This window comes from Pseudomonas sp. GNP013 (assembly GCF_054343995.1).
In genome coordinates this window covers 3098034-3155704 of the sequence record NZ_JBTGUT010000001.1, presented here as the reverse complement: position 1 = coordinate 3155704, position 57671 = coordinate 3098034, and the positions used below count along the sequence as shown (strand labels likewise).

At 60.9% G+C, this 57671-nt stretch carries 51 protein-coding genes (2 of these 51 cut by a window edge); 23 read left to right on the top strand and 28 right to left on the bottom strand.

Annotated features, from left to right (window positions below):
- From ACXX81_RS13570 to inhA, 9 genes are all read right to left on the bottom strand, one after another.
- Positions 1–944: the 5' portion of a glycosyltransferase family 4 protein gene (locus ACXX81_RS13570; protein ID WP_209980848.1), read on the bottom strand. It extends 274 nt beyond the left edge of the window; only the first 944 of its 1218 coding nucleotides appear in the window; its start codon is at positions 942–944; the stop codon falls past the left edge of the window.
- Between the two features lie 8 nt (positions 945–952).
- Complete coding sequence (locus ACXX81_RS13565) at positions 953–2281, bottom strand: GH39 family glycosyl hydrolase (protein WP_209980850.1); 1329 nt, start codon at positions 2279–2281, stop codon at positions 953–955.
- A complete protein-coding gene (locus tag ACXX81_RS13560) occupies positions 2271–3461 on the bottom strand; it encodes a glycosyltransferase (protein WP_322213234.1) in 1191 nt (396 codons plus the stop codon). Before ACXX81_RS13560 ends, ACXX81_RS13565 begins: the two co-directional genes overlap by 11 nt.
- A complete protein-coding gene (locus ACXX81_RS13555; RefSeq protein WP_209980855.1) occupies positions 3461–5452 on the bottom strand; it encodes a GumC family protein in 1992 nt (663 codons plus the stop codon). The genes ACXX81_RS13560 and ACXX81_RS13555 overlap by 1 nt, the downstream gene beginning before the upstream one ends.
- A gap of 14 nt (positions 5453–5466) precedes the next feature.
- Positions 5467–6243: a polysaccharide biosynthesis/export family protein gene (locus ACXX81_RS13550; RefSeq protein WP_057009108.1), complete on the bottom strand. Its 777-nt coding sequence runs from the start codon at positions 6241–6243 to the stop codon at positions 5467–5469.
- A gap of 29 nt (positions 6244–6272) precedes the next feature.
- A complete protein-coding gene (locus tag ACXX81_RS13545; protein WP_322213236.1) occupies positions 6273–7184 on the bottom strand; it encodes a glycosyltransferase family 2 protein in 912 nt (303 codons plus the stop codon).
- 1 nt (position 7185) lies between these two features.
- Positions 7186–8646 (bottom strand): mannose-1-phosphate guanylyltransferase/mannose-6-phosphate isomerase, encoded by a 1461-nt coding sequence (locus tag ACXX81_RS13540; RefSeq protein WP_209980858.1) that lies wholly within the window; start codon positions 8644–8646, stop codon positions 7186–7188.
- Positions 8646–10085: an undecaprenyl-phosphate glucose phosphotransferase gene (locus ACXX81_RS13535; RefSeq protein ID WP_458571869.1), complete on the bottom strand. Its 1440-nt coding sequence runs from the start codon at positions 10083–10085 to the stop codon at positions 8646–8648. Before ACXX81_RS13535 ends, ACXX81_RS13540 begins: the two co-directional genes overlap by 1 nt.
- A 631-nt stretch (positions 10086–10716) precedes the next feature.
- Positions 10717–11397: an isonitrile hydratase gene (gene inhA / locus ACXX81_RS13530; protein ID WP_209980861.1), complete on the bottom strand. Its 681-nt coding sequence runs from the start codon at positions 11395–11397 to the stop codon at positions 10717–10719.
- Positions 11398–11489: 92 nt separating this feature from the next.
- Here inhA and ACXX81_RS13525 point away from each other — a divergent pair, with 92 nt between their 5' ends.
- Positions 11490–12455, top strand: coding sequence for a GlxA family transcriptional regulator (locus ACXX81_RS13525; protein ID WP_209980863.1), 966 nt, complete (start codon positions 11490–11492; stop codon positions 12453–12455).
- A 166-nt stretch (positions 12456–12621) separates the two neighbouring features.
- Here ACXX81_RS13525 and ACXX81_RS13520 read toward each other — a convergent pair whose 3' ends face one another.
- The 3 genes from ACXX81_RS13520 to ACXX81_RS13510 are packed head-to-tail and all read right to left on the bottom strand — an operon-like array spanning position 12622 to position 16184.
- On the bottom strand, positions 12622–13524 hold the full coding sequence (locus ACXX81_RS13520; RefSeq protein ID WP_322213238.1) for an alpha/beta fold hydrolase: 903 nt from the start codon (positions 13522–13524) through the stop codon (positions 12622–12624).
- Positions 13525–13564: 40 nt separating this feature from the next.
- A complete protein-coding gene (locus tag ACXX81_RS13515) occupies positions 13565–15391 on the bottom strand; it encodes a glycoside hydrolase family 15 protein (protein ID WP_209980867.1) in 1827 nt (608 codons plus the stop codon).
- Positions 15384–16184 carry a glucose 1-dehydrogenase gene (locus tag ACXX81_RS13510; RefSeq protein WP_209980869.1) on the bottom strand — a complete coding sequence of 267 codons (801 nt, stop codon included), beginning with the start codon at positions 16182–16184 and terminating at the stop codon, positions 15384–15386. Before ACXX81_RS13510 ends, ACXX81_RS13515 begins: the two co-directional genes overlap by 8 nt.
- 126 nt (positions 16185–16310) lie before the next feature.
- On the opposite strand from ACXX81_RS13510, the gene ACXX81_RS13505 reads away from it, so the two are divergent.
- Complete coding sequence (locus tag ACXX81_RS13505) at positions 16311–17249, top strand: type III secretion effector protein (protein WP_209980871.1); 939 nt, start codon at positions 16311–16313, stop codon at positions 17247–17249.
- Between the two features lie 231 nt (positions 17250–17480).
- Complete coding sequence (locus tag ACXX81_RS13500; RefSeq protein ID WP_458571868.1) at positions 17481–18398, top strand: type III secretion protein; 918 nt, start codon at positions 17481–17483, stop codon at positions 18396–18398.
- Positions 18399–18788: 390 nt separating this feature from the next.
- On the opposite strand, the gene ACXX81_RS13495 is transcribed toward ACXX81_RS13500, so the two are convergent.
- Positions 18789–19940, bottom strand: a complete 1152-nt coding sequence (locus ACXX81_RS13495) for an MFS transporter (protein WP_209980874.1) — start codon at positions 19938–19940, stop codon at positions 18789–18791.
- A 574-nt stretch (positions 19941–20514) separates the two neighbouring features.
- Here ACXX81_RS13495 and ACXX81_RS13490 point away from each other — a divergent pair.
- From ACXX81_RS13490 to ACXX81_RS13475, 4 genes are read left to right on the top strand one after another with little or no spacing between them, the layout of a single operon-like run.
- The gene (locus ACXX81_RS13490) at positions 20515–22533 is read left to right on the top strand and encodes a type VI secretion system Vgr family protein (RefSeq protein ID WP_209980876.1); all 2019 of its coding nucleotides are present in this window, start codon (positions 20515–20517) and stop codon (positions 22531–22533) included.
- Complete coding sequence (locus ACXX81_RS13485) at positions 22533–23369, top strand: DUF4123 domain-containing protein (RefSeq protein WP_231421848.1); 837 nt, start codon at positions 22533–22535, stop codon at positions 23367–23369. The genes ACXX81_RS13490 and ACXX81_RS13485 overlap by 1 nt, the downstream gene beginning before the upstream one ends.
- Positions 23362–24138 (top strand): hypothetical protein, encoded by a 777-nt coding sequence (locus tag ACXX81_RS13480; protein ID WP_231421648.1) that lies wholly within the window; start codon positions 23362–23364, stop codon positions 24136–24138. Before ACXX81_RS13485 ends, ACXX81_RS13480 begins: the two co-directional genes overlap by 8 nt.
- A gap of 11 nt (positions 24139–24149) precedes the next feature.
- Positions 24150–26306, top strand: coding sequence for a lipase family protein (locus ACXX81_RS13475; protein WP_231421649.1), 2157 nt, complete (start codon positions 24150–24152; stop codon positions 26304–26306).
- Here the strand turns inward: ACXX81_RS13475 and codA are convergent.
- From codA to ACXX81_RS13450, 5 genes are all read right to left on the bottom strand, one after another.
- Entirely contained in the window at positions 26303–27550 is a 1248-nt protein-coding gene (gene codA / locus ACXX81_RS13470) for a cytosine deaminase (protein ID WP_231421650.1), read from the bottom strand. The genes ACXX81_RS13475 and codA overlap by 4 nt on opposite strands.
- 65 nt (positions 27551–27615) lie before the next feature.
- Complete coding sequence (gene codB, locus ACXX81_RS13465; protein WP_231421651.1) at positions 27616–28884, bottom strand: cytosine permease; 1269 nt, start codon at positions 28882–28884, stop codon at positions 27616–27618.
- A gap of 162 nt (positions 28885–29046) precedes the next feature.
- Positions 29047–29487 (bottom strand): GNAT family N-acetyltransferase, encoded by a 441-nt coding sequence (locus ACXX81_RS13460; protein WP_231421652.1) that lies wholly within the window; start codon positions 29485–29487, stop codon positions 29047–29049.
- Between the two features lie 84 nt (positions 29488–29571).
- Positions 29572–29928, bottom strand: coding sequence for a 6-carboxytetrahydropterin synthase QueD (queD, locus tag ACXX81_RS13455; protein WP_003237990.1), 357 nt, complete (start codon positions 29926–29928; stop codon positions 29572–29574).
- An 89-nt stretch (positions 29929–30017) separates the two neighbouring features.
- Positions 30018–31097, bottom strand: coding sequence for a patatin-like phospholipase family protein (locus ACXX81_RS13450; RefSeq protein ID WP_209980891.1), 1080 nt, complete (start codon positions 31095–31097; stop codon positions 30018–30020).
- Between the two features lie 189 nt (positions 31098–31286).
- Here ACXX81_RS13450 and ACXX81_RS13445 point away from each other — a divergent pair, with 189 nt between their 5' ends.
- The 4 genes from ACXX81_RS13445 to ACXX81_RS13430 are packed head-to-tail and all read left to right on the top strand — an operon-like array spanning position 31287 to position 33884.
- Entirely contained in the window at positions 31287–31589 is a 303-nt protein-coding gene (locus tag ACXX81_RS13445) for a PepSY domain-containing protein (RefSeq protein WP_209980894.1), read from the top strand.
- Positions 31589–31900 carry a PepSY domain-containing protein gene (locus ACXX81_RS13440; RefSeq protein ID WP_209980896.1) on the top strand — a complete coding sequence of 104 codons (312 nt, stop codon included), beginning with the start codon at positions 31589–31591 and terminating at the stop codon, positions 31898–31900. Before ACXX81_RS13445 ends, ACXX81_RS13440 begins: the two co-directional genes overlap by 1 nt.
- Positions 31900–32568: a response regulator transcription factor gene (locus ACXX81_RS13435; RefSeq protein WP_057009034.1), complete on the top strand. Its 669-nt coding sequence runs from the start codon at positions 31900–31902 to the stop codon at positions 32566–32568. The genes ACXX81_RS13440 and ACXX81_RS13435 overlap by 1 nt, the downstream gene beginning before the upstream one ends.
- Complete coding sequence (locus ACXX81_RS13430; RefSeq protein WP_458571867.1) at positions 32565–33884, top strand: sensor histidine kinase; 1320 nt, start codon at positions 32565–32567, stop codon at positions 33882–33884. The genes ACXX81_RS13435 and ACXX81_RS13430 overlap by 4 nt, the downstream gene beginning before the upstream one ends.
- Before the next feature lie 313 nt (positions 33885–34197).
- On the opposite strand, the gene ACXX81_RS13425 is transcribed toward ACXX81_RS13430, so the two are convergent.
- Positions 34198–36345, bottom strand: coding sequence for a methyl-accepting chemotaxis protein (locus tag ACXX81_RS13425; RefSeq protein ID WP_458571866.1), 2148 nt, complete (start codon positions 36343–36345; stop codon positions 34198–34200).
- Positions 36346–36586: 241 nt separating this feature from the next.
- On the opposite strand from ACXX81_RS13425, the gene ACXX81_RS13420 reads away from it, so the two are divergent.
- Together ACXX81_RS13420 and ACXX81_RS13415 are read left to right on the top strand one after the other, a co-directional pair.
- Positions 36587–37906 carry a Na+/H+ antiporter family protein gene (locus tag ACXX81_RS13420; protein ID WP_209990255.1) on the top strand — a complete coding sequence of 440 codons (1320 nt, stop codon included), beginning with the start codon at positions 36587–36589 and terminating at the stop codon, positions 37904–37906.
- 121 nt (positions 37907–38027) lie between these two features.
- Positions 38028–39095 (top strand): AI-2E family transporter, encoded by a 1068-nt coding sequence (locus ACXX81_RS13415; protein WP_057009037.1) that lies wholly within the window; start codon positions 38028–38030, stop codon positions 39093–39095.
- Here the strand turns inward: ACXX81_RS13415 and ACXX81_RS13410 are convergent.
- The 3 genes from ACXX81_RS13410 to ACXX81_RS13400 all read right to left on the bottom strand — a co-directional run bounded on the left by ACXX81_RS13410 (position 39092) and on the right by ACXX81_RS13400 (position 40174).
- The gene (locus ACXX81_RS13410) at positions 39092–39268 is read right to left on the bottom strand and encodes a hypothetical protein (protein WP_209980904.1); all 177 of its coding nucleotides are present in this window, start codon (positions 39266–39268) and stop codon (positions 39092–39094) included. The genes ACXX81_RS13415 and ACXX81_RS13410 overlap by 4 nt on opposite strands.
- A 93-nt stretch (positions 39269–39361) precedes the next feature.
- Entirely contained in the window at positions 39362–39556 is a 195-nt protein-coding gene (locus tag ACXX81_RS13405; RefSeq protein WP_209980906.1) for a hypothetical protein, read from the bottom strand.
- A 243-nt stretch (positions 39557–39799) separates the two neighbouring features.
- On the bottom strand, positions 39800–40174 hold the full coding sequence (locus tag ACXX81_RS13400; RefSeq protein ID WP_169896687.1) for a hypothetical protein: 375 nt from the start codon (positions 40172–40174) through the stop codon (positions 39800–39802).
- A gap of 157 nt (positions 40175–40331) precedes the next feature.
- On the opposite strand from ACXX81_RS13400, the gene ACXX81_RS13395 reads away from it, so the two are divergent.
- The gene (locus ACXX81_RS13395) at positions 40332–41150 is read left to right on the top strand and encodes a shikimate 5-dehydrogenase (RefSeq protein ID WP_231421730.1); all 819 of its coding nucleotides are present in this window, start codon (positions 40332–40334) and stop codon (positions 41148–41150) included.
- Between the two features lie 120 nt (positions 41151–41270).
- Here the strand turns inward: ACXX81_RS13395 and ACXX81_RS13390 are convergent, their stop codons facing one another.
- A complete protein-coding gene (locus tag ACXX81_RS13390; protein WP_458571865.1) occupies positions 41271–41921 on the bottom strand; it encodes a YceH family protein in 651 nt (216 codons plus the stop codon).
- A 115-nt stretch (positions 41922–42036) separates the two neighbouring features.
- Here ACXX81_RS13390 and ACXX81_RS13385 point away from each other — a divergent pair, with 115 nt between their 5' ends.
- Positions 42037–42546 (top strand): DUF1993 domain-containing protein, encoded by a 510-nt coding sequence (locus ACXX81_RS13385; protein WP_057009041.1) that lies wholly within the window; start codon positions 42037–42039, stop codon positions 42544–42546.
- 72 nt (positions 42547–42618) lie between these two features.
- Here ACXX81_RS13385 and nhaR read toward each other — a convergent pair whose 3' ends face one another.
- Positions 42619–43521 (bottom strand): transcriptional activator NhaR, encoded by a 903-nt coding sequence (gene nhaR, locus ACXX81_RS13380; protein ID WP_209980913.1) that lies wholly within the window; start codon positions 43519–43521, stop codon positions 42619–42621.
- A gap of 134 nt (positions 43522–43655) precedes the next feature.
- On the opposite strand from nhaR, the gene ACXX81_RS13375 reads away from it, so the two are divergent.
- The 4 genes from ACXX81_RS13375 to mnmH all read left to right on the top strand — a co-directional run bounded on the left by ACXX81_RS13375 (position 43656) and on the right by mnmH (position 46916).
- On the top strand, positions 43656–43907 hold the full coding sequence (locus tag ACXX81_RS13375; RefSeq protein ID WP_209980915.1) for a hypothetical protein: 252 nt from the start codon (positions 43656–43658) through the stop codon (positions 43905–43907).
- A 28-nt stretch (positions 43908–43935) separates the two neighbouring features.
- A complete protein-coding gene (locus ACXX81_RS13370) occupies positions 43936–44685 on the top strand; it encodes a TerC family protein (RefSeq protein WP_209980917.1) in 750 nt (249 codons plus the stop codon).
- A gap of 93 nt (positions 44686–44778) precedes the next feature.
- Complete coding sequence (gene selD, locus ACXX81_RS13365) at positions 44779–45813, top strand: selenide, water dikinase SelD (RefSeq protein WP_209980919.1); 1035 nt, start codon at positions 44779–44781, stop codon at positions 45811–45813.
- The gene (gene mnmH, locus ACXX81_RS13360) at positions 45813–46916 is read left to right on the top strand and encodes a tRNA 2-selenouridine(34) synthase MnmH (protein WP_458571864.1); all 1104 of its coding nucleotides are present in this window, start codon (positions 45813–45815) and stop codon (positions 46914–46916) included. Before selD ends, mnmH begins: the two co-directional genes overlap by 1 nt.
- A gap of 118 nt (positions 46917–47034) precedes the next feature.
- On the opposite strand, the gene ACXX81_RS13355 is transcribed toward mnmH, so the two are convergent.
- Both ACXX81_RS13355 and ACXX81_RS13350 read right to left on the bottom strand, forming a co-directional pair.
- Positions 47035–48090 carry a permease gene (locus ACXX81_RS13355; protein ID WP_209980923.1) on the bottom strand — a complete coding sequence of 352 codons (1056 nt, stop codon included), beginning with the start codon at positions 48088–48090 and terminating at the stop codon, positions 47035–47037.
- A gap of 58 nt (positions 48091–48148) precedes the next feature.
- The gene (locus ACXX81_RS13350) at positions 48149–48850 is read right to left on the bottom strand and encodes a histidine phosphatase family protein (protein ID WP_209980925.1); all 702 of its coding nucleotides are present in this window, start codon (positions 48848–48850) and stop codon (positions 48149–48151) included.
- Positions 48851–49103: 253 nt separating this feature from the next.
- Between ACXX81_RS13350 and ACXX81_RS13345 the strand changes: the two genes are divergently transcribed.
- From ACXX81_RS13345 to hemB, 3 genes are all read left to right on the top strand, one after another.
- Positions 49104–49802: a glutathione S-transferase N-terminal domain-containing protein gene (locus ACXX81_RS13345; protein WP_231421737.1), complete on the top strand. Its 699-nt coding sequence runs from the start codon at positions 49104–49106 to the stop codon at positions 49800–49802.
- A gap of 3 nt (positions 49803–49805) precedes the next feature.
- Positions 49806–50636, top strand: a complete 831-nt coding sequence (locus tag ACXX81_RS13340) for a PhzF family phenazine biosynthesis protein (RefSeq protein ID WP_231421738.1) — start codon at positions 49806–49808, stop codon at positions 50634–50636.
- A gap of 115 nt (positions 50637–50751) precedes the next feature.
- Entirely contained in the window at positions 50752–51726 is a 975-nt protein-coding gene (gene hemB, locus ACXX81_RS13335) for a porphobilinogen synthase (RefSeq protein ID WP_209980932.1), read from the top strand.
- A gap of 329 nt (positions 51727–52055) precedes the next feature.
- Here hemB and ACXX81_RS13330 read toward each other — a convergent pair whose 3' ends face one another.
- Complete coding sequence (locus tag ACXX81_RS13330) at positions 52056–52412, bottom strand: hypothetical protein (RefSeq protein WP_458571863.1); 357 nt, start codon at positions 52410–52412, stop codon at positions 52056–52058.
- Positions 52413–57245, bottom strand: a complete 4833-nt coding sequence (locus tag ACXX81_RS13325; protein ID WP_458571862.1) for an RHS repeat-associated core domain-containing protein — start codon at positions 57243–57245, stop codon at positions 52413–52415. It abuts the gene before it with no gap.
- A gap of 245 nt (positions 57246–57490) precedes the next feature.
- Between ACXX81_RS13325 and ACXX81_RS13320 the strand changes: the two genes are divergently transcribed.
- Positions 57491–57671, top strand: partial view of a DUF1615 domain-containing protein gene (locus ACXX81_RS13320; RefSeq protein WP_209980936.1) — the beginning only. The gene runs 905 nt beyond the window's last position; the window shows 181 of its 1086 coding nt (coding positions 1–181); the start codon lies at positions 57491–57493; its stop codon lies beyond the right edge, outside the window.

Sequence of the window (57671 nt, the reverse complement as noted above, 5' to 3'; positions counted from 1 at the left end):
GCTTCGAGCACCTTGAGCTTGGAGCCGCCCCCGTGGCGCAACGGCGCCAGAAACACCGAGCAGCTCGATTGCAGGCTCAGCAGATCGGGCACGAACCCCTGCCACTCGATACGCGGGTCCGGCCAGCGCGTGCGCCAACTGTCGGGCATGCCGAAGCCGCACACACTCATGCGCGCCTGCGGGCAGCGCTCCCAGACCTTGGGCAGGATCTCATCCAGCGCCCACTCGATGGCGTCCACATTCGGCGCGTATTCGTAGTTGCCCAAAAACAGCACGCGGCGGCTGGTCGGGTCCGGGCGGGCGCCGGCGAAGTGGTCGCAGTCCACCCCGTTGACCACCACCGGCACCGGCTTGCCGGCGATCTTTGCCAACGTTTGCGCATCGCTGTCGGTGACCGCCACCACCTGCGTCGCCTGGCGCATCACCCGGTGTTCCCAGCGGCCGTAGCGCCACTGATCGTAGCGAATAAACGGCAGCGCCCAGTTCGGCAGGCGATCGTAAGTGGCGGCGCCGAGGGCCGATTCGACGTTGTGTTCGGTCAGCACGAAAGGCTGGGCGGTGCGCGCCAGTGCGTCTTCGTAAGGTTGGAAGCTGTAGGTGTGCTCGATCTGCACCACGTCCCAGTGCTCGTTGAGCAGTTGGTTGAAGCGCGCCTGTAAGGGCGCGGACAGGCCATTCACGCTGGCCAGCAGCGGGTAGGGCGCAAACAGCCCGGCCACCAGGGTCTTCAGGCTGCGCAGTGGACGGCGCGGCAGCACGATCAGGTGGTCGAGAAAGGTCTCCAGCACCTGACGGTCGGCGAGCGACACCGGGTGCTTGTCATGCAGCAACAGGGTGATCCGGTGCCCGCGCGCCGCGAGGCTGCGCAGCAGGTGGAACTGGCGCGTCTTGCCGCCGCTGGTGGCCGGCCAGGGCGAGTAGGGCAGGATCCATAAAATGCGCATGGCTGGCTTCAATCCCATAGCAGAATTTGCAGGTTCGATTTGACCGGCACGGTCAAGCCGCCGGTGCCGCTGACCGGGGTTTGCGTGCCGCGCAGCGGGTCGTACAGCGTCGCGCTGGCAAGGCCCGGCAAATGCGCGTTGCCGCCCTGGGCCGCCCAGAAAAACCACAACTTGCGCCCATCGGCGCGGGTCCAGCCGATACTGAACAGGCCGTCGGGCAATTGGTCGGCGCTGGGTGGGTCGCCGGGGGTGAGGCTCGGCCCGCTTACGTCGAGAAAGTACTTCAAGGCGGTGTAGACAGGTTTGGGGTTGGCGTCGATATCAAGCAGGCCGTAGGACTGGTCGCGCACGCTGGCGCGCTGGTCGAGGTCGCTCAAGGTGAACAGGAACGTGCGGTCGTAATCCAGCGCGCTCATCAGCGCCAGGCGCCGCACCACGTAATCGGCCTGGCCTTGCAGCGAGATGATGTCCTGGGCGTCCTTGGGGCCGGTGTAGGTGGACCAGCCCCACTCGGTGGTCCACAGCGTTTGCACGCCGCCTGCGCGCAAGGCCTGGTTGAGCGCGGTGGTTTTGGCGATGAAATCCAGGTTGGCCGGGTCGTTGCCCTCGGGCAGTTGGGTGTAGGGGTGGTAGGCAATCACCGTGTTGAGGCTGGCAATACCCAGCGCGCCCAGGGCGTCGAACATGGTCTGGCCGTTGGGCATCTCACTGAAGAACGCCATGCCGGCGGCCACCACCGGTTTGTCCGGGCGCATGGCGCGCAGCGCCGCGGCGGTGGTGGTCAGCAGCGTGGCGTAACCCGCCGGGTCGGCCACCGGGCGCCAGAAGCCGAGCAGGTTCGGCTCGTTCCACACCTGCCAGGCGTCCACGCTGGGGTAACGCTCGGCCAGCAGCGCCATGCGGTTGGCAAACACGTGCGGGTCTTTGGGCGGGTATTGGTCCTGATAAGGCGCGCCCACCGGCGCGGTGGTGGCGAAGGGCGCCGAACCGACCAGGTAGAACACCGACTTGAGCTGGTTGTCCTGCAGCTTCTTCACCAATTGGTCGAGGGTTGCGACCTGGTATTGGCCCTGCACCGGCTCCAGTTGATCCCAATGCAGATCCAGGCGCACCCACTCCAGGCCCAGCGCCTTGAGACGGTCGATCTGCTTCTGGTAGCGCTCGGGGCTGAACCACAGGAACTGCGCGTTAACGCCCAGAAAGTCCTTCCACACCAGCACCTTGCTGCCCTTGAGCACATGGCTCTCGGCGTCGGCCTGGCGCCCCCAGAGCACAGCGCCCAGGCCCAGCGCCGCGACCAGCACAAGCGTCAAAAAGTACGTGCCCTTACGCACCATGGGGACCTCCCACAATTGCCTGCTTGAAAAGTTGCCTGAACTGCTGCGCGGTCAACGGCCACAAACGTTCGCGCCCGATTTCCCCGGCGCGCTCGGCCCAGTCCCGCGCCAGCGTCGGTGTACGGGCCAGACGCAGCAGTTGCGCACTCAGGGCGGCCACATCGCCCTGAGGATAGATCGCGCCATTGCCGCTGGCGACTTCTTCAGCGAACGCCCGCGCATCCGAAGTGATCGCCCCACGCCCGCACGCCGCCGCCCATGACAACGCACCGCTGGTGCCACGCTGGCGCCCCAGCAGGCCGAGTTTTTTCGACTCGCGGTAGGGCAGCACCATCACATGATGGGCCTGGATCGTCGCGGCAATCTCATCCGCCGGCAGGTTCAGCCGCCAGTCGATGGCGTCGGCCAGGTCGAGGTCGGCGATCTGGCTGTGCAACTGGTCGAGGTAATTGCCCCCCGCGCCGAACGCCATTTCCGCAGCCGTGCCACCGGCCAATGTCAGCCGTACGCGGCCACGCAACTCGGGCGCTTGCCTGAACACGTCGGCCAGGGCCTGCAACAGGTCCTCGATGCCTTTGCCTCGGTAGATAAACCCGAAATACAGCAGGCGCAGCGTGTCCAGCGATGGCAACGGCGTTGGTGCGATCGCCAGGTTGGCGTGGTTGATCACCGCGACTTTGCCGGCCGCCAGGCGCATGCGCTGGCTCAGGCATTCGGCTCCCAGGCGCGTCAGGGTGATCAACCGGGTCAAACCGGCGGCGACCTGGCGCTCTTCGCGCAACGTCAGCGGGTCGGCCAACACCACCGCCGCCTGCGGCAACGGGCTGGGCAATCGCTCCATCAGTTGCAGGGGAAACGGCAGGCGTTCGCGGCGCCACACCATACGCTCCGGGTCGTGCACGGTGGCGGTCAGCGGCAGGGCAGGGTATGCCTTGTGCAGCTCGCGCAGGGCCAGAAATTCCCCCAGTCGTCCGCCGCCCAGCTCGCCGTGGACCAGGTCCACGCTGTGCCAGTCGAACGTGCCGATGGCCCGCTTGATCGCCGCACTCGATCCCTCGACGCCGCTCAACGGTGTCAGCACCGTCACACCCAACTGTTCCAGCGCCAGCTTGAAATGGTTCGCGTAATCGGCGATGCCGTTTTTCTCGGGTGGCAAGGGAGCCAGCAGGGCAATGCGCATCAGAACACCCCCCGGTACTTGGCAATGGTCTTGAGCACTTTGGCCGGTACCTCGAACCTTCGTCGGTTGATAATGATGCCGTCCACCTTGCCGAAGGCCGTATTGAGGATCGACAGCGCATGTTCCACCACCGGTACCGTGCTTTTCTGGGCCTCCACCACCAACGCAATCAGATCGGCCCGCCTGAGGCTGACAAAGGCGTCGCGGTTATCCAAAAGCGCTGAGGCATCGAGCAGCACCACTTCTCCCGGCGAGGCCGTCCGCGCACCTCCGACGCGGACCTTGATGCCATTTTCCTGAAGTAGTTGTCGTAGTTGCCCCACCACAAAACTTACCCCTTCGCCGTGGCGCGCCGAGGTCAGGCCGAGGGTCATGCCTTGTTCGGTTATTCGTTCAGGCTCGAGCAAACCGTAGAGTCGATAGATGCTGGCATTGAACGCGTTGGTGCTCTGCGCGGTGCTGGTGTCCAGCTCCGGCAGGGTGGTCCACAGTGGCAGGCCGAACTTGCGTTCCACCAGACCGCCGTCATGGATGCGCTGATCGAGCAGGTAGCACAGGTACACCACCAGCAGGCCGACGACGATGGCGAACGGGATCGCCAGCGTCAGCATCACCAGGGTTTTCGGGAAGATGCGCCCCGGGTTCAGGGTGGCTTCTTCGATCACCGCGATGTTGCTGATCTGGCTGTTGTCCAGTTCACGGTCGATGCGCGATTTTTCCAGGTTGTCCACATACAGCGCGTAGTTGCGCTCGGTGGCGCTCAGCTCGCGGGACAGGCGCGTCAACTCCGGTTCGATCTCCAGCGCCTGCTTGCGCTGGGCTTCCAGGTTGACCAGTTGTTTCTGCTGCTGAACCAGTTGGGTGCGCAGCGCCAGGTTGTTGCTGGACTCGTCCAGCAGCACCCGTTGCAGGTGGATTTCCAGGGTGTTCGGCGCGCGGTTTTCCGAGCTTTGCACGGTGTTGCTTTCAGCTGCCACCTGCACCTGCATGGCACGGATCGACGCATCCAGGGCTTTGACCGGCGGCGCGTTATCGGTGTAGGTGCGCATCATGTCGGCGCGTTCCAGCAGCTTCTGGTTGAGCAGGCGGCGCAGATCCTGTTGCTGCGGATTCAGCGCAATCTGGCGCACCGTGGTCACTTCCTTGGGCTGGCTCTTGAGCTGGGTGCGGGTGCTCTCGATGGCGCTGTCGGAGGACGCGATCAGGCGGGTGGTGTTGAAGGTTTCGCCGCGCAGCACGTTGATGCGCTCGGACAGATCTTCCAGGCGATCGGTGATGCTGGCCGCGCCGATTTCGTTCAGGTGCGTGAGGATCTGCTCCTTGTAGCTCTTGATCTCGGTGGCGCTGTTGGACACCTGGCCCTCATAGAACGCGTAGAGGCTTTTGCGCCCCAGCGCCTGGGTGCGCTCGTTTATGTAGATTTCGACCCAGCTTTTGACCACGGCCTGGGCGATCTGCGGGTCTCCCCACTTGAAGCTGATGTCCATCACCGTGGAGCCGGCGGCGTGGCTGACTTCGAAGCTTTGTTCCAGCCCTGCGGCCAGGCGTTCGACCGGGGTGGTTTTTTCAATGACACCCAGGGATTCCAGCACCACGCGCACGCCATCGGAGATCGCCCCGGTCGCATTTTTGACATGGTATTTGCCCAGCTTCCAGACGCCTTCCGGCGGCGGCTGGTTGGCCAGCACTTCCAGGTAACGCTCGGCAACCGCGCGCACAATCGGGCGCCCGGTCAGCAGGCGCTCTTCGTCGACAATCGGGTCGCGCTGGGTGCTGGGCATCACCAGCGCCTGACGGTTGCTGATCTCGATGGGCAGCGTCGAATCACGCCCCGGTTTCACCAGCAGGCGCGCGGTGGATTCGTACTTGGCCGGCAGCAGGAACGCCCCCAGCAGGATAATGACCAGCGCAGCGATGGCCGCCAGCTTGAACTCGTGGCGGAAGATGAAAAACAGGCGCAGAAGATCACGAAAAGAACGGATCTCGATCATGGGATGTCGCTCCTTTAGTTGGTGCCGCCGCTGGTTCGGGAATAGTTGTAGCCAACCCCGATGGACTTGGTGAACGGAATCAGCTGGTTCAAGTAGGTGTCCACTCCCTGGATACGCTCGCCTACGTTGGATTTGGGCACGAACACCACGTCGCCGCGTTGCAGTCGCACCGGTTTGCGGCCGACGGGGCCGGTCTTGAGGTATTGGCTGAAGTCCAGGAAGTAGGCGCGGTAGGTGCCCTCGGCATCTTCGCGCAGCAACGCAACCATGCTTGCGTTGCCCGCCGGGTTCACGCCGCCGGCGCCGACAATCGCCTGCTCCAGCGTGTTGGCGATACCGATCTGCACCGACGTCGGGTTATTCACCGCGCCGCCGACGATCACCGAGTTGCTCGGTGCCTGGTTGATATTCACCGTCACCCGCGGTTCGCGGTACACCGGTGCCAGTTTGTTGCTCAACTCGGCCGCCAGCTCCGAGGGCTGGCGCCCGGCGACCTGCAGTGGCCCCAGGAACGGGTAGTTGATCTTGCCGTCGGTTTGCACCGTGTACAGCGTCAGCTCGTAGATGGTGCTGACGTTGAACGCCGACAATGTCGGCATCTCCCCGGCATCGCGCACGATACGCAACTGGTCGCCGACGCGGATGCGTTCCACCGCCGGTGGCAATTGGGCCAACTGGTCGAGGGCGCGCTTGCCTTCCTCCACCGCCTGGTCATCCGGCGCGACAATGCGGGCCGGCGTGTTGCACCCGGCCAGGGCGAGCAACGCTACAACAAGCAAGATTCGTTTCATCATAGGTGACTTCCTGTAGTTCATGATGCTCACTTCCAATAGCCGGGGAACATGCTGATACGGCGCTTGAGCGCGACGGGGAGGCGGCGCTCCAGATGGCCCAGGCGATAGCCGAGCAACTTGAAGGCACTGCGCACCAGCACTTCGGGGACGCGGTGCAGTGCACCGGCCTTGCGCAGTGCCGCCAGCTCCGCCAGCACGTAGCGTTTACCTTCACCGCCGGCATCGCCAAAGGCCTGGCGGATCCACGGTTCGCGACCGTAAAACACGCCAATGTCGAAGTAGCGGTGAAATTCATCCATGACACGGTAATCGTGGGAGTGGTACACCCGCGCCGAGGCGGCGTAGCGCACCTTGTAGCCGTCGAGCAGCATCCGCGCGGCCACGTAGGCGTCTTCGCTGCCGATCACATCGGCGGGGAAGCCACCCACGGCTTGCAGTGCGCTGCGCCGGTACACCGAAAACGAATCGGAACTGAAGCAGGTCTTGATCCCCAGTTGCGGGGCGTCGGCCAGGCTTTTGCTGCGGCTCTGGGCCGGGTAGTTGAAATGCCGCGACTGCGCGCCGAGCACGCCGGCGTCCGGATGCGGCAATTGGCGCCCGTAGGCCACGCCGTTGAGCGGGTCCTGCTGCAGTTCATCGAGCAGGTTGGCGAACGTCTCGGGGTCGGCAGGAATCGCGTCCTGGGTCATCACGATCAGCGCATCGCCGCTCACCTGTTCGCTGGCCCAGCGCCGCGTGCCGCCGTGGTTGAAATCGCGGGCGTCGATCACCTCGACCTGGGCGCCGAACTCGCGAAAGCGGGCCACCGTGTCGTCGCTGGAGGCGCTGTCCACCACCAGCATCTCGTCCGGTTGCCTGGTTTGCATCTGCAGCGCAGGCAACAGCCGCGCCAGGTGGCCGGCGGCGTTGCGGGTCGGGATGATCAGCGAGGTGCGCATGTCACTTCTTCACGTCGGCAGGCGCGCGCCCGTAGATATCGTCAAAGCGCACGATATCGTCCTCGCCCAGGTACTCGCCGCTCTGCACCTCGATCATCACCAGGTCGATGATGCCGGGGTTGGTCAAGCGATGCTTGTGCCCGGCGGGAATATAGGTGGACTCATTGGCGTTGATCAGAAACTCGCGCTCGCCATTTGTGATCTGCGCAGCGCCGCTGACCACCACCCAGTGTTCGCTGCGGTGATGGTGCATCTGCAACGACAACGACGCCTGCGGTTTGACGACGATGCGCTTGATCTTGAACCGGCTGCTTTCCTCCAGCACGGTGTAGGTGCCCCAGGGCCGGGTGACGGTGCGGTGCAGGCTGTACGCCGGATGGTTCTGGCGCTTGAGTTCGGCGACGATATAGCGCACATCCTGGCTGCGGTGGGCGTCGGCAATCAGCAGGGCATCGGGGGTGTCGACAATGATCAGATCGCGCACGCCCACGGCACCGAGCACGCGCTTGGGCGAGTCGATGTAGCAGTTGTGCACATCATGCAAAATCGCTTCGCCGTTGATCTGGTTGCCATGGGCATCGCTCGGCGTGAGCTGGCGCAGGGCTTCCCACGAGCCGATGTCGCTCCAGCCGATATCGCAGGGCACCACGGCCACTTGCGTGGATTTCTCCATCAGCGCCACGTCGATGGAAACGTCCGGCGCGCTGCCGAAGGCCTCTGCATCCAGCTCACGCTGGCGCGAGGTTTTGTTCTGCAGGTGCTGGCTGTGCTCCAAGGCCGCGCGGGCCGCCTGCAATACCTCGGGCGCGTAAGTGGTCAGTTCGTCCACCAGGGTTTTGGCCTTGAAGCAGAACATCCCGGCGTTCCACAGGTGCTTGCCGCCGTCGAGGTAGGCTTGTGCGGTGGCCAGGTCCGGTTTCTCGACAAAGCGCTGCACGCGGTTGCCGGTGCTCAGCGCCTCACCTTTCTCGATATAGCCAAAGCCGGTTTCGGGGTGGTCGGGCTGGATGCCGAAGGTCACCAGAAAGCCTGCCTCGGCCAGGTCACGGGCCTGGGTCACGGCGGCGGCGAACGCGGTCTCGTTGTGGATCAAATGGTCGGCGGGCATCACCAACAGTTGTGCGTCATCGCCAAAATGTTCCTGCACATGCAGCGCCGCCACGGCGATGGCCGCAGCCGTGTTGCGGCCGAACGGCTCCAGCAGCAGGTCCAGGGGCAGGCGGGACGGGTTGACCAACCGGTAGTCATCGAGTGTACGAAACAGCATCTCGCGGTTGGTCACCGTCAGCACGCTCTCCACACCGGGCAGGCGTGCGGCGCGTTGGAAGGTCTTCTGCAACAGGCTCTGGCCATCGCGCATGCGCATGAACGGCTTGGGCATGTTCTGGCGTGACACCGGCCACAGCCGCGTGCCCGACCCACCGGAAATAATGCAGGGAATTAATCCGTTGAGGGTATTCATCAATAGACTTCCTTGGTGGATAGAACGGCGGGAACCGTCATGAAGACGATGTACAAGTCAAACCACACCGACCACTTGGAGATGTATTCCAGGTCGTACTCGACACGTTTCTGGATCTTGAACAGGGTGTCGGTTTCACCCCGGTAACCATTGATCTGCGCCCAGCCGGTGATGCCCGGTTTGACCCGGTGCCTGGAGCTGTACTCGCTCACCGCCACTTCGAAGGGCACGCCGGCGGCCTTGGTAGCAGTGGCGTGCGGGCGCGGGCCGACCATCGACATGTTGCCCAGCAGCACATTGAACAGCTGCGGCAGCTCGTCGATGCTGGTCTTGCGGATGATGCGCCCGACGCGGGTGATGCGCGGGTCGTGCCGGGTGGTTTGTTGTTGCGCGGTGAAATCGCTCTGGTCGGTGTACATAGAGCGAAACTTGAACACGCGTATTTCATTGTCGTTATAGCCAAAGCGGTTCTGGCGAAACAACACCGGGCCCCTGGAGTCGAGCTTGATCGCAATGGCCGTGATGATCATCAGCGGCGCCAGCGCCACCAGCGCCAGGCTCGCCAGGAAACAATCTTCAAGGCGCTTGATCACCGGCGACCAGCCACGCAATGGCAATTGCGAGGTGTTGAACATCAGGATGCCGCCCACGTCGGTGATCTTGCTATGGCCGTAGCGCAGCGCGGCCATGTCCGGCACCAGCATCACGTTCACCGACAACTGCCGTAGACGATTGACCAGCCCATGGATGCGCTGCTCCGCAGCCCAGGGCAGACAGATCATCACCTGGTTGACCTGCTCGGCGCGGATCAGCTTTTCCAGGTCGCGGGTGTTACCCAGCAATGGCAGATTGCTTAACTCCTTGGGGATGCGCTCGGTGCGATCATCGATAAAACCGATCAGACCGGAGCGGATATCGCCGTTGCGTTGCAGGTGGTCGGCAACGTGCACGGCGGTGTCGGTAAACCCAAGGATCACCGTGCGCTGCAGGTACTTACCCTTGCGCATCAAACTGCTGTAAAGGCGCAGCATCAACAAACGTTCGAGACAAAACAGCCCAAGGCTTGCGAAGTACCAGGTCAACAGGTTACGTGGCGTCAATTGTGGAAAAAACTGCAATATCTGATACATGAACAGCAGGATGCAGAAGGCGGCTGACCAGGCCTTGATCTTGGTTTTCAAGCGCAGACGGTTGCTGAACAATTCCTCCGAATAAATGCCCAACGCCTGGAACAAAATGATGGTCAGAAACGCAAAAAATACGAGCAGGCCGAGGAAGTGCGAACGCATCTCTGGGTTCATCGGATCGATGAAAAAAACCAGTACCAGCGGGGGTAATATCGCACTTAAACCATGAATAAATTTGACAAAAACAACAAAGAACTCAACAAAACCGGCACGCGTTAAAAACAAGCTATCGACTGATGACTTTTCTCGCATAAAACATCCCTCATTGCACTCCATGCGCTTTAACCGGTATGCGTTAGTAGTGCATTAAACTCGGCTACGCTGGTGAAATCGCAACTAATCAATCCAAATGCGACACATCCATTTGAAGGGATCTTGCGGAGCAGTGGCTAAAGGAAGTGTTCCTCATGGTTGCTTAGTCAACGAATTGACGGTGGTGCGGATGCAACGTTTTAAAGATGTTAATCAGTGTGTTATGAGGCATTTTATTGACATTCCTTGTCCGTTCAGGTGGTAAGAGGGGTGTGTTTTTGAGTGTAGGAACAAATTTGAAAATTTTCCTGCTTAACAGCGAAGGTTTTTCAAAACGCGGTGGGAAAGGGGGACAGAGAGGAGAGGGAAGTTACGACTAAGTGCCGTGGCTGCGGGGTTTTAGTGGGATTGGAAGTTGTTTTTTTAACTTCAAAAATAAATGAAAAAAAGTTAATCGAAGGACCGATAGCGACCGTTTTTAATGGGAATGCCTGCTACCGAAAGGGGAAGTCATCACTTATTCAAAATGTGGGAGCGGGCTTGCTCGCGAAGGCGGTATGTCAGTGCCGGATTCAGCGAATGACACACCCCCCTTCGCGAGCAAGCCCGCTCCCACAGAGATACTGCGTCGTCAGCCTAATCGCGCGGCGGCGCGTGCGGTAATTTCACCTCGCACCCTGCGCGACTCGGCGGTGCGCTTGTGGGCTTCGTCCAACACATGCTGTGGCGCAGTGTCCGGACGTCCGGCGTCGAACGGTGGCGCGGGGGCGTATTCGATCTGCAACTGCACCAACTGCGCCGCCGCTTCGCTGTACAGCTCCGCCGCCAGCACCAGCGCAAAGTCGATCCCTGCCGTAATGCCGCCGCCGGTGAACAGGTTGCCGTCGCGCACCACGCGTTCCTGCACCGGGATTGCGCCGAGCGGGGCGAGCATGTCGTGGTAGGCCCAATGAGTGGTGGCCTTGCGACCGCGCAGCAAACCCGCCGCACCGAGTACCAGCGAGCCGGTGCACACCGAGGTCACGTAGCGTGCAGTGAGCGACTGGGCCTTGAGGAAATCGAGGGTGTCGGCATCTTCCATCAACGCACCGACGCCGGCACCGCCGGGTACGCAGAGCACATCCAGGTTGGGGCAGTCGGTATAGGTCATGGTCGGCGTGAACACCAGGCCGGTGCTGGAGGTGACCGGTGCGAGGTCCTTCCATACCAAATGTAATTTCACCTCTGGCAGCGAGCCCAGCACGTCGTAAGGGCCAGTGAGGTCCAGTTGCTGAATGCCGGGGAACAGCAGGAAGCCGATCTGCAAGGTCATGAATGAAACTCCGTTGAGAAGAAGTAGACGCTTGCACTGTAGAGGCCTAGGCTCTGGCGTATACGCCATTGAGCCCACAAATCGCGCCAATCATGCCCAGAATCATTCACGTACTCGCTTTTGATAACGCCCAGGTGCTCGATGTGACCGGGCCCTTGCAGGTGTTCGCATCGGCCAACGACCTGGCCCGTCAGCGTGGCCAGCCGTTGCCGTACCGCGTCTCGGTGATCGCGGCCCAGGCCGAACCGGTCATGACGTCTGCGGGCCTGGCGCTGCTGGCCGAGCCGTTACCGGCAGTCGACACGCCGTGCGACACCCTGGTGATTGCTGGCGGCTGGGGCGTCTACGGTGCCGCCGAAGACCCGGCGCTGGTGCAATGGGTGCGCGCAAAAGCCCGGCACACCCGGCGCATGGCCTCGGTGTGCACCGGTGCTTTTCTGCTGGCAGCCAGTGGCCTGCTCGACGGTTGTCGCGTCGCCACCCACTGGACGCGTTGCGAGGAACTGGCGCGCAAGTTTCCCGCCTTGACGGTGGAGCCCAACCCGATCTTCATCCAGCAGGGTGCGGTGTGGACGTCGGCCGGTGTCACCGCCGGTATCGACCTGTGCCTGGCGCTTGTCGAAGAAGATCTTGGCCGCGCCGTGGCCTTGGAAGTGGCGCGGCACCTGGTGGTGTTCCTCAAGCGGCCGGGCGGGCAGTCGCAATTCAGCGTCACGCTGTCGTTGCAGAACGGCGGCAGCCGCTTCGCCGAATTGCACGCCTGGATCGCGGAAAACCTGACGCTGGATCTGAGCATCGCCACCCTGGCTGCACAGGCCGGCATGAGCGAGCGCAGCTTCGTGCGCCACTACCGCGCCGAAACCGGCCAGACTCCCGCTCGCGCCGTCGACCTGATCCGCGTCGAAACCGCCCGCCGGCAACTGGCAGACAGCGCAGCGTCGATCAAGCGCATCGCCGTGCAGTGCGGGTTTGGTTGCGAAGAAACCCTGCGCCGCAGCTTCCTGCGCGCAGTGTCGGTGACACCTCAGGCATACCGGGAGCGTTTTTCACCGGCGTAGCCATAGCGCCAATGGAAACGGCTCTACCCAACAAGTAGCTCCTGTGGCGAGCGCCAACCCCTGTGGGAGCTGTCGAGCTTCAGCGAGGCTGCGATGGGATCGCTGCGGTGTGCCTGCCAGACCGCATCGCCTGCATCGCAAGCCTTATCCGGCGGGGAGGATGCTTTTATCGGCGCAGCAACTCCAGCAACGCCGCCAGGGTCGCTCGCGGTGCTTCCTGAGGAATATTGTGGCCCACGCCAGGCAATACCTGGCGTCGATAAAACCCGCTGAAATGCGCGAGGTCTTCATCTTCTTCCGGCGCAGGCCCGACGCCGTCGTCGGCCCCGCACAACGAAATACTCGGCACTGAAATCGGTGGCTGTTGCACCAGCGCCTGTTCAATGGATTCCAGCGCAGGATCACCCGGCGCGTACATGAATCGATGGCGATAGGAGTGAATCACCACCGCGACAAAATCGGGGTTATCGAATGAAGGCGCGGTCTGCGCATACTGGCTCGGTCCTTCTGCCCAGGACGGCGACCAAAGCGTCCACAGCAATTGGCAGAGCTCGCGGCGATTGGCCGTCAAGCCCGCCACGCCGCGTGGGGTATGAAAATAGTACTGGTACCACAAACGATGCTCCGTCGCAGGCGCCTGAGGCTCGTGCGAGTGGGCGATGTCCTGAATGTTATAGCCATCGCCGGTGACCAGCCCGCGCACCCGCTCCGGCCACAGCGCCGCGACAATACAGGCTGCGCGCCCGCCCCAGTCGTAACCGGCCAGCGTGGCTTGCGCAATCGACAGCGCATCCATGAAGTCCAGCAAGTCCCTGGCCAGCGCGGCTTGCTGCCCCGAGCGCATCACCTGTGTGTTGATGAACCGCGTCGGCCCGTAGCCGCGCAGGTAGGGCACCAGCACGCGATAGCCCTGCTCGCCCAGGGCCGGCGCAATCCCATCATAGCTGCGCGGGTCATAGGGGAAACCGTGCAACAGAATCACCGGTTCACCGTCGGCCGGACCATGGGCCTCATAGGCCATGTCCAGCATGGAGGTACGCACGTAAAGCAGCGGGGCAGGGCAGTTCATCGTTGGCTCCTATCGATGCGTCAAAAGTGACACCCTATGGTCACGGCTGCCACACCGTCTTCTCCCCACTCAACTTCCTGTCCAGAAACGTCGCCGCGCTGATCAGCGCCAGATGGCTCAACGCCTGAGGCGTGTTGCCCAGGTGCCGTGCCTGGGTGTCGAATTCCTCGGCGTACAGGCCCAGCGGGTTGGCGTAGCGCAGCAGTTGCTCGAATTCCAGATGGGCCTTTTCCACCTGGCCGGCGCGGGCCAGGCATTCGACGTACCAGAACGAGCAGGCCGCGAAAGCGCCTTCGGTGCCCTGCAGGCCGTCGATCTGGCTGTCGTCGTTGCGGTAGCGGTAGACCATGCCGTCGCGTACCAGGCTTTTCTGGATCGCGGCCAGGGTCGATAGCCAGCGCGGGTCGGTGGCGGCGACGAAGCGTACCAGCGGCATCAGCAGCATTGAGCCATCGAGGGCGGTGCTGCCGATGTGCTGCACGAAATGGCCGCGCTCCTCGTTCCAGAAGTTTTCCCAGATGTCGGCATAGATCGCCTGGCGCGTCTGGTCCCAGCGGGCGAACGGGGCCGGCAGCGAACGTTTGGAGGCCAGGCGGATTGCGCGGTCCAGGGCCACCCAGCACATCAGCCGCGAATGCAGGAAGTGATGCTGTTCGCCGCGCATCTCCCAGATGCCCACATCCTTGGTATTCCAGATTTCGCAGACCTGGTTCGCCACGTCCACCGTGTGTTTCCAGCCCTCATGGGAGATGGCTTCACCGTATTTGTTCACCAGGTAAACCGCGTCCATCAGCTCGCCGTAGATATCCAGCTGAACCTGATCGAACGCCTCGTTGCCGATGCGCACCGGCGTAGCGCCGCCATGACCGCTGAAGTGGTCGAGAGTGGCTTCCGGCAACTGCTGGCGACCGTCGATACCGTAGAGGATGTTGATCTTGATCGACTGGCCGCAGCAGTCGCTGACCCGGCCTTTGAGCCAGCGCATGTAGCTGTTGGCTTCTTCAATAAATCCCAGGCGCATGAACGCGTAGACAGTGAAAGAAGCGTCGCGGATCCAGGTGTAGCGATAATCCCAGTTGCGCTCGCCGCCGGCAGTTTCAGGCAGGCCGAAGGTGGCGGCGGCAATGATTGCGCCGTGTTTGCGCGAGGTCAGCAGTTTCAGTGCCAGGGCCGAGCGGTTGACCATTTCGCGCCAGCGCCCACGGTAATTGGATTGGCTGATCCAGCCGCGCCAGAACTTCAAGGTGCGTTCCAGATAGAGGTCGGTGCATGCGTTGGTGACGCGCGGATCATCCTCACCGCCGAGCACGAATTCGGCGCCTTCGCCCTGGGCCAGACTGAAGCTGGCGACGGCGGCATCGTCTTCGAGGGTCAGCGCATGGCTGCCGCTCAGGCGCAGGCCAGGCTGGTCGGCGGCGCTGAACACCACGCCTGCATTGGCCATCTCGGCGCGGGTGGTGGCCCGCGCATAGTCATGGCGCACGGCGCAGCGCAGGTGAATGGTCGCCTTGCCGCTGACCACGCGTACGCGACGAATCAACAGCGGCAGGTCATCGACATCCTCACTGACGGTGAGCAGATCGGTGATCTCTACCACGGCTTCGTCACTCAACCAACGGGTTTGCAGCACATTGGTGTCGGGCAGGTAGATCTGCTCGCGACGGGCGTCGGGCAGGTCGGGGGTGAGCTGGAAAGTGCCGGCGTCAGGGGTGTCGAGCAACGCGCAGAAGATCGACGGGCTGTCGAATTCCGGCCAGCAGAAAAAGTCGATGCTGCCCTTGTCGTTCACCAATGCTGCGCTGCGCATGTCGCCAATGATGCCGTGGGCATCGATCGCGCTCTGGGGTTCGTTCCTGAAATCAACCATTGCCACGAAACTCCGGATAAAGGCTCATGCCGCCGTCAATGAAAAGGGTGCTGCCGACCACATAATCAGATGCGTCACTGGCCAGCCATACCACCGCGTTGGCCACGTCTTCCACGTCGCCAACGCGGCCGTAGGGGATCAGCTTGAGCAGCTCTTTTTCTGCCGCGCCTTCGGTGGCTGCGCGGTTGATCGCCGTGCGAATCGCCCCCGGCGCGATGCCATTGATGCGAATGCGTTGCTCGCTGACCTCCTGGGCCAGGGTGCGCATCAACATCTCCACACCGCCTTTGGACGCTGCGTAATTCACATGGCCGGCCCAGGGAATCAGCTGGTGCACCGAACTCATGTGGATGATCTTGCCGGCCGCGCGGGAAACACCTTCGCGCACACCCTGGCGATTGAAAATGCGCACCGCTGCACGGGCGCAAAGGAACTGGCCGGTGAGGTTGACGCCGATCACGGTGTTCCAGTCGTCGAGGGTCATATCGACCAGCTTGGCGTCTTTTTGCAGGCCGGAGTTGGCGACCAGAATATCCAGGTGACCGAATGCGTCGAGGGTCTGGGCAAACAGACGCTCCACGTCAGCCTCTTTTGACACATCGCCGCCGATGGCAATGGCGCGTCCGCCGCCGGCATTGATCTGTGCGGCCAGGGCTTCGGCCGGTGCCGCCTGGGAATTGTAATTGAGCACTACGGCAGCGCCCGCTTCGGCCAGGGCCTTGGCGGCGCCTGCGCCGATGCCGGAGCTGGCACCGGTGACCAGCGCTACTTGTTGCTGCAATGTGATCTGCATCGGCCCACCCACTGATTGTTGAGAGTCCCTTGTGCTGACTGGCGGGCGGCGCTGGAAGTTCAGGGCCATGCATGATTGCCCGCCAGGAACCGATTCCGACCGATGCGCCACACAGGAGGTCAGTTGATGCGTTTCGACCGCAGGTCGGATCTCTCGGCTGCAGACCGCCCCCGTTCACTGGAGAAACCCATGTCGGTATCGACGACTGATCCATCCGTATCCACTTCATCCTTCCATAGCCACTCCCAGGCTAACGCCAGGCCTGAGGAAGCGGCCAAACGCTCTTCGCCTGCTGCGCCGTCCGTCAATGGGCAGAAAATGGCCAATGTGAGCTTTCACTTCCATCAAAACCAGGCCGGACCGGTTTTCGGTCAAGCGCAAACGACAGCGCACATTCAGCATCAGCCCGCCGAGCCTCAGCGCCCTGCGCCTTCGATGTGGGGTTTGCTGGCAATGGTCAGTAACTTGATGAGCCTGTTAGGGTTCGCCCGGCCACCCCTGCTTGCGGGCTTGTCGACGCAGAATAACGAACAGCTGGCGCAAATGCTGTTCAATAATTTCGACGCCTTCAGAGACCCGAAGAAGCCGAGTTATGTCAGCTTCGACAGTATTCGAACGATGGCGAAAAAAGCCTGGACCAGCGATCCGGTCATGAACCAGAACATCCTTCTGGCCAGAGAAATGCTCAAGCGCCCGGCGCTCATGAGAGGTCTCGATCAGGATAAATTCACGGGTGCGCAGGATGGCCTGATCAGGTTGCAAGACCTGGCCGCCGTCAGCCGGGGCGATACTTACTTCAAGTACAAAGGCGATAAAGAGCTGGTCGGATCGATATTCCAGCACTTCAACGAATTGAAATCGCCGGGTGCGCAGGACCTCCGTATCAGCGATCTGGCAAGGTGGGCTGCCGAACCTCTGATGGGTAAAGGTCATCAGGATGACCTGATTCAGATGGCCCGTGAAATCCTCAAGCGTTCTCAGTTGTTGGAAAACATCAATGCCTTTCAACTCGGGTCCGGCGGCGACACTCTCATGCTGTCAGCGCTCTACCACTTGTCTCGCTGACTGTTGCCCCGGCGCCACCCACCGTACGTGGCGCCTGGGTAACGGGTTGGCTGCCCGCCAGGGCGCAACGTTTTTTACATGCTGTCATTGGTGTTTTTCGAACGTTCGGAACTGTCCCTCTCATCCAGCCACATATCAGGTGTTTGCCTGACCTGAGTTTACTCGATGACCGGGCTCATCAAGTTGATGCTCACCAGGCAGGCCTATATTTGAAAAAGTTGGAGATAGCTCATGAGTATCGAGGGCGCATTACCTTACGCACGGCCTTCAGCGCTGGATACAACGGCTATGCGGTCAGCCGTGGCAACACCGGCATCGCCCCCCGAGGCCTGGGGTGAAAGCCAAACGCCTTTAACGGCCGAAACGCCTCGTCAGTCTTCACGGTTGCGCGGATCATTATCCGTGCTGCATCACCGAGGTTTGCAGAATCTCCCCAATGTGCGGGCGCGGACTTCTCCCATCGGCTGCGCAACGACGGACAGCCAGTTGGCCTCGGCACTGGAAAAAGACTATTACCTGTTGTGCCCCTTCCTGAAGGAGGGCCGCCTGACCCTGTCATCACTGCACCAGTTCGCGGCAGAGCCCCATGACGATTGCGACGAGCGCAGCCGCCTGAGCCCGACAGTGGGGGAAATCCTCAAGCGCCCGCGACTGACCGATGCGATCTTGACCCGCGATGGCGACATCACCCGCGACAGCCTCAAGATCGCCGCTTCGGCGATGCAGGGCAGCAGTTCACCGCAGGTATTCAGCCAGGATCCGTTTCATGGCAAGGGCAATCACGAGGTGGTGCTGGCTCTTAAGGAATTGTTCGAGCAATTGCGCGAGCCGGCGAAGGATCGAAAGTTTTTCTTTGGCGCTCGCCAGTATGTGGCAATCGCGGCGCTCAAGGAGGTGATGCTGGACCCTTACGAGGTCGATCGGCACGCAGTGCCTGTAGTCGATCCGTTCACAGGCATGCCCAGACCCAAATACAGCGAGCGCTGCGTGTACATGGCGAAGAATCTGTTCACTCGACCGGAATTGATGCCCTCTCTGGAGCGCACCAACGCCGCGCTGCTGTTTGGTCCGATGTGTCCGCAGGGCTATCTCAGCAATACGAGCCTTGATCATTGGCTTGAGCAGGACGCAGAGCGCAAGGCGCGTTGATGGCAGTTGGCGGAGCCTCTTTACAAACGTTTGGAGCGGTCAGGAGGGAACCATTTGCGGCGGTTTGCCACGAATAAGACACCCCATCGGTAGGAGTGTGCCGATGGGTGTCTTCAACTACTGGATCAGGTCTGGATCATGAACTCGACATCCGTTGAATCTCGTCACGCCCAGTACACCGTACCCCTGACTGCTGCATGTGAGGCCAAAAACCAGGACAAGTCTCTGACGGAGGGCCTCAACCTCACGTCCACGCCTAAATTCAGCTTCAAGGCGCCTACTACCGAGGACTTTCATAAAGGTTCGAGAGCGCTCACGGAGAAGTCTGAATCCGGTTTGTCGAGTTCACTGCTCGCCAGCTTACGGAACCTGTTTTCCCGTCGCACGTGATCATGCCCGCAGTATTTTCCCGCTGACCGCTACCCCTGCCAGCAGAATCCCGATCAGCATGAAGGCGGTGGCCAGACTGCTGCCGTGAGCAATGAACCCGATCACGGCAGGGCCCGCCAGAATCCCTGCATAGCCCAGCGTGGTGATGGCCGGCACGGCAATGTGTTCCGGCATTACGGTCTGCTTGCCGACTGCGGTATAGAGCACCGGGACGATGTTTGAACAGCCGGCGCCCACCAGCGCATAACCGAGCAATGCCATTTCCCAGGCAGGGGAGAGTGTCGCGAGGAATATGCCGGCCGCCGCCAGCGCGCCGCCGACCACGATCACACGCGTTGCGCCCAGACGACGCACGATCACATCACCGGTCAGGCGTCCGGCGGTCATGGTCAAGGCAAAGGCTGCGTAGCCCAGGCCCGCATAGGCTTCATCCAGGCCGCGTTCGGCACTGAGGAACACTGCGCTCCAATCCAGTACCGCGCCTTCGGCCAGGAACACGATAAAACACAGACAGCCGATAAACAGCACCACGCCATGGGGAATGGCAAACGCAGGTCCGGAGCTCTCACTGCCGTAAGGCAACAGATGCGGCCCGGCCTTGAGCAGCGCCAGGACCATGATCACGATCACTACCAGCGTCGCCTGCAGGGGCGAGCAGCCGAGCCCCAGCAGGCCCGCGACACCCGCCGCGCCGACAATGCCCCCCAGGCTGAACAACCCATGGAAGCCTGACATCATGGTCTTGCCACTGGCGCGCTCAACGATCACCGCTTGCAGGTTGACCGTAGAGTCCACCGCGCCGAGGCCCGCGCCGAACAGGAATAACCCGGCAATCAGTAGCGGTATAGAACTGACCGTGGCCAGCATCGGCAAGGCCAGGCAGATCATGATCGTACCCGCCGTCAGTACGCGGCGGCAGCCATAGCGTGATGCGAGCACGCCCGCCATTGGCATGGCGAGGATCGACCCCACTCCCAGGCATAACAGCAGCAGGCCCAGCGTGCCTTCGTTGAGGTTCGCGCGCGCCTTGGCATAGGGCACCAGAGGGGCCCAGGCCGCGATGCCGAAGCCGGCGATAAAAAAGGCGATGCGTGTCGACATTTGTTCCAGCCGGCCGGGAACCACGGGCGCTGGGGTGGGGATGGCAGTCATGCAGAGTCCTTGGTTTGACGTTCAACTAACGATGTCCTGCGCGACATCCTTGCACATCAGGCCGTCCCGAGCGAGCGTGCTTGCGTCGCCATTCGGGGCTAAAAGCGCCGGTTGCGAATATTATTTTACAAATGCGGGAACGCTCAGCACGTTACTGACCACAGAAAGGCTATCGAGCCTATGGGAGGTGGTCTTGAAGGTGTGTAGTCCCCGGGGGAAAGGCTGAACCCCGGATTTCCCGCAGGGATTACTCTTATCAGTGCACCTCCCACAGGATCGGTTTTTTGTGATAAACCGACACTTGCTTGGCATGTGACTACAGCTTGTTAGTTATCTGCCTACGAACTAACGTACGAAATTTCTTGTTGATAGCAATCAGTCTGTTGGTCTTTTTTATTATCTTGTAAAAGACACTTCCATCCTCGTCGTACGAAACTTCTTTTTTATTTTTGAAAGGCCGAATTTCCTCTGGGATCGCTAAGCTTCAGGGCGTTCAGGCACTTTTTTTCGCCACCCAGCGGGGACTGACGAGGAAAAGCATTTCAATCAGGAAGTTGATTGGCGGTTACCCAAGATGGCTGATGCGTTTGTTTCTTCACGGTGTAAATTAATCTTTCCAGGGCTGGATACAGACTTTCAGGTATTGGCATTCAAGGGCACTGAGGCCATTGATCAGCCATACTTTATTCAGGTTCAGTTAGTCAGCGAAAACGCCTCTATTGACCTGGAGGCCTTGCTTCATCAACCAGTCTTCCTGTGCCTGGGCGAAGTCGATGAAGGCCTGCATGGGCAGGTCTACAGCGTCGGTCGCGATGACCCGGGTGCACGGCTCACGCGCTACCGCCTCACCCTGGCACCGCGGCTGGCGTGCCTGGCCCACCGCCGCGACCAGAGGATTTTCCAGCTGCGCAGTGTGCCGCAGATCATTGCGGCGGTGCTCGAACACCACGGCATCCTCGCCGACGCCTATGCCTTTGAGCTTGGCCCGGTGGTGTATCCGCCGCGCGAGTTCTGCGTGCAATACGCAGAAACCGACCTGCATTTCATCCAGCGGCTGTGCGAGGAGGAGGGCATCCATTTCCACTTTCGCCACACTGCGGACAATCATCTACTGGTATTCGGCGATGACCAGACGGTGTTTCAGCGCCTGCCCGCGCAGCGTTACAGCGCCTCAGCCGACCCGATGCATCAGGGCGCTCCGGTGGTCCAGCGTTTCGACCGGCGGCTGGCGACACGCAGCCAGCAAACCGTGCGCCGTGATCATGATTTCGAGCACCCTTCGCTGTCCCTGCAGGACACCGCCGGGGATACCGGCGCGCTACCCCATCAGGACTATCGGTACCCCGCAGGCTTTACCGGCCATGCACGGGGTGTGCAATTGGCGCGACGGGGCCTGGAGCGCCATCAAAGCGATCGGCATCGGGTGCTGGGCAGGAGTGATCAACCTGCGCTGCGCAGTGGTCACTTCCTGCCGTTGCAGGACCACCCGGACCCGGACTGCAATGACCTGTGGCTGCTCACGTCGGTGCGCCATGAAGGTTATCAACCGCAGGTGCTGGAGGAAGCAGTCGTCGAGGCTGGCAAGTTCCGTGGTTATCGCAACCGCTTCACCGCGACACCCTGGCGCGCCGTACACCGACCGCCCCTCAAACACCCCAGGCCAACCATCAACGGCAGCCAGACCGCGACAGTGACCGGGCCTGCCGGGGAGGATGTGCATTGCGATGCCTATGGCCGGGTGAAGGTCCGCTTTCATTGGGATCGCCTGGACAAGACCGACGACAAGAGCAGTTGCTGGGTGAGGGTGGCGTCGGGATGGGCAGGTGATGGCTTCGGCGCGATGATGATTCCACGGGTGGGGATGGAAGTGCTGGTGACGTTCCTGGAAGGCGATCCGGACCGGCCGCTTGTCAACGGCTGCCTGCCCAATGCATCACACCTGCCCAGCTACCCGTTGCCACAACACAAGACGCGCAGCGTGTTGCGCAGTTGCAGCTCACCCGGCGGCGATGGCGCCAACGAGTTGCACCTCGAAGACCGGCGCGGCGAGGAACTCATCTTCCTGCGCGCCCAGCGTGACCTGGAACAACAGGTCGGGCATGACAGTCGCCTTGAGGTGGCCGGCGAGCGGCGTGAAGTCATTCGCGGAGTGAATTCGGTGCGCCTGGAAAGCGAGGATCATTGCCATGTCGTGGGTGATCGCAAGGTGGTGCTCGAGGCGCACGATCACCTCGATGTACAGGGTGACAGCCTGACCCGTGTCGGCCAGACCCTGGTGATCGAGGCCGGGCAGCAACTGCACCTCAAGGCCGGTGCCAGCCTGGTGATTGATGCGGGGGCGCAACTGAGTCTGAAGGCCGGAGGCGAACACCTGGTGATCCAGGCCGGCGGTATCTTCAGCAGCCGGCCAATCATCCCGGGCGGTGCGCCGTCCCTCACGCGCTCGATCAGCGCCATGCCGGCGGCGGCTGCGAGTATCTCCACGGCACAGGGCGCCATCATGCGTTTGGCTCGAAAACTGGACGCGGATTTTTGCCCACTCTGTGAACGCTGCCGCGAAGGCCTGTGCGACAGGCTCGGGAGGGCTGCATGATGGAGAACCTGCCCAGCGAATGGATGGTCCGGCAACAACAGGCGGGACGGCGTCTGTGTCTGATACTCGAGGGAAGCAACCGTGCGCGTCAGCCACTGCTGGCCGTGCGTGAGCCGCCTTACTACCGCAGCCTGTACAGCGAGACCGTTGCAGCGCAGCTGGCAGACTCAGGTCCCGTGATGCTGCTGTTGGAGCATCTGAATGAACCCGCTCTGGTTGAGCTGCTGCAACATCCCGAGGGCCATTGGGGTTGGCTGGGGAGCCTGCCCGATGAAGACCTGACCAGCCTGGCGCGACACTGGCGCGAGCGGTTGATCATGGGGCCGGCTGGTAGTCAGGCGCTCTACCGTTTCCACGACAGTCGCACCTTCGCCCGTGCCCTGGCCCATTTACCGAAAGCACACTGGCCGACCTTTCTCGGCCCTATGATCAGCGTGTGCTACTGGCATGAAGGCGCCTGGCAACAAGCCGAGAACCCTGCCCCCGGAGACTACCCGGTGCCTGATCCGGCCCCATGGCTGACCGTCCCAAACCCACAGTCCGAAGCGATCCTGCACGGCAATATCCTGCGCTACCTGTTGGCCGAACACAGCGAAAACCTTGCTGCGCTGTTTGAATTTCAGGACCCCCGAATCTGGTTGACGCAAGTACTGGAACAGGCACGTGCCTGGCAATGGAGTGGGGTGGAGCAACTGGAATTCCTGGTGGTGCGCAGGCTGGAGGAAGCGACGCGAGGCAGCATTGTTCATTGGCCACCGAGAACCGGCGAGACGCCGGGAGAGCATTTTGAACGGGTCGCTGGGCAATGGCGCAGGGCGGGGTGCGAGGATGAATAGGTGGGTGGGAGCGACGTTATTTGTTTTTGTGATGGCGGGGCTTTATGGGTGTGCGGGGAGGACGGCGGAGCGCTTTACGTTGGAGTTGGATTTGCCGGCCGGATTTAAAATTAAAACGGCTGCCAATTATCGACCTGCAACGGGGGAGACCTGCACGCTGCCCCGACGTCGAGGCAAAAGACCTGAACGGAAGGTGTTTTCTTCTGAGTACGCATCGGTAGCGAGTCGAGTGAGTTATGAGCTTCCTCTGACCGAAACGACGGACGGATGTCCCCTGGTATTACGCGACCTGGAGTTTGATATTTATGCAAAGTGGGGAGCGCGGTACTCGGATGTTGCTGGAGAGATCACGAGCATCTTTATCGGTGATGGAGCAGCGGCGGTTGCCTCACCCGAAATGGGTTCGGGTGTTCAGGTGTTACGCCGGCAATGTCAGTGGTTGTTTCGAACCGCAGGGCCCCAGCACACAATCATCAAAGTTCTTAAATGCAATTCGGTAACCGATGAGGAAGACGAGCGCAAAAAATCTGTGGCGGTTGAACGGGACCAGCTTGCGAAGAAAACCCTCAGGGTTGTCATAGGCGTCATCAACGAAGAGCGACCTTACATGGGCGACAACTGGGTCCAGTTTCCACAGGGCTGGAAGCGTTGTCGGGGAAGCAGCCTGGAGGACCAAAACGCTTTTTGCGCCGCAAACACGGTGGACTTCAAGTCTTTCAAAATGCCCGATGGACGTAGATGCACTATTTATCCAACCTGCACTGAATAAGGATATCCAGCATGGCAATTGAGCAATGGAAGCAGCCTTTTTTTAACGAAAGAATGCCTGCTTGTGCATTACGTGGTGATTGGCTGAGCTTCCGTCTTGTGGAGGCATCAGGGGAAGGAAAAGCCTATGGCGGGCTTGCCTACGAGGTTATTGACAGTGCCGGACAGAGACACAAAGGGCAGCTGGACGGAAATGGTTTTGTGCGGCTGGAGGATCAATGCAAAGGTCCTGTCGTGCTGATTTTCAATGCACTCTATGAGGTGGGAGAGAGCGTGTATCAGCACTTGCAGAAGCGCAGTAGCTATCCATTACTTATTACCGACCTCCAGGTCAGAGCTGAAAAAACGCGATTTCTTGATCCTGTAGCTGAGCGTAATGAGAAGAACCCGGCCTGGCAGAAGGGAGATCATTACTATCAGGTTGAGGTGCGTGATCTGGTTCGACACGGGGCCCATTTACCAACGTTGACACCCGGCATTCATGGAACCCAACGACACGCGTTAAAGATGGTGGCCGAGCTGGGTTTTGGTCCTCCTGAACAGGCACTGTCAGGCGTCGTGTTGTTTCCCAACCGGCATACGGTTCTTGAGGTTCGGCCATTACGTGCGCTTCGGCCAATTCTTTCCAGTGATGATCAGTTCTGTGCCTTGAACCTTTACCAATTGGCGCTGATGTCTACTTTGAGTTACTGCGGTTTTGGTCAGGAACCTGCGGATAAACCAGTGGATGAGGTGCATTTCTCGCTGGAGCCCAGTGTGGGAAATGTCTTCGCACAAAAGCTTTCAGGGTATCAGCAGGCATGGAAATTTGACGGCGGGCAGGTGCAGCGCTTTTATCCCTTGTATGAAGATGTACCGTACTCCAAACGTTTTGAAATATTGCCCTTCGACCCTGAGTTGTATCCGCAAAACGCTCCAGACTTGGGGACGGCCCAGGAGCATCCCGCCAAATTGCATTTTTTTGACGATGAGGCGTTTGGCACTGATACCCAAGCCTTTATCTGCCATCACGATGAGATTGTCTTGATTGCTGTACGCGGTACCGCCAGTACATCTGATGGATTAAGGGACGCAAATGCTCACAAGGTGTCCTTTTCCGAGGGTGTCGGCAAAGTTCATCAGGGCTTTTACCAGGCATACGGTGCCATGCGCGATTTTGTGTTGCGATATCTCAGCCTGTTTCATAGGGGGCAACGCATCATCATTTGCGGTCACAGTCTTGGCGGCGCAATTGCCTTGCTATTGGCTGAAGGACTGCGTCGCGTCCCTGACCGAGATTACAACCCACTCCTCTACACTTACGGCGCCCCCCGCGCAGCCGACTCCGAGTTCGTCGCCGGCGCGTCCAGCTTGGTGCACCATCGCATCGTCAACCACAACGACCCCGTGCCCAGTGTCCCGGCCACATGGATGAACACCACTGCCAAGCTGTGGATTCCCGGTGCTGTCGCATTGTTCAGTGCCCCCGGACCCGGCGGCTTGTTGTTCGCCGCCGGGCTGGTGCGCGTGGGTGGCGACCCCTATCAGCATCATGGCGAACAGCAGCATTTCATGCCGATCAAGCTGCCGGATGGCACGCAGTCTTCGGTGTTGTGGAAACCCGGTTGTGAGTCCATCCAGGAAGCGGCCTGCAATCGCGCGCTGCAGCTGTACGGTGACATGCCCGCGCGTGACAACCTGCTGAAACAGCTATTTCAGGCCAGCCAGCATTTCATGACTGCCAGTTACATACCGGCCGCCTGGGCCACCTTGCGTCGTTGGCAGCAGACCCTGGAAAGCCAGGGTACGCTGGTCACGCCGAGGGAGTTCGAATGGATCGACCGAGCGCTTGAGCATATGGGCCAGCAACTGCGCAACAGGAACCGCGAACTTGATCGTCGTCGGCCGACTAACCAGCGCAGTCACGCGCACCCACTCAGCCAGGCCTTGAGTGCCGAAATCGACCGCTTGCGCACCAGCCGCGAGCGCCTGCAGAGCTTGCGCTGGCGCCGCCTTGATGCCCGCGACGTCTATGGCAGTCATGCCGACGCGCCGCACCTGCAACCCTGCCTTAAACGTTGGTTCAGCCATCGCGAGAACCGCGCATTGTCCCAGGTTGCCAGCATTCCTCCGCCCACCCTCGATGATCGAGGGAGGGTGCATACGCTGGATATCGACTCGATCGTCTAGCCCGCAGCGTGCAAAAATTCCACCTGCGCGGGCTGGCGTTTCATTAGCACCTTGCCATTGCGGATCGAGTACAGCGGCAGGCCCTGGCTGCGAATTACCTCATAGTCGCTGTCTGCCGAGAGAATCAGCAGGTTGGCCGCCCGCCCGGGGGCCAGGCCGTACCGGTCACCCAGGGCCATGGCCTTGGCGCTGTTGTCGGTGACCAGATCGAGGGCGCTTTGCAGGTTGCGGTAGCCGAGCATATGGCAGATGTGCAAGCCCGCTTCCAATACGCGCAGGATGTTGCCGTTGCCCAGCGGGTACCACGGATCGACGATGGAGTCCTGGCCGAAGCACACGTTCATGCCGGCCTCCAGCAGTTCGTTGACGCGCGTAACGCCACGGCGTTTCGGGAAACTGTCGAAGCGCCCTTGCAGGTGAATGCTTTCGGTGGGGCAGGACACGAAGCTGATGCCCGAATGCCCCAGCAGGCGGAACAGTTTGGCGCAGTAGGCATTGTCGTAGGAGCCCATGGCCGTGGTGTGGCTGGCGGTGACACGGGCACCCATGTCGCGGCTGCGCGCTTCTTCGGCAAGCACTTCGAGGAAGCGCGAGTGGGGGTCGTCGGTTTCGTCGCAATGCACGTCCACCAGGCAGCCGGTGCGCTCGGCCAGGTCCATCAGAAATTTCACCGAGCTTACGCCCTGGTCACGGGTGTACTCGAAGTGCGGAATGCCGCCGACCACATCGGCCCCCAGGCGAATGGCTTCTTCCATCAGCTCACGGCCGTTGCGGTAGGACTCGATGCCTTCCTGGGGAAAGGCGACGATTTGCAGGTCGATCAGGTGCGCGCTTTCCTCGCGCACCTGCAGCATGGCCTTGAGCGCGGTGAGGTCCGGGTCGGTGACATCGACGTGGGTGCGCACATGCTGGATACCGTGGGCGGCCAGGGCCTGAATGGTCTTGCGGGCACGGGTGCGGGTGTCTTCCTCAGTGATGGTGGCCTTGCGTTCGCCCCAGCACTCGATGCCTTCGAACAACGTACCGCTCATGTTCCAGCGTGGTTCGCCGGCCGTGAGGGTGGCATCGAGATGGATATGCGGTTCGACAAAGGGCGGTATCACCAGATTGCCGGCGGCGTCCAGGTCGTGGGCTGTTAACGCAGGCACAGCGGTCTGTGCCGTGATGCTGGCAATCCGGCCATTTTCCAGGTGCAGATCATGCAGGCCTTCACGGTTGCGCAGGCGGGCATTGATGATGTGCATGGGCAAGTTCCTCTTGGCTAAAAACAATCAGGCGGCCGACAGATTACCATCGGCAAGGGTAAGGCTCATGCCTGCGCGTCAGCCAGTGGTTCGCGTACGTGCAGTACGGCGGTGAGCAGCATGTAGGTCAGGGACGCGGCGACTATCCCCACCAGTGGCGCCACCCAGGGCGAGCTGAACGCCAGCACGGTGCCGACGGCATATGCCGCCAGTCCCGGCCAGTTGAAGGCGGGCAGGCGGGCGACGGCCAGGCGCGGGTAACGGCCACGATAGCGGTAGAAGAAGTCTGCCATGATCACTCCTCCTATCGGGGGGATCACGGTGCCCAGCAGAATCAGGTACGGGACCAGCATGTCATACATGCCCAGCAAGGCCAGCAAGGTGCCGATCACTGCGCCGGCCAGGGTCACGGTCTTGCGGCGGCGAGTGCGTAACAGGTTGCAACCGGCCACGGCGAAGTTGTAAATGGTGTTGTCCTGAGTGCTCCAGATGTTGAGCAGCAACATGGCCATCGCCGCCATGGCAAAGCCTTGCAGCAGCAACACTTCAACCACGTCAGGTTGCTGATAGACGATGGCGCCATAAGCGCCGATCAACACCATCAAGCCATTGCCGACAAAGAATCCGATCAGACTGGCCAGCACCGCGACTCTGGCCGAGCGGGAAAATCGCGTCCAGTTGGTGGCCTGGGTCGCCCCGCTGACAAAGGTACCAAACACCAGTGTGATCGCCGTGGACAGGTTCAACTCACCCGTCGGCACCACCGCCAGCAGGCCATCCAGCCCGCCGACCTGTACCGTTGCCACCCACATCGACAGGCACAGCAGAATGCCCATCGCCGGCACCGCGATATACGACAGGATCTCAAGGCCGCGATACCCCACGTATGCCGTCGCGCAGAACACCAGCCCAAACAGCACCATCAAACCCAGCACGCTGCCCTGGCTCAATGCGAAATATTTGCCCAGTACCACGGCTGCCGTGGCGGTACCCCAGGCATACCAGCCGATCTGGGTAAAACCGAGAATCAGGTCGCTGAGCTTGCTGCCCACCTCGCCGAAACAGAAGCGGCCCATCAGCACGGAGTTCAAGCCGCTTTTGAACGCGATGTATCCCAGTCCTGCAGCGTAGATGCCCAACAGCAGGTTACCCAACGCCACGACACCGAGCATATCGACGAAGCTGAACGCCACACCCAGCTTGCCGCCGGCAAACATGGTCGCGGTAAAAAAGGTGAACCCCAACAGCACCATCGCGGTGGACGCCAAGCCCTTGCGCGCATGCAGCGGGACCTCGCTGAGAGGGTAATCGTTGCCCGGTTCGTACTGCGTCATGTGCCTTGCTCCCTGATGGTTGACGCAGGTGTGTTGCACCGCGCGTGCCAAACCGGCAGGCGGTCAATAATCACTGCACCGTACTTTTAGCCATCTGAAAGACCGGTGCTCACCCAGCGCGAAAGCGGTGCAGCAGTGAGACACATTGGATCGTTAGCTGAGTCAGAGTTGTTTGCTCATATACACCCTGCGCAGGCCGTTCTCGACGCAATGATGGGTTTTTACATAGCCTCTGCGAGTGTAGAGCGCGATATTCTCGGTCATGGCTTCATTGGTGTAGAGGACGATGCTCGTAGCGCCCGACTGAACAGCCTGTTGCTCGGCAAAGTCCATCAACTGCCGCCCGAACCCGAGGCCCTGGGCATTCGGGTCAACGGCCAGGTTCTCCAGCAAGAGCGCATTACTGGCAACGGCCAGGATGATAAAACCCTGAACCCGCCCGCCATCGTCCAGCACATGCACCCCGCCGCAGGCAACCCGTTGGTGATAGTCCTCCAGCATCGGGCCGGGTTTACGACCGATGCGCTCTATGTACGGCGCGTAGGCGGCCTGGACAATGAATTCAATGGCAGTGACATCGTGGGCGGTAGCGGGGCGTATCATTGTTGCGGGCTCCGTCGAAAAATGACTGGTATGTGACCGTGCACAAAAAAGCCACCCGCAGGTGGCTTTCCATTCATCAACCGCTCACTCGCCGCGATAGATGCAACCGCTGGTGCAGGTCTCATGGATGCGGATCGCGCTGAGTTCCGGCAGCAGAGGTTTGAGTTCGGTCCAGATCCACTTGGCCAGCACTTCGCTGGTCGGGTTTTCCAGGCCGGGGATGTCGTTGAGGTAGTTGTGGTCGAGGCGTTCGTAGAGCGGCTTGAAAATTGCCTTGATCTCCGAAAAGTCGCGAATCCAGCCGGTATGGGGATCCAGGTCGCCGCTGAGATGGATCGCCACTTTAAACGAATGCCCATGCAGGCGCCCGCACTTGTGGCCTTCCGGTACATGGGGCAGGCGATGGGCGGATTCGAACGTAAACTCTTTGAAGATTTCCACGGTATTTTCGGCTCGGTCAGGTATCTGGCAGGCGGCGAGTTTAACAGCTTGATCCCGCACTGCGCACACCGTCCCTCGCTCCTGCCGTTTTAGAGGGCCAGCAGCCGCTCGCCCAGCCTGCCGTTATCCGCCAATTGCAGAAACTCATCCCCCAGCCGCTGGCTCTCGCTCATCGCGGTTTGCCAGTATTTGTGGCGACTGGCGTCATCGCCCATGAAGCGCTTGAAATCGCTGCGGTCAGGCAGTTTGCCGTGGGGCAGACGAGCGAGGTAGTCCTTTGAGGGCGCCAGTAGCAACACATCCTGCAAACCCTGTTGACTGCTGCGGCGCCATGGCAGGCCCTTGTCGAACCAGCCTGGAATGACCCGGTCGGTAAAGTGCGGGTACAGCACGATGTCATCACCGCTGTAGGGCAGGTCGAGGTGGTAATCCAGCAGGCCGCCGTCGCGGTAGGTGCCTGCGCCTGCGCCGGGCAGGTCGCGCACGCCTTGCATCACCATGGGGATCGAGCCGGAGGCGAGCAGCGCCTGGCGCAGGTTGCCCACACCCAGCGCAATGAAGCGCGACGGGAAATCCTTCAAGGGGTGCACCGGCGGCGCCTGGCGCGGGTCGTGGATGATCAGCCGCTCGAAATGCCGCGACAGCCGTGCGCGAGCGCGCAGGTTGTCGGCAATCACCGACGACAGGCCCAGACCCAGCCGTCCGCGGTGGTCATCGGCGAGCAGGCCGTGGCTTTTGACCACCATGATGTTCAGCCGATAGTCGGGATTGTCCAGCACCTGTGCATCGCGGCCGGCCAGTAGATCGTCGAGCATGCGCTGGCAACTGCGGGTGACCTCGGAAATGGTCACGCCTTTGGCAAACCGTTGTTCGTTATACAGCCGTCCGAGATCAAGCAGGCCTTGCACCGGGTCGGGCAGGCACGCGCTGGCAAACCGCCAGGAACCGATGGACGCGCCGATCAGTGCGCGCTCACGCGGTGTACGGCGCAGCCAGTCGCCAAACAGCGCCAGGTCCAGACCCTGGATCCCCAAAGCCTTGGGGCCGCCAGCTGCGCCCGGCAGGATGCCGACCTCGGCAGGCCCAAGGCCTTGCTCACGGATACGGGTGAATGCGCGTTTACCCGCCTTGAGCGTCAGGGCGGAAAACTTGACATGAATAGCGGCCATACAGGTCTCAAACTGAAGGAGCGAGTTCGCTCGCGAAAAACGCCAACCATAACGCGAGTATCCGGAATAAACAGAGTGACGTTGAGATTTTTCTTATGGAAAATTGCCATGGTGGCAATTCAGTTTGAGTTAAGTTGCAGCGCGTACCGTCGCAGATGTAGGAAATACATCCTGAAACGGAGACTCATCATGAAGCGCCCCACAGCGCTGGTCGCCGCCGGTATCATCGCTGCGTTTGCGGTGCAGGCGTGGGCAGTGAACCCCGACAAACCACCGAATGTGCCCGGCGCTGTTACCATTGTCGCCTTCGATCAGCTTGAAGCCACGGCGCTGGCTTTGCATCCGGGTTCGACCCTGTTGGACACCGACCTGGACGAGCACTATGGCCGGTACATCTATGAGGTCGAGATCGAGGATGCCCATGGCGTCGAATGGGACGTTGAACTGGACGCGCTCTCCGGGCACGTTCTCAAGAATCATCAGGATACGTAATGACGGTATATCGACGCGTCGCGAGTCTGGCAGTGCTGGTGCTCCTGGCCTTCTGCTCAAGCCTGGCCGCCCGCGACCTCAACCAGGACGAAGCGCTGGCGCTGCGCCAGCAGGGAGTGATCCTGCCGCTGGAGCAACTGCTGCAGCAGGCGATGGCGCGGCATCCCGGGTCCAGACTGCTGGAAGCGGAGCTTGAGAAAAAGCACGGCGAGTATGCTTATGAAGTCGAACTGGTGACGACTGACGGCGTGGTGCGCGAAATCAAACTCGACGCCACCACCGGTGTGCTGATCAAAGATAAGGAAGACTGATGCGCCTGCTACTGGTGGAAGACAACGTACCGCTGGCCGATGAACTGCTGGCTGGCCTGCAGCGTCAGGGTTACGCGGTCGACTGGCTGGCCGATGGGCGCGACGCCGTGTATCAGGGCCGCAGCGAACCCTATGACCTGATCATCCTCGACCTTGGCCTGCCGGGCCTGCCCGGGCTCGACGTACTGGCGCAGTGGCGCGCAGCGGCATTGGCCACGCCGGTGCTGATTCTGACCGCCCGCGACTCCTGGGCCGAACGCATCGAAGGGCTCAAGGCCGGCGCCGACGATTACCTGAGCAAGCCCTTTCACCCTGAAGAACTGCACCTGCGCATCCAGGCGCTGTTACGTCGCTCCCATGGGCACGCGAACCAGCCGACCTTGCAAGCGGCCGGTCTGCATCTGGATGAAGGCCGCCAGTGCGTGCTGCGCGACGGTGAGGAAATCCAGCTGACTGCCGCGGAATTTCGCCTGCTGCGCTATTTCATGCTGCACCCCGAACAGATCCTGTCGAAAAGCCATCTGGCCGAGCACCTGTATGACGGTGAGACGGAGCGCGACTCCAATGTGCTGGAAGTGCACGTCAATCACCTGCGTCGCAAGTTGGGTCGCAGTGTGATCGAAACCCGGCGCGGCCAGGGTTACCGGTTTGGCGCCAGCCCTGCATGAGGTCGATCCAGCGGCGCCTGAGCCTGGGGTTGATCAGCGTGATGGTGATCGTCGGCGTGGTGCTGGCGCAAACCAGCCTATGGTTGTTCGAGGCCGGATTGCAGCGCTACCTGGAAGCCGGTCTGCGTAACGACAGCGAGAACCTGCTGGTGGCGCTGGTGCGCGGGCCGGGCGGCGTGCAGCTGGATGAGCAACGCCTGTCGCCGGCCTATCAGCGGCCCTTTTCGGGGCATTATTTCCGTATCGATTTTGCCGACACCCACTGGCGTTCCCGTTCACTGTGGGACCAGGAACTGCCCAGGCTGCCCGAGACCGGTCTGAAGGGTAACCTGCAGTTGGGGCCGGAAGGCCAGCAACTGCTGGTATTGCGTTCGGATTACAAACGCTTTGGCCAGTCGATTTCCATCAGCGTGGCCCAGGACTACACGCCGGTGCGCGAAAGCTTTCGGCTGATGCGTCAGATCGGTCTGGTGATGGGGCTGGCGGCCTTGTTGTTGGTGCTGGTGCTGCAACGGGTCACTGTGCGCCGAGCCTTGCGCCCGCTGGAAACCGCGCGTAACCAGATCGCCCAACTGCAACAAGGCCAGCGCTCGCAACTGGACACCCAGGTGCCGCTGGAGCTGGAGCCGTTGGTGGCGCAGATCAACCACCTGCTGGCCCACACCGAAGACAGCCTCAAGCGTTCACGCAATGCTTTGGGCAACCTTGGCCACGCGCTGAAAACGCCGTTGGCCGTGATGCTGAGTGCGGCGTCGAGCGAGGCGCTCAGGGAGCACCCGCAGTTAAGCAAACTGCTGCGTGATCAGCTTGAGCAGGTGCAACAACGCCTTAACCGTGAGCTCAACCGCGCGCGCCTGGCCGGCGAAACCCTGCCGGGTGCATTGTTTAACTGTGAACAGGAGCTGCCGGGCCTGCTCGCCACCTTGAACATGATCCACGGCGAACACCTGGGCCTGAGCTACCAGGTTGCTCCCGGACTGCAACTGCCGTGGGACCGCGAAGATTTGCTGGAGCTGCTCGGCAACCTGCTGGACAACGCCTGCAAATGGGCGGATGCCGACGTACGGCTGACGATCAGCGAAACCGAAAAGAGTTACCTGCTGGCCGTGGAAGATGACGGCCCGGGTATTCCCGAGGCCCAGCGGCAGCAAGTGCTGAGCCGTGGTACCCGCCTGGACGAACAGATCGACGGCCACGGCCTGGGCCTGGGCATCGTGCGTGACATCGCCGAGGTGTGGGGAGGGGTGTTGCAGTTGCAGGAATCCGAATTGGGTGGCCTGAAGGTACTGATCGAATTACCCAAACGCCATTCCTGAGTTGCCAAAAACCAAGGTGCGGGGGAAGCGCTCAAGCTGAAGTAATGACTGCGTACGCGCTATTTCAGGCAGCCACATCCCAGTGGTGAGCGGGCTTGTTGTGGCGAGCGGGCTTGCCCCGCGTTGGGGTGCGTAGCGCCCCCCATCGAGCAAAACGCGGTGTACCTGATACGGCTCAGCGCCTGGCTTTGGGGCTGCTGCGCAGCCCAACGCAGGACAAGCCTGCTCGCCACAGGGAATCTGCGCTTAACTGAACGGCATTAGGGCAAGCCCGCTCGCCACGGAGGCTGCTGGTGCCGTTGCCTCCTGAGGCTTACACCCTGAACTGATCCATCAACCCCTGTTGCTGATTGGCCAGGCTGTTCAATGCCTGGCTCACCCGCGCCGACTCATTGGCCTGCTCCGACAAGGATTCGGTGACATCCCGGATCGTCGCCACGTTGCTGTTGATCTCCTCGGCCACCGCGCTTTGTTCTTCTGCGGCGCTGGCGATCTGCAGGTTCATGTCGCTGATCACCGTGACCGCCTCGCCAATCTGACGCAGTGCGGTCACCGCCTGGCCGACCTGTTCGACGCTGCCCTGGGCCTGGCGATAGCTGTTGCCCATGGCGCCCACCACGGTTTCAGTGCCGCCTTGCAACTGCTCGATCACCCGCCGGGTTTCTTCCACCGACTCCTGAGTGCGTCGCGCCAGGTTGCGCACTTCGTCGGCCACCACCGCAAAGCCGCGACCGGCCTCACCGGCGCGGGCGGCCTCAATGGCAGCGTTCAGCGCCAGCAGGTTGGTCTGCTCGGCAATGGCGCGAATCACTTCCAGCACCGAGCCGATTTTCTCGCTGTTGACGGCCAGGCCTTCGACCTGAGCCATGGCGGTGCTCATATCAGCGGCAAGTTCACCGATATTGCGCGTGGTGCGGTCGATCACCGTCAGGCCTTCGCGGGTCGCCTGGTCGGCATCGCGTGCGGCCTGAGCGGCCTGAGCGGCACTGCGGGCCACGTCCTGCGCGGTGGCGCTCATCTCATGGGAGGCGGTGGCCACCTGATCGACCTGGCGATACTGCTGTTCCATGCCGGCGCTGGTCTGAGTGGCAATCGCGGCGGATTGGTCAGCGGTGCCGCGGGCGTCCTGCACCGAGCGTTTGACCTCGGCAATAATCGGTTGCAGCTTGTCGAGGAAACGGTTGAACCAGCCGGCCAGTTGCCCCAGCTCATCCTGTTTGGCGTAGGCCAGGCGGCGGGTCAGGTCGCCTTCGCCGCTGGCGATATCTTCCAGCATGCGCGCCACACCGAGGATCGGCCGTGTCACGCTGCGGGCCATCAGCCACACCAGGATCAGGCCGAGCACGGCGGCCAGCAGGCCCAGGCTTGACTCCAGCCAGGTGCCGCGGGCGTTGTCGGCATCCAGTTGCGCCTTCAGCGCTTCGGCCGGGCCCATCAGGACTTTTTCCGGCACATCCAGCAACACCCCCCAGGGTTTGCCGTCTGGAATGGGGGTGAACGGCGCGAGCACTTTCAATTGATGATCGGCGCGCAGGCTGCGTACCTGGGTGCTTCCGGCGAGTGCGCTGATCAGTTGCGCGCCGCTGGTGCGGTCGACCTGGTCCAGGCGTTGGCTGAGCTTGCTCGCATCCGGGCTGTAGCCGGCGAGCACACCGGTGGGGCTGAGGATACTGACCTGGGTCTGGCCGTCATACAGTTTCTGGCTGGCCTGCTGGCTCACTGCCTGCAGGCTGTTGAGGTTGATGTCCACCGACAGTGAAGCGACGACCTTGCCATCGACCATCAGCGGAAACACGATGCTGGTCATCAGCACGTTTTGCCCGTCGATCACATAAAAATACGGTTCGATCACGCAAGGTTTGAGGGTGGTGCGCGGGCACGTGAACCAGGCGTTGGCCTTCTCGCCACTGGGACCGACGGAAACATCCGCCATGTCGCTTTCCGGCAGCGCCATGGAGGTGATCTTGCCCGGTGTCGGTTGCGACCAGTACAGCGCGAAACGTCCCTTTTCATTGCTGCCCAGTTCGGCCTGATTGGCGAACAGCTCATCCTTGCCGTCCAGTGCATTGCTTTCGAACACCAGGGACAGGCCGAGCAGATCGGGGTTGGCCTGCAATGCGGCCTTGACCTGCCGGGTCAGGTCTTCGCGCGTGTCGAAGGCGTCGAGAAAACGTTTTTCGGCCTGTTCGCGCAGGAACAGTACCTGACGGGAAAAACCGTGGCCGTACTGGTAGGCGTCCATGAACTGCCGGCGAATGTTCAGTGCCTGTCCCTCACCCTGTGCCTCGATGCGAGCCTGCGCCGCCTCATCGAGCATTTGCATGCTGGCCGCCTTGACCTGTGCCGAACTGTGTTCCATGCGATACAGCGACAGGCCCACGAGCAGGGTGACGATGCCCAGCAGGCACAAACCGGCGAGCAGGGTGATTTTCCATTGAATGGACAGTTGTCTAAGGGACATCAAAAAGCATCCTTAACCTGAAGGCACAGAGAACTACTGTGTCGGCTGCGGCGAAGGATTCTTTATTCAACTGATCCATCGAACCTGAAAACGGCGCCGTTTTTTGACATGCGGCCCTGCCTGCTGCAAAGTGCGCGCCCTCTAACAAGACCTCCTTGACGCCTGTTCGCCGGTCGCCCTATTCATTGGCTGCGCGCGCGGGCATGCCTGTCTTTTTATGTTTCTGCTTGAGGTAACCATGATTAACGCAGTCATCGCCGCGGTCGGCACCATGCTGGTGCTCAGCCTGTCCCGCGTGCATGTGGTCATCGCCATCATTATTGGCGCGCTGGTGGGAGGCTTGACCGGTGGCCTGGGCATCGAGGCCACGCTTCAGGCGTTCAACGGCGGCTTGGGCGGCGGTGCGACCGTGGCCCTGTCCTACGCATTGCTCGGTGCTTTCGCGGTGGCGATTGCCAAATCCGGCTTGGCCCATGCGCTGGCGGACAAAGCGCTGATGCTGGTCGATCGCCAGGAAGCCACCGGTGGCAGCCACGTCAAATGGCTGTTGATCGGACTGCTGTGGGTGGTGGCGATTGCCTCGCAGAACATCCTGCCGATCCATATCGCGTTCATCCCGTTGCTGGTGCCTCCGTTGCTGTATGTGCTGACCAAGCTGCAACTGGACCGCCGCCTGATCGCCTGCGTGATGACTTTCGGCCTGATCACGCCGTACATGTTCTTGCCAGTGGGCTTCGGCAATATCTTTCTCAACCAGATCCTGCTGGCCAACGTGGCCAAGAGCGGGGTGGACGTAAGCCAGGTCAACGTCACCCACGCCATGGGCCTGCCGGCACTGGGCATGGTGGTCGGCCTGCTGGTGGCCGTGTTTGTCAGCTACCGCAAAAAGCGCGTGTATGACCTCGAGAAAATCGAGCGTGTCGAGCAGGTGGCCGTGCAGTACAACCCGCTGACCCTGCTGGTGGCCGGCCTGGCGATTGCCTCGGCGTTCATCATTCAGTTATGGCTGGATTCGATGATCATCGGCGCCTTGGCCGGGTTCCTGATCTTCTCGGTATCGGGCATCGTGCGCTGGCGCGAAACCGATGATCTGTTCACCGAAGGCATGAAAATGATGGCGATGATCGGCTTCATCATGATCGCCTCGTCGGGCTTTGCCGAAGTGCTCAAGGCCACCGGTGACGTGCGTTCGCTGGTGGAAACCTCGGCGGCCTTCATCGGCCACAGCCGTGGGGTGGGGGCGTTGTTGATGCTGCTGGTGGGCCTGCTGGTGACCATGGGCATTGGCTCGTCGTTTTCCACGGTGCCGATTCTCGCAGCGATCTTCGTGCCGCTGTGCGTGCAACTGGGCTTCAGTCCGCTGGCCATCGTGTGCATCGTCGGCACGGCCGGCGCGCTGGGCGACGCCGGTTCGCCTGCCTCCGACTCCACCCTCGGCCCGACCTCCGGCCTGAACATCGACGGCCAGCATCACCATATCTGGGACACCGTGGTGCCGACCTTTCTGCACTACAACATCCCGTTGCTGGCCTTCGGCTGGATCGCCGCGATGACCCTCTGAGGCGAACGCCGCCATCGACCGATGTACGGCGGCTACGCTCAGTGCAACAAAGATGGCACTCGCAGGATTCGCTGCGGACTAAGCAGCAGGATGCACCCCGCTTTTTTCACACGGACCGGACATGAACGCGACCAACCTTCAATTCAAAACCCTGCTGCTGATGCTGGTCCTGGTGACCGTGGCGTTCATCTGGATATTGCTGCCGTTCTACGGCGCGGTGTTCTGGGCAGTGATCCTCGGCATCATCTTTGCGCCCATGCAGCGCCGCGTGCAGACGAAATTCGGCTGGAACCGCAACCTCACGTCCCTGACCACGTTGACGGCGTGTCTGGTGATCGCGATCCTGCCGGTGATCATCACCAGCGCCCTGCTCGTGCAGGAGGGCGCCACGCTGTACAAGAACATCGAAAGCGGCAAGCTGGATGTGGCCGGTTATATCGAGCAGTTCAAGAACTTCCTGCCGCCTTACTTCCAGCACCTGCTGGACCGGTTTGGCATGGGCAATCTGGAGGGGCTGCGCGAAAAGATCGTCAAGGGCGCGATGCAGGGCAGCCAGTTTTTTGCGTCACAGGCGTTCAGCTTTGGCCAGGGTACGTTTGATTTCCTGGTGAGCTTTTTCATCATGCTGTATCTGCTGTTTTTCCTGCTGCGCGATGGCCCGGAGCTGGTGCGCAAGGTGCGTACCGCGGTGCCGCTGGCCGAGCCGCAGAAGCGTCGCCTGCAATTGAAGTTCAACCGGGTGGTGCGGGCGACGGTCAAGGGCAACGTATTGGTGGCGGTGACTCAGGGCGCGCTGGGCGGCTTGATTTTCTGGTTTCTCGACATTCCCAGCGCGCTGCTCTGGGCCGTGCTGATGGCGTTTCTATCTTTGTTGCCGGCGGTCGGCGCGGGGATTGTCTGGGCGCCAGTGGCGGTTTACTTCCTGCTCAGCGGGGCGATCTGGCAGGGTGTGGTGCTGGGGCTGTTCGGCGTGTTCGTGATCGGCCTGGTCGACAACGTGTTGCGCCCGATTCTGGTCGGCAAGGACACCAAGATGCCGGACTACCTGATCCTGATCTCGACCCTGGGCGGTCTGTCGGTGTTTGGCCTCAACGGCTTCGTGATCGGTCCGCTGGTGGCAGCGCTGTTCATGTCCAGCTGGGCGCTGTTTGTGGAGACCAAGCCGCGGGTCAAGTTGCCGTTGCCTTAAGCGCGAAGCGACGTTTGTTGCAGCTGCTGTTTTGCATCAGACAGTGACAGGAGCGGGCCACTGATGGGCTCGCCGTTGCTTACCAGGTACCAGCAGGCCAGCAGACCCCTGTTGCGCAGGGAGGCGGGAACGGCGGTGCCGACGACGGACATGATGTGAACGGTGGTGGGCATACAGACCTCCAAACGTGATGATGGGGCTACCTTAAGCGGCATGAAGGCACGGGAAAAATCATCTGTCTCGATAGTCGTCATCAACGCCAGGCGTTACTCCACCACCTGATCAAGCATGTGCACCACTTCCGCTTCACTGAGCACGCCTTTGCGCACCAGATTTTCCGCCAGCAACGCCAGGAACTTCGCGTTGCGGTGGCCTTCCAGGTGCTTGAGTTCGGTCAATGCGTTGTAGACCTTGCTGGATGTGCACAGGCCTGCGGTGCGGTGTGGGTTTTGCGTGGGCATGGTCAGTCGTCCTTTGTTGTTATTGGGTGGACAGGCGCGGTGATGAGCGTGTGAGTGGCTCCAACATGCCAGCGCCGGCCCCGGTCAAGCAAGCAGACTTTGACATCAATGATGTGGGATTACGCGTTGGTCGCTGTCCTCAAAACGACCCCCAAGCGGCTGAGTCGGACGTAGCCCCCATGAATTGCGCGCAAAAAAAGGCCCCGCGTGTGGGCGGGGCCTGTTCATACAAGGTGATGACGCTTACCAGCCGCGGCCGTAGTAGCCATGGGGAGGACCGTAGTAGTGGGCAGGTCCGTAATAGCCGCGCGGTGGGCCGTAATAGACCGGAGCCGGGCGATAATAGACCTCGCGCTGCACATACACCGGTGGCGGCGGGGCGTAGTAGACCGGTGGTGGCGCCGCATAGACCGGCTGCGGTTGCACATACACCGGTTGCTGTTGCACATAGACCTCACGGGGCTGGTTGGCCACCACGGAGCCCACTACGGCGGCGCCCACCAGTGCACCCAAGACGGCAGGGCCACCCCATCCACCACCGTGGGCGGAGGCTTGGCCGGCCATTGCGAGTGCGCCGATAAGCAAGGCGATCCTGGGGAGTTTACGCATCATGGTCATTCCTCGGTTAGCCCCTGCGCTTGTGGTCTGCAATCAATAGACTCAAGTAATGTCGCGGGGATACTTTTAAGACAACGTATTTCTGAAAAACAGCACAGCCGCCAGGTAAAGGTTGTGTAAGGTCTGTACCGATTTGCTTACTTTCAAGGAGCTACCCATGCAGATGCACCCCAACAAGGACACCCAGCTGTGCATGTCACTGTCGGCGCGTCCCGGAAATTTTGGCCTGCGTTTCCATAACCATCTGTACGAGCAGTTGGGCTTGAATTTCTACTATAAGGCCTTCAGCAGCCGCGATCTGCGCGGCGCGATCGGCGGCATCCGAGCGCTGGGAGTACGCGGTTGCGGGGTGTCCATGCCGTTCAAGGAGGCTGCCATTGCCTTGGTGGACGAACTTGACGAGTCGGTTCAAGCCATTGATTCCCTGAACACCATCGTCAACACCGATGGCCATCTCAAGGCGTACAACACCGACTATATCGCCATCGAACAACTGCTGAAAAAACATACGGTGCCCAAGGATTCCACGTTTGCCCTGCGCGGCAGCGGCGGCATGGCCAAAGCTGTGGCCAGTGCACTGCGCGATGGCGGCTATGCCAACGGCGTGATCGTGGCGCGCAACGAAGCGGCGGGCCGGGCGCTGGCGCAGAACCTGGGCTATGAATGGCAGGCGCACCTGGGCGAACTGCGCCCGCAGATGCTGATCAACGTGACCCCGATCGGCATGACCGGCGGATCGGAAGCGGATCAGTTGGCGTTTGACGCCGATGCGGTGGATAGCGCGGACACGGTGTTCGATGTGGTGGCGATTCCTGCCGAAACACCGTTCATCCTACGAGGCAGGGCCAAAGGCAAACGAGTGATTACCGGGCTGGAGGTGATCGCGATTCAGGCACTGGAGCAGTTTGTGCTTTACACCGGCGTACGGCCGACGAATGAGCAATTCGAGGCGGCAGTCGCCTTCGCCCGGGGTTGAAGCCCTGTGCCGATCCAAATGTGGGAGGGGGCTTGCTCCCGATGGCGGTGGGTCAGCAACAAATTCAGTGACTGACACTTCGCCATCGGGCGCAAGCCCCCTCTCACCTAGGTCACCGTGTTACGCCTGTTCCAGTTGTGCCAGGCGCTCTTCAAGGGCGGCAATGCGCGCTTCCAGTTCTTCAATGCGCTCAACCGGGACGCCCTGCGCCCCACGTTCCACCGGACTTCCGCGCGCCGCGATGATCACTTCGATATCCGCCGGGTCGCCCAGTGCATGGGTGTAGCGGTCTTCGCGCTGCCCCGCCTGGCGCGGTACCAACAGCGCCAGGCCTCGCGCAATCAGGCGTTCGAGTTGGTGCATCACCTGCTCGGCGTCTTCGAAGTCATGCATGCGCCCGCTGCGGGTCAGCAACTCGTTGACCGTCTGCGGCCCGCGCAGAAACAGCAGGCCGATAAGAATCACCTGGGCCGGCACCAGTTCCAGGGCTTTTTCCACACGGTGTTCCCAGCGGTCGGCGCGGCTGCCCATCACCAGCCGGGTAAAGCCCTGACCTTCGAGTACGCGCAGGCTTTGGCCGACCTGACCCGGGCTCAGGTTCATCACCGGCTCGCGGCTGGTCTTCTGGTTGCAGGCCAGCACCAGCGCGTTGAGGGTCAGGGGGTAGGTTTCCGGGTTGGTCGCCTGTTTTTCGATCAGGCAGCCCAGGATGCGGATTTCCGTGCTGTTCAGGCGCGGCTCAGGGGTGTCGGTGTCGTGCTCGGCGGTCATCGCGCTTTCCCTATGCAGTGAGAGCACTAGCCTATGCCGGAAAAAATAAAAGACAAGCGGCTGGCATGCCTATAATCGACGCTGGTTCAAACCCTGCCATAACCGTGAGACTGTCATGACTATTTCCCTGTACGCCGCCTCAATCCCGGTCTTCAAGCAAATGCTCAGCGCCCTGAGCGATGTGCTGAACAAAGCCGAAGCCCACGCCACCGCCAAAAACATCGAGCCGAACGCGCTGCTGCAGGCGCGCCTGTTCCCGGACATGTTCGCACTGGTGCGCCAGGTGCAGATCGCCGTCGACTTCGCCAAGGGTGTCTCGGCACGCCTGGCCGAGATCGACGTGCCCAAGTACGAGGACAACGAAGTCACCTTCGCCGACCTGCAAGCGCTGATCGCCAAGGTGCTGGCCTTCATCGACACCCTCAAGCCCGAGCAGATCGACGGCAAGGAAGGCATCGAGATCGTCACCCGCCCAGGCACACCGAAAGAGAAGCGCTTCACTGGCCAGTCCTACCTGTTGACCTACGGCCTGCCGCAGTTCTTCTTCCATGTCACTACGGCCTATGCACTGCTGCGTCATAACGGTGTGGAAGTGGGCAAGCGTGATTACATGGGCGCGTTCTAAGCAGCCATTTACAAAAAAACCGGGGTGGATCTTCAATGAGCCACTCCGGTTTTTTTGTGTCTGCGTTGGCGGTCAGGGCAGGGCGGTAAACAACTCGCGTCGTGCGCCTTCGGTAATCGCCACGATGCCGGGGTGCTTGACCTTGCGCTCCACCGAGATGGCGTAGAACGACTCGGTCACCGCATCGGTCTGGCCAATTAAAGCCACGCCGTACTGGCGCACCACCTCGTCGGCAATCACGCTGGGGGCGATGAATATGCCGCTGCCGGATTGGCCGAAGGCCTGCATCAAAGCGCTGTCGTCGAACTCGCCGATGATCTTCGGCTGGATCTGCTGCTCGGCAAACCAGCGCTGCAAACGGCTGCGCACCACCGTCTCCGCGCCCGGAATCAACAATGGCGCGCCCTGCAAGCAGTGTGGGAAAGCGCCGGGATGCCGGTCGGCCAAGGCCTGGGTGGCGAAAAAACTGATGCCGCATTCGCCCAGTTTCTGGCTGTAGCCCTTGATGTCGAGGTGCGTCGGCATCGGGCTGTCAGAGATCACCAGGTCCAGGCGCTGGATCGCCAGGTCTGCCAATAACCGTTCGAGCTTGTCTTCGCGGCAGGTGATGCGCAGCGGCTCGCTCAACTCCATGGTGGGCGCGATCAGCCGGTAAACAATGGACTTGGGCACCACATCCGCCACCCCGACCCGGAACAGGATCTGCTGTTCATCCGGTTGCGCGCGCAACATCGCCTCCAGTTCATTGCCGGTCTGGAACATCTGTTCGGCGTAGGGCAGGGCCTTGCGCCCGGCCTCGGTGAGTTCCAGCTGGCGTCCTACCCGCTGAAACAATGCGATGCCATAGGTATGTTCGAGCAGGCTGATCTGCCCGCTGATGGTCTGCGGCGTGAGGTTCAGTTGCTCGCAGGCGCGCACGATGCTGCCTGTCTTGGCCACCACCCAGAAGTAGTGCAGTTGTCGGTAATTGAGCATGGCGACCTACACTTCGTGAAAATCGAAGTATACGTGAGAAAAATACGAATTTTACTGAACTGTCCGCCTGCATAGAATGCCTCGCTATCACGGGGCCACTCTCTGGACCCATTGGTTCTAACGAGGAATGCATCATGAAACTCAATTCCCTGGGCGCGGCGTCCTTGCTTGCGCTTTCATTGGTGATGATCAGTGGGTGTGATCAGGTCGAAAAAAGTGCACAGCAGGTGTTGGGCAAAGCCACCGAATCGGCCAAGCAGGCCATCGATGACACCCACAAGGCCGCCGAACAGGCGTTGAGCGAGGCGACACAAGGCCTGATCAGCCCGCAAAAAAAGGATGATCAGGAAAAAAACGAGTCAGACTCCAATACCCAAGACACCTAACCTCCCGGCACAACCTCAGGACTGACCTATGGACTACCTTTTACAACTGGCCGCCAGCCCCACCGCCTGGATCGCCCTGGCGACCCTGATCGTCATGGAAATCGTGCTGGGCATCGACAACCTGATCTTCATCTCGATCCTCACCAACAAACTGCCGGAGAAACATCGGGCGAAGGCGCGGCGCATCGGTATCAGCATGGCGCTGATCCTGCGTCTGGGCCTGTTGAGCACCATCGCGTTCATCGTGCAACTGACGGCCCCGGTGTTCGAGATCTTCGGCCAGGCGTTTTCGTGGAAAGACATGATCCTGATCGCCGGTGGCCTGTTTCTGGTGTGGAAGGCGACCACCGAGATCCATCACAGCATGGACCCGGAGCCAGAGGAAAAGACCAGCACCGGCAACGCCGTTACCATCGGTTTTGCCGCGGCCATCGGCCAGATCCTGCTGCTGGACCTGGTGTTCTCCATCGACAGTATCATCACCGCCGTGGGCATGACCGAACACTTGCCGATCATGATCATTGCCGTGGTGACCTCGGTGATCGTGATGCTGGTGGCGGCCGAACCTTTGGCCAGGTTCATCAACGACAACCCGACCGTGGTGATGCTGGCCCTGGGCTTTTTGATCATGATCGGCATGACGCTGATCGCCGAAGGCTTCGGTGCCCATGTGCCCAAAGGCTACGTGTATGCGGCCATGGCCTTCTCGGCGGTGATCGAATGCCTGAACATCGCCCGGCGTAACCGCCACAAGCGTTTGCTTGCTGCCCGTCAGTAAGCGCTAAAACAAACAGGCCGGCTGCGCTCACAAGCGCAAGCCGGCCTTTTGCTGTCTGCTAGAATCGTCCCACTTGATAGCTTGAGGTTTCCCATGAACGAGCCGATTCGCCTTACCCAGTACAGCCACGGCGCGGGATGTGGCTGCAAGATTTCGCCCCAGGTGCTGGAAGTGATCCTTGCCGGCAGCGGCGCGCAAAACCTCGACCCCAAGCTGTGGGTGGGCAACGCCTCGCGCGACGATGCGGCGGTGTACGCCATCGACGACGAGCGTGGCGTGGTCTCCACCACTGACTTTTTCATGCCGATTGTCGATGACCCCTTCGACTTCGGCCGCATCGCCGCCACCAATGCCATCAGCGATATCTACGCCATGGGCGGCGACCCACTGATGGCCATCGCGATCCTTGGCTGGCCGGTCAATGTGCTGGCGCCGGAGGTGGCTCGCGAAGTCATCCGTGGCGGCCGTTCGGTGTGCGACGAAGCCGGCATTCCATTGGCGGGCGGGCACTCGATCGACGCGCCCGAGCCGATCTTCGGCCTGGCCGTTACGGGCCTGGTGCACAAGCGCCACATGAAGCGCAACGACACCGCCACCGCCGGTTGCCGGCTGTACCTGACCAAGCCCCTGGGCATCGGCATCCTCACCACGGCGGAAAAAAAGGGCAAGCTGCGCGAGTCGGATATCGGCCTGGCCCGGGACTGGATGTGCACCCTCAACAAACCGGGCAGCCGCTTTGGCAAGTTGGCCGGGGTGACCGCCATGACCGACGTCACCGGTTTTGGTCTGTTGGGCCATCTGGTGGAAATGGCCGACGGCAGTGGCCTTACGGCGCGCATCGAATACGAAAAGGTGCCACGCCTGCCAGGGGTGGAATACTACCTCGACCAGGGCTGCGTGCCCGGCGGTACCTTGCGTAATTTCGACAGCTACGCGAAAAAGCTCGGGCGCGTGCAGGAGCTGCACAAGCGCGTATTGTGCGACCCGCAAACCAGCGGTGGCCTGCTGATCGCCGTCACGCCTGAAGGCGACGCCGAGTTTCACGCCGTGGCGGCGGAGCTGGGCCTGAACCTTACGCCAATCGGCGAATTGCTCGAGCGACAGACCAACGCGGTCGAGGTGATTTGATGGCGGCCGACATCACCGATTACCGCGACATTTTCCTCAACGACCGGCCGATGATGGACACCCGCGCGCCGGTTGAATTCATCAAGGGCGCGTTCCCGGGGGTGATCAACCTGCCGCTGATGACCGACCACGAGCGCCAGCGGGTCGGCACCTGCTACAAGCAGAACGGCCAGCAAGCCGCAATCGTCCTGGGCCACGCGTTGGTGTCCGGGGCGATCAAGGCTCAGCGTATCGAGCAATGGGCGCACTTCGCCCAGGCCCATCCCCATGGTTACCTGTACTGCTTTCGCGGCGGGCTGCGCTCGCAGATCGTGCAGCAATGGCTGAAGACCGAAGCCGGCATCGAATACCCCCGCGTCGGCGGTGGCTACAAGGCCATGCGTACGTTCCTGGTGGACACCCTCGAGCAAGCGACTGCCCAGTGTGATTTCGTGCTGCTCGGCGGCATGACCGGCACCGGCAAGACCGAAGTGCTCGGCCAGTTGCACAACGCCCTTGACCTGGAAGGCCACGCCAACCATCGCGGCTCCAGCTTCGGCAAGCGCGCCACGGCGCAACCGTCCAACATCGACTTCGAGAACCGCCTGGCGGTGGACCTGCTGAAAAAACGCGCCGCCGGCGTCGAGCAGTTCGTGGTCGAGGACGAGAGCCGCATGATCGGCAGTTGTGCGTTGCCGCTGCCGTTGCACAAAGGCATGCAGCGCTTTGCGATGGTGTGGCTGGAAGACAGCGTGGAAGGGCGCGTGGAACGGATCCTGCGCGACTATGTGGTGGACCTGTGTGCCGAGTTCATTACAGTGTTTGGCGAGCAGGGCCAGGCGCTGTTTGCCGAACGCCTGACCCAGAGCCTGGCCAATATCCACAAGCGCCTGGGCGGCGAACGCTTCCAGCGGTTGCAGGCGATTCTGCAGGACGCTCTGGCGGAGCAGGCGCGCAGTGGCGAGGTGCATTTGCACCGGGTGTGGATTGAGGGGTTGTTGCGTGAGTACTACGACCCGATGTACGCCTTCCAGCGCGAGAGCAAAGGTGCACGGATCGAGTTTGCGGGGGAGCAGAGGGCTGTCGTGGAGTATTTGCGCGAGCGTGGTATACGGCACGGTTAAAGGGTTGGTCTGACGGGCCTCTTCGCGAGTAAGCCCGCTCCCACCTTTTGATCTGTAACTACATCCAAAACGTGGGAGCGGGCTTGCTCGCGAAAGGGCCATCAGCCTCATCCGAATTCTAGAGAATCACCGCCCCGATCAAGCCACACACCACCCCGATCAGCATAGTCAATCCGGCCACCGTCACCAGCACCCGCGCATCGAAATCCTTGCGCAGCATCAACAGCGACGGCAGGCTCACGCTGGGCAGGGTCATCAGCAGCGCCACCGCCGGGCCGGTGCCCATGCCAAGGGCCATCATGGTTTGTACGATAGGAATCTCCGCCGCCGTAGGAATCACGAACAGCGTGCCGACAATCGCCAGCGGCACCAGCCACACCAGGCTGTTGGCCATTGCGCCGTCCACGTGGGGGAACAGCCACACCCGTGCAGCGCCCAGGACCAGCACCGCCAGGATGTACACCGGGATGGTGCTCCAGAACAGCTGCCACAGGGTACGCAGCCAGCGGCCGAGAAACGGTTGGGCGTCCACCGTACTCACATCGGCCACAGCTTCCAGCGCGGCCTCCGGCACCTGCTCGGGGCGTGCGATACGCTGCGCCACGAGGGACACGCCCACCACCAGCACAATCCCTGCCACCAGCCGCAACGCGGTAAAGCCCCAGCCCAGCACGAAGCCCATGAACACCAGAGTGGCCGGGTTCAACACCGGGTTGGCGATCCAGAACGCCAGCGCCGCGCCCACCGATACCTGCTGACGGCGCATACCCGCCGCCACAGGCGCGGCGCAGCAACTGCACATCATCCCCGGCAGGGCGAACAACCCACCGCGCAGGGTCGAGCCAAGCCCGGCACGGCCGAATAGGCGCAGCAGCCAGTCACGGGGGATCAGCACTTGCAGCAATGAGCCAAGAATCACCGCCAGTACGGCGGCTTTCCAGATCGCCAGGAAATACACTTGGGCGTAGGCCAGCGCGGCCGCCAGGGGCGAGCTTTGCTGGTCATTGAGAATCGAGGCGCCGATGCTGTGGTTGTCGGCCGCGACAAACGCCTTGAAGTAGTAGGGCGACCACTTCACATAGTAGAGGCCGACACAGGCCACCAATAGGAACAGCGCCGGCTTCCACCAGAAAGACCAGCCCCGGTTGGGCTGGGTGGAGATGAGGTTGGACATGCTGATAATCCGCAGAGGAGTCGATAGCGCAGCATCATACGCCCCTGCCGCTCAACCTTCAGATATCTGCACTCACCTGTGTCGCTTCCGGGCAGCTTTGCTCGCCGTCGTTCAGGCCCTGCTTATAGTTGCGACTCAACAACGACGCCTTGCCGTTGTGCCAGGTCAGCGTGAGCACGTAGAGGGTGTCGTAATCGCTGCCGGACCAGTCTTCGGTGATGGTGTGCTTCTCGCCCACCGCTTCGCTGGCCACCTTGTTGATCAGTTCCGGCAGATAGCCGTGAGACCAGGCGGTATAGATGGTCGCGTTGTGGTACTTGTCTTCCACCAACTCGTCGGCCAGGGCGCTGGTGTCGTTGGCCGAGAACTTGATGTTGACCGGCAGGCCGAGCTTGATCGCGCTGGGGCTGATGGTCATCAGCGGACGAATGTAGCTGTAGGAATTATCCTTCTCGCCTTCCTCGATATTGCGCGTCGGGTTGGCTGCAAACACGTAATTGGCCTTGCCGAATTTTTCCGGCAGCACCGTGGCCAGGTTCATCGCACGGTTAAGGCCCTGGCAATTGAGCTGACCGAGGCCGCCGGCCGGTTTTTCGCCGTGGCGCAAAAATACCAGGGTTTGCACGCCGTCCACCGGCTGCGCGCGGCTTTCACGGGCGTCAAGGACGGCAACCATGGCGCCGCTGACCAGCAGCATCGGTAACATAATGTATGAATAGCGTTTGAAACGTTGCACTAGGCGCAGAGGCTTGATCTTCATGATAGGTTCGAGTCTTCGTGCGTCAGGTTAAGGCCGACAGGCCCGGCCACAGTGGCGCTTGGCGCGTGCTGCGGTGTTCCTTGTCGATATAGCAAGGTGCCTCCATTCACCCAAGAGGGCGCACTTAAGAGTGCATCGGGGCACTTTGGTTCGCGCTCGCGGCAGATTAGCGCACCATTGTTGCGCAATGATGACGCATGCACGAAGGTGGGCAGATGACTATGATGGTGAGTTTCCGCCCAGGGGTTTCCCGATGAATCCACTCGCTGCCTTCCCGATCAACGCCAAATGGCCCGCCCAGCACCCCGAACGCCTGCAGCTGTATTCGTTGCCCACGCCCAACGGTGTCAAAGTCTCGATCATGCTGGAGGAGCTGGGGCTGCCCTATGAGGCGCACAAGGTCAGTTTCGACACTCAGGACCAGCTCTCCCCCGAGTTCCTGTCGCTCAATCCCAACAACAAGATTCCCGCCATCATCGACCCCAATGGCCCCAGCGGCCAGCCGCTGGCGTTGTTCGAGTCCGGCGCGATCCTCATCTACCTGGCGGAAAAAACCAGCCGGTTGCTCTCCGAAGACCCGGCCACCCGTTACGAAACCCTGCAATGGCTGATGTTCCAGATGGGCGGCATCGGCCCGATGTTCGGCCAGCTCGGATTCTTCAACAAGTTCGCCGGCAAGGCTTACGAAGACAAACGCCCCCGCGATCGCTACGCCGCCGAATCACGGCGCCTGCTCGAGGTGCTGGAAAAACGCCTGCTGGGCCGTACCTGGATCATGGGCGACGACTACAGCATCGCCGACATCGCAACCTTCCCCTGGATTCGCAACCTCATCGGCTTCTATGAATCCGGCGACGTGGTGGGCATCGCCGACTTCCCCAATGTACTGCGCGCGCTGGATGGCTTCGTCGCCCGGCCGGCAGTGATCCGTGGCCTGAGCATACCGAGCTGACCCATGCCGACTTTTGATTTCAAGCAACTGGATGTGTTCAGCAGCGTGCCGCTCAAGGGCAACCCGCTGGCGGTGGTGCTGGGCGCTGACAGCCTGACCGACCAGCAGATGGCCGATTTCGCCAAGTGGACCAACCTCAGCGAAACCACGTTTTTGCTGACGCCACGCGATCCAAGGGCTGACTACCGCGTGCGCATCTTCACCACCCTGCGGGAACTGCCGTTCGCCGGGCACCCGACCCTGGGCAGCTGTCACGCGTGGCTGCAGGCCGGCGGTGTGCCGAAGGGCGAAGAGATCATTCAGGAGTGCGAAATCGGCCTGGTGCGTATCCGGCGCCAGGGCGACGAACTGGCGTTTATTGCGCCGCCGTTGTTGCGGTCCGGCGAGGTGGAGGCTTCATTGCTGGAGCGCGTTCGCCTGGGGTTGGGTCTGGCGCCCGGTGCCATCCTGCGCAGCCAGTGGGTCGACAATGGCGCCGGTTGGCTGGCCGTGATGTTGGCCGACCGACAGAGCGTGCTGGACCTGCAGCCCGATTACGCGCAACTGCTTGGCCTGGCGGTCGGCGTGATTGCGCCGAGCGACGTGGGCGACACTCAGTTTGAGGTCCGCGCCTTTGTCGCGGGCGACGGCGCTCCGGAAGATCCGGCCACCGGCAGCCTGAACGCGGGTGTCGCACAATGGTTGCTCAGTGAGGGCCTGGCGCCTGAACATTACGTGGTCAGCCAGGGCACGGCGATGGGCAGGGCAGGGCGCATCCACATCGAACGCCAGGGCGATGAGATCTGGGTCGGTGGCGCCGTTGCGGTGTGTATCGACGGGCGTTTGCAGCTCTAGCGCAAGGCAATTGTTACAGGCCATGCAACAGACTATTGGGCCTTCGGCGTTTGTGCCGTGCAATCAAGGGGCATAAGCTTTTGCCCAACTGTTTCCGCCGTTTTTCAGGAGTTCCATGACCAGCCAGTTCCCCCAGTCCCGTCCCCGCCGCCTGCGCCGCTCACCGCAGTTGCGCGGCTTGTTCCAGGAAAACGAATTCACCCTCAATGACCTGGTGCTGCCGATCTTCGTCGAGGAGGAAATCGACGACTTCGTGCCGATCACCAGCATGCCGGGCGTTCAGCGCATCCCCGAGAAGAAGCTTGCCGGTGAAATCGAGCGCTACGCCCGCGCCGGCATCAAGTCGGTAATGACCTTCGGCGTGTCCCACCACCTGGACGCCAACGGCAGCGACACCTGGCAGGAACGCGGCCTGGTCTCGCGCATGTCGTCGATCATCAAGGACGCCGTGCCGGAAATGATCGTGATGTCCGACACGTGCTTCTGCGAATACACCGATCACGGCCACTGCGGTGTGATGCACGGCGCCCATGTCGACAATGATGCGACCCTGGTCAACCTCGGCAAACAAGCCGTGGCCGCCGCCCGCGCCGGCGCCGATGTGATCGCCCCGTCAGCCGCGATGGACGGTCAGGTCCAGGCCATCCGCCGCGCCCTGGATGACGCCGGCTTCACCCACATCCCGATCATGGCCTACTCCACCAAATTCGCCTCGGCCCTCTACGGCCCCTTCCGCGAAGCCGGCGGCAGCGCCCTCAAGGGCGACCGTAAAAGCTACCAGATGAACCCGATGAACCGCCGCGAAGCCGTCCGCGAATCGCTGCTGGATGAACAGGAAGGCGCGGACGCATTGATGGTCAAGCCAGCAGGCGCCTACCTCGACATCATCCGCGACATCCGCGAAGCCTCGCGCTTGCCGGTGGCGGCGTATCAGGTAAGTGGTGAGTACGCGATGATCAAGTTTGGCGCCCAGGCTGGCGCGATTGACGAAGATCGCGTGGTGCGGGAGACGTTGGGGTCGATTAAAAGAGCGGGCGCGGATTTGATTTTTACGTATTTTGCGATGGAGTTGGCGTTGGCGGGGATTTGAGGCATCCACTACCTCTTGTGGCGAGCGAGCTTGCTCGCGTGGGGCTGCGTAGCAGCCCCACAGCCCGCGTTCACCGATTTTATATTTTATAACGTTGTAACTATTTATTTTTTGAGTAAATGGTGGTCGAATTTTTTCTACTACATGGTTCAGCCATAGCACTCCTGATGACCACTGGTTGGGGTAGTCAGGTAAATAAGGGCAGGTTACGAGACTCGTGTGTGGTTACTTAATTTATGACGGCTAATTGAATTTTATGGGTTTTGAATGGGGGGGCTCAATTGTATGCGGTTTCCTGATGTCTAGTGGTGAATGAGTTTCTATGGTTTTCATTTTTCGCCTATCTCAGTTTCGTATCTTTCAAGGCACTCTAATAAAACATGCATGAACTGTCGTTTGTTGATTATTTCATCGTCGAAATAAGTATCAAAAAGATAAAAGACGGATTCAAAATCTTCATCGGTGCTTAAGAAGTGATTAAGTGTGTCGATGTACCACTTGCGTCGAGCAGGTTCGTAAGAAATAAAGTCGGGTTTTGTCAGGCCGTCAAATAATTCCGAAAGCTCTTTGTTATTGTTTATGTTTTTTGAGGTGATAAATAGCTCTCTTTCGACGTCGTCGTAATTTTCAAAACTATACGTAAAAAGCAGGCTTCGTATGATGGAAAGTTTGGGTTGATTCTTCATTTAGAAATCCGTGTAAGCGGTGATTGGGTTGCCGTCTTCATCTAATATTACTGTGGCTTTCCTTTGCTTTCCATATTCTAGCGTGCGCTTTTTGTAACCCTCTCCAATTGTTTTTCCCATATCCATAGGGTTTCGTGATGCTTCAGGTCCTACGTTATGAAATATAAGTTTTGCACGGTAGATTGCACTCAGTTGGTCCCTATGGCTGATATACCGTGTTGCGGCGCTAGGTATTTTTGGCTGACCGTTTTTTGCGCCCCCAATATGCCTTTCAATTTCTCCCGTGGTCGGATTTTTTCCTGTCTGAACTCTTTCAAGCTGGGAGCCTCGAGTCGTTTGTGCTCCATGCTTTTCTAAAAAGTGCGCTCTTGGGAATTCTTCTTCTATCTCAGCTAAACGTCTATAGGCGTTAGTCTCTGCGAGTTCGTCAATTCTTGCCTGCCGCTCAGCTCTTTTAGCTTGCGGTAGTGCAGGCTCTCCGTGATTTACGTTCTCTGCAGGATTTTGAGCTGTAGTGCTTGATTTACATCCATCTCCACCTGGGCATGTGCTTAGCCCCAGTGGATCGACCCACCCCGTAGGATTCGGCACGTACTGGTACGCATTGATCCCACCCGCCAGCTTCACCGGGTCCGGCGTCAGATAGCGCCCAACATCCGGATTGTAGTAGCGATGACGGTTGTAGTGCAGGCCGCTTTCTTCGTCGAAGTATTGGCCTTGAAAGCGCAGCGGGTTGTCGACTTTTCCGACGTCGAGGCGGCTGATCTGGCCGTAGGCGCGGTAGTGGGCGGACCAGACGATTTCGCCGTCTGCGGCGGTGAGTTCCTGTGGGGTGCCGAGGTGGTCGAGTTGGTAGTGGTAGGGCTGGGTGGCGTTGGGGCCGAAACCTTCCAGCAGGGCCAACGGCCGGAAGCTGTCGGGTTCGTAGAGGTAGCTGCGGTGGCGGTCGGCGTGGTGTTCGGCGATCAGTTTGTCGCCTTGCCAGAAAAACTCCGTCGTTACGCCGTCGACGGTTTTGCTGATGCGGCGGCCAAAGGGGTCGTAGCGGTAGTGGGCGGTTTGGCCGCTGGGTTGGGTGATGCTGGTTAAACGATGCTGGCAGTCGTAGCGGCATTCGGTGATCAGTGCGTGAGCTTTGCCACGGCGTTCGCGGATCAGGTTGCCGAAGGCGTCGTAGTCGTAATGCCGGTCGCCCTGGATCATCAGGCGATTGCCGGCGACGATGTCCGGGCCGGGGCGGTCGTGCATCAGCAGGTTGCCGGCCGGGTTGTGGCCGAAGCGTTCCTGCAGGTCCTGCGAATGGTCGGCGCGGGTCAGGCGGTGGAGCGGGTCGTAGGCGTAGCGGTGTTCGCCTTTGCGCGTATCGAGAATGCGGGCGAGGTTGCCGGATTTGTCGTAGTCGTATTGGCGGCGGTAGTGGCGGTTTTCCTGTTGCGTGATGGCGTGGGCGTGCAGGCGGTGTTGGTCGTCGTAGTGGTAGTGGCTGATTAATTCGCCTTGCTGTCGTTGCTGCTCCTTGCCCGCTTTGAATAGATGCGAGGTGAGCACTTCACCGTTGAGCTGAACCGTCGCAAGGTGGCCACCTTTATCGTGGTTAAACGTGACGCGGTTGTTATCCGGCAGGCGCAGGCGCTGCAGTTGACCGCAGGCGTCATAGCCATAACGCAAGGTGCCCCAGCCTTGATGCTCGGCGGTCAGGCGGTTTTGTCGATCGTATTCGTAGGCCAGCGCCCAGTGGCCGTCTTCGACGTGGAGGAGATTGCCCTGGCGGTCGTAGGCATAGTCAACAAGGGCGCCATCGGGCAGGGTTTTTCTGACAAGGCGTCCGGCGTGGTCACGCGCGTAGCGGGTAACCAACTGACTGCCATCGTCGCCATGTTCAGTCTTTTCCTGCAGATTGCCGTTGAGGTCATAAACGTAGGCGGTACGCTGGCCGTCAAAGCCGATTTCCTGCTGGATCAGGCCGTTGGGGTGGTAGGTAAGCCGGTAGGTCTCGCCCACCTCGTTTTCGATCTCGGTCAGCAGCAACCGAGTATTGTCGTAGCGGTACTGGACCTGCGTGCCATCGGCATTGAACCGTCGACTGATCAGGTGCAGCCCGTCGGCATACTCGTAGCGGGTGACGTGGCCCAGTTCATCGCGTTCGGCGGTGATTTTTCCGTAGGCGTTGTAGCTGTATTCCCTGCATGCACCGTCCGGCAATATCAGCCGAATCAATCGACCGACGCTGTCCCATTGGTATTGGGTCAGCGCCCCATGCTCATCCTCGCGGGCAACCTCCCGTCCCAGGTCGTCATAGCGATAGCGCCTGATCCCGCCATTGGGCAACTGTTCCTCAAGCAGTTGCCCGCGCTCATTCCACACCAGCCGTTGGCAACTGTGATCGGGATACCAGACGCCAATCAGTTGCCCGTGTTTGTTGTAGCTGTAGTCAGTGATGTGGCCGTCTGGATCAGTCCTGCGCGTTACGTCGCCTTGTTCATTACGCTCGTATTTCCAAACCGCCTCACCCCGGCGCACCACTCGTACGAACCCGTTGTCATGCTCGTAGGACGTCGGCTCATCATCCCCCGGAAACAGCGCCACCAACCGCCCAGCATCGTCATACTGATACGCCGTCACCGCGCCCAGCGGGTCCTGCTCAACCGTCAGCCGGCCTTTTTCATCGTAGGATTTGAAGTGTTGAGCGCCATCCGGATCAACCCGTTGCACCAGCCGCGCCCGCGGGTCATGCACATACACTTCCTGACTGCCATCGGCGTTATGCACGGTGACGCGTCCGTCATCACCCCACACATAGCGCGTGTCCATCTGCGCAAAACTGGCCCAGTGCCGTACACAGCGCGCCGCCTTGCCGGAACGTTCCCACGCCCAGAAGAAACTCGCCCCACCGGCCAGCCCACGTTCCAGAATCACGTGCTGCTCGTCGTACCGATAAACCTCGCATTCACCTACAGCATTGGTCGCCGACACCAGTCGGCCTGCGTCGTCGTAGGTGTAGGACACAACCGTCTGCTCAGTGACCCACTCGTAAGGCTCACGCCCCTTGGCGCGATGCACCTGATAGTCCACCGCGCCAATCCGGCCCTGCGCATAACGCAACCACAGCGAGCGCCCGGCGCCGTTGTCCAGCCGTTCAATGCGCCCCAGCACGTCGTGGGAAATGCGCAGCCGGTTGTCATACGCATCACTGATCGACACCAGCACTCCATCGCGAAAGTGATAAAGCCGCGACGCCTGGGCCAGCACCAGTTCATCCGGCAACTCCCCCAAAAAGATCGCCGCTTCGGCCAGGCTGTTAGTGATCGCCGGGCGCGAAACGGTCGGCAAGGGCAGGGTGGTCGAGCGATTTTCATGGTCGGTCCACACCACCGAATCGCCGGACACCACCAGCCGCTGTGCCAGGGCATGACTCCAGCCAAACCCCAGCCCAACATCGATTTCCACCGCACTGGTGCGATACACCCGCGTCCACTCAAACGGCAGAATCCCGTCCAAGGTGCCGTCGGTGAGGGTGAGCAATTCCTCGCCGGTGACCATCGACACCGGGCAACCGTGGGTCACGGTCTTGTCCGAAGACGCAGCCGCATCCCCCGCCGGGTTTTTCGCCGAAACCGGCACGTCATCCACGGGCGATTCGTGCACGAGTGCGGTGCGCTGCTGCTTGCTTCGCACTGCCGGCACGGCGTTCGGCACCAGTTCCTCGCCAACTTTCAGCGGCGCCACCGTCTTGATCGGCGTGGCCGCACTGGCTAACAACACCGGCTTCAGCGCATCGGTATGCTCGTCCAGGTTCGCCTTGCCAAACTGACTGGCTATCTGCTGCAACCACTGGCGTGTACGGTGAGACTTGATGCGGCCGAGCACTTTCGTACTGATGCGCACCGCCATGCCCATCCCGGCCGTTGCCATCGCCAGCAACAAATTGATCAGTACTTCGGCGCCGAGCTCTCCCAGCATTTCGTTCATGTAGGGCGGCGGTAGCAGGCGCATCCAACTGACCAGCGCCGCCAGGTACACGAACAACAAGGGTTCATCGCTGAGCACCAGCAGCCCCTTGGCGAGGGTCTCGGCACTCAACGCCAGTAACTGGTCAAGTTCTGCCTGTGAGAGGTAATGCAGCAGCTTTTCAGCATTTGCCAGCGGGGCTGAAAGCCACTCCAACAGCTGCTTGATGCTGTCCCACAATGAATACAGCGCTTCGCCGAAGCCCTGGGCATAGGCTCGATGCAACGAGCGATAGCGCTTGAGAAAATTCGCCTCGGAATAGCCCTTCCACAAGGGTTCGAATGTGTCGTGCCATTCATTGCGCAGCCAACTTTCGAGGGGGGTGATCACCGATTGATAGGAGGCGTACAGCGCCTTGAAGTGCTCCTGGGAAACGTTGGGGTAAAAGCTGATGCGGTAACGCTGGTTGCGATCACATTCCTTGACCTCAAGAATGCCGCTGGGCCCGATGGTGTGATGGATGGGCTCGCCCAGCGGCCCGCCGTTCGGGTCAATTCGCTGCAGCACCACCGGCGTATTGCCAATGGGCACAAAGCGTGAACTCTCGAACATATGCACCAGGGTCAGCGTGCCGTCAGCAGGGCAGGCGGCGACGGTGCTGCTGGGGAAGAGTGAACGGGTGATCGGCGTGACCACCACCTCGTCGCCGACCTTGAACACCTGCTCGATATCGAGCGCGGAAAAGCTGAAATAGCTTTGCGCCCATAGATCGTAGGAATTGAGGCAACGCCGGAAATCGCCGAGAACGGCTTCGACGTCCCGCGTCTTCGAGTCCATGGCGGCCAGCACCAGAAAGCCAATGGCCTGGCTGGTAGGGTTGATCATGAGACAGCCCCGGCAACCAGGGCCTTAACGAACAAATCCATCTGCAATCCTTCGCACTGTGTGATCAGGCGACGGACTTTGCCGAGGTGTCTGGAGGAGGGGAGTAGAGGTTATCCGAGGCTCATGTGGGAGATTTCAGCGGGATGTGTCCCCTTTCAAATGGCGCAGGGTAGAGTGGCGAACCCGCGTTAGACTTGCCTGTCGATATCCGCACTGCCTGGCCCGTCGTTATCCAAGGAAGCTCCATGTACTCAACACGCTTGATCCTCAGCCTCACGACTTTGCTGGTGCTGGCCGGCTGCTCAACGTCACGCGGCCCGCAGCAGCCGGAACGCAGCGAGGCCGACGTGAAGGCGCAGATCGTGCGCCTGCTGCCCGCCAAAGTCGCCGACCGCAACGGTTGGGCCCAGGACATTTACACCGCGT

Coding starts and splice junctions, on each gene's coding strand:
- ACXX81_RS13565 (WP_209980850.1), bottom strand. CDS start 2,281: ATGGTGCGTAAGGGCACGTACTTTTTGACGCTTGTGCTGGTCGCGGCG.
- ACXX81_RS13560 (WP_322213234.1), bottom strand. CDS start 3,461: ATGCGCATTGCCCTGCTGGCTCCCTTGCCACCCGAGAAAAACGGCATC.
- ACXX81_RS13555 (WP_209980855.1), bottom strand. CDS start 5,452: ATGATCGAGATCCGTTCTTTTCGTGATCTTCTGCGCCTGTTTTTCATC.
- ACXX81_RS13550 (WP_057009108.1), bottom strand. CDS start 6,243: ATGAAACGAATCTTGCTTGTTGTAGCGTTGCTCGCCCTGGCCGGGTGC.
- ACXX81_RS13545 (WP_322213236.1), bottom strand. CDS start 7,184: ATGCGCACCTCGCTGATCATCCCGACCCGCAACGCCGCCGGCCACCTG.
- ACXX81_RS13540 (WP_209980858.1), bottom strand. CDS start 8,646: ATGAATACCCTCAACGGATTAATTCCCTGCATTATTTCCGGTGGGTCG.
- ACXX81_RS13535 (WP_458571869.1), bottom strand. CDS start 10,085: ATGCGAGAAAAGTCATCAGTCGATAGCTTGTTTTTAACGCGTGCCGGT.
- inhA (WP_209980861.1), bottom strand. CDS start 11,397: ATGACCTTGCAGATCGGCTTCCTGCTGTTCCCCGGCATTCAGCAACTG.
- ACXX81_RS13525 (WP_209980863.1), top strand. CDS start 11,490: ATGCCCAGAATCATTCACGTACTCGCTTTTGATAACGCCCAGGTGCTC.
- ACXX81_RS13520 (WP_322213238.1), bottom strand. CDS start 13,524: ATGAACTGCCCTGCCCCGCTGCTTTACGTGCGTACCTCCATGCTGGAC.
- ACXX81_RS13515 (WP_209980867.1), bottom strand. CDS start 15,391: ATGGTTGATTTCAGGAACGAACCCCAGAGCGCGATCGATGCCCACGGC.
- ACXX81_RS13510 (WP_209980869.1), bottom strand. CDS start 16,184: ATGCAGATCACATTGCAGCAACAAGTAGCGCTGGTCACCGGTGCCAGC.
- ACXX81_RS13505 (WP_209980871.1), top strand. CDS start 16,311: ATGCGTTTCGACCGCAGGTCGGATCTCTCGGCTGCAGACCGCCCCCGT.
- ACXX81_RS13500 (WP_458571868.1), top strand. CDS start 17,481: ATGAGTATCGAGGGCGCATTACCTTACGCACGGCCTTCAGCGCTGGAT.
- ACXX81_RS13495 (WP_209980874.1), bottom strand. CDS start 19,940: ATGACTGCCATCCCCACCCCAGCGCCCGTGGTTCCCGGCCGGCTGGAA.
- ACXX81_RS13490 (WP_209980876.1), top strand. CDS start 20,515: ATGGCTGATGCGTTTGTTTCTTCACGGTGTAAATTAATCTTTCCAGGG.
- ACXX81_RS13485 (WP_231421848.1), top strand. CDS start 22,533: ATGGAGAACCTGCCCAGCGAATGGATGGTCCGGCAACAACAGGCGGGA.
- ACXX81_RS13480 (WP_231421648.1), top strand. CDS start 23,362: ATGAATAGGTGGGTGGGAGCGACGTTATTTGTTTTTGTGATGGCGGGG.
- ACXX81_RS13475 (WP_231421649.1), top strand. CDS start 24,150: ATGGCAATTGAGCAATGGAAGCAGCCTTTTTTTAACGAAAGAATGCCT.
- codA (WP_231421650.1), bottom strand. CDS start 27,550: ATGCACATCATCAATGCCCGCCTGCGCAACCGTGAAGGCCTGCATGAT.
- codB (WP_231421651.1), bottom strand. CDS start 28,884: ATGACGCAGTACGAACCGGGCAACGATTACCCTCTCAGCGAGGTCCCG.
- ACXX81_RS13460 (WP_231421652.1), bottom strand. CDS start 29,487: ATGATACGCCCCGCTACCGCCCACGATGTCACTGCCATTGAATTCATT.
- ACXX81_RS13450 (WP_209980891.1), bottom strand. CDS start 31,097: ATGGCCGCTATTCATGTCAAGTTTTCCGCCCTGACGCTCAAGGCGGGT.
- ACXX81_RS13445 (WP_209980894.1), top strand. CDS start 31,287: ATGAAGCGCCCCACAGCGCTGGTCGCCGCCGGTATCATCGCTGCGTTT.
- ACXX81_RS13440 (WP_209980896.1), top strand. CDS start 31,589: ATGACGGTATATCGACGCGTCGCGAGTCTGGCAGTGCTGGTGCTCCTG.
- ACXX81_RS13435 (WP_057009034.1), top strand. CDS start 31,900: ATGCGCCTGCTACTGGTGGAAGACAACGTACCGCTGGCCGATGAACTG.
- ACXX81_RS13430 (WP_458571867.1), top strand. CDS start 32,565: ATGAGGTCGATCCAGCGGCGCCTGAGCCTGGGGTTGATCAGCGTGATG.
- ACXX81_RS13425 (WP_458571866.1), bottom strand. CDS start 36,345: ATGTCCCTTAGACAACTGTCCATTCAATGGAAAATCACCCTGCTCGCC.
- ACXX81_RS13415 (WP_057009037.1), top strand. CDS start 38,028: ATGAACGCGACCAACCTTCAATTCAAAACCCTGCTGCTGATGCTGGTC.
- ACXX81_RS13410 (WP_209980904.1), bottom strand. CDS start 39,268: ATGCCCACCACCGTTCACATCATGTCCGTCGTCGGCACCGCCGTTCCC.
- ACXX81_RS13405 (WP_209980906.1), bottom strand. CDS start 39,556: ATGCCCACGCAAAACCCACACCGCACCGCAGGCCTGTGCACATCCAGC.
- ACXX81_RS13400 (WP_169896687.1), bottom strand. CDS start 40,174: ATGACCATGATGCGTAAACTCCCCAGGATCGCCTTGCTTATCGGCGCA.
- ACXX81_RS13395 (WP_231421730.1), top strand. CDS start 40,332: ATGCAGATGCACCCCAACAAGGACACCCAGCTGTGCATGTCACTGTCG.
- ACXX81_RS13390 (WP_458571865.1), bottom strand. CDS start 41,921: ATGACCGCCGAGCACGACACCGACACCCCTGAGCCGCGCCTGAACAGC.
- ACXX81_RS13385 (WP_057009041.1), top strand. CDS start 42,037: ATGACTATTTCCCTGTACGCCGCCTCAATCCCGGTCTTCAAGCAAATG.
- nhaR (WP_209980913.1), bottom strand. CDS start 43,521: ATGCTCAATTACCGACAACTGCACTACTTCTGGGTGGTGGCCAAGACA.
- ACXX81_RS13375 (WP_209980915.1), top strand. CDS start 43,656: ATGAAACTCAATTCCCTGGGCGCGGCGTCCTTGCTTGCGCTTTCATTG.
- ACXX81_RS13370 (WP_209980917.1), top strand. CDS start 43,936: ATGGACTACCTTTTACAACTGGCCGCCAGCCCCACCGCCTGGATCGCC.
- selD (WP_209980919.1), top strand. CDS start 44,779: ATGAACGAGCCGATTCGCCTTACCCAGTACAGCCACGGCGCGGGATGT.
- mnmH (WP_458571864.1), top strand. CDS start 45,813: ATGGCGGCCGACATCACCGATTACCGCGACATTTTCCTCAACGACCGG.
- ACXX81_RS13355 (WP_209980923.1), bottom strand. CDS start 48,090: ATGTCCAACCTCATCTCCACCCAGCCCAACCGGGGCTGGTCTTTCTGG.
- ACXX81_RS13350 (WP_209980925.1), bottom strand. CDS start 48,850: ATGAAGATCAAGCCTCTGCGCCTAGTGCAACGTTTCAAACGCTATTCA.
- ACXX81_RS13345 (WP_231421737.1), top strand. CDS start 49,104: ATGAATCCACTCGCTGCCTTCCCGATCAACGCCAAATGGCCCGCCCAG.
- ACXX81_RS13340 (WP_231421738.1), top strand. CDS start 49,806: ATGCCGACTTTTGATTTCAAGCAACTGGATGTGTTCAGCAGCGTGCCG.
- hemB (WP_209980932.1), top strand. CDS start 50,752: ATGACCAGCCAGTTCCCCCAGTCCCGTCCCCGCCGCCTGCGCCGCTCA.
- ACXX81_RS13330 (WP_458571863.1), bottom strand. CDS start 52,412: ATGAAGAATCAACCCAAACTTTCCATCATACGAAGCCTGCTTTTTACG.
- ACXX81_RS13325 (WP_458571862.1), bottom strand. CDS start 57,245: ATGATCAACCCTACCAGCCAGGCCATTGGCTTTCTGGTGCTGGCCGCC.